At 62.7% G+C, this 51710-nt stretch carries 53 protein-coding genes and 1 tRNA gene (1 of these 54 cut by a window edge); 25 read left to right on the top strand and 29 right to left on the bottom strand.

The annotated features are described in order from the left end of the window. Positions 1 to 191 carry the start of an undecaprenyl-diphosphate phosphatase gene (locus E3T39_RS13570; protein WP_134516199.1) on the bottom strand. It extends 664 nt beyond the left edge of the window, so the window shows 191 of its 855 coding nt (coding positions 1-191); its start codon is at positions 189 to 191; its stop codon lies off the left edge, out of view. A gap of 73 nt (positions 192 to 264) precedes the next feature. After that, a complete protein-coding gene (locus tag E3T39_RS13575; RefSeq protein ID WP_134516201.1) occupies positions 265 to 1632 on the bottom strand; it encodes a M20/M25/M40 family metallo-hydrolase in 1368 nt (455 codons plus the stop codon). 106 nt (positions 1633 to 1738) lie between these two features. Between E3T39_RS13575 and E3T39_RS13580 the strand changes: the two genes are divergently transcribed. Continuing rightward, positions 1739 to 1823, top strand: a tRNA-Leu gene (locus E3T39_RS13580). 122 nt (positions 1824 to 1945) lie between these two features. Here E3T39_RS13580 and E3T39_RS13585 read toward each other — a convergent pair. The 4 genes from E3T39_RS13585 to E3T39_RS13605 all read right to left on the bottom strand — a co-directional run bounded on the left by E3T39_RS13585 (position 1946) and on the right by E3T39_RS13605 (position 5530). Then, the gene (locus tag E3T39_RS13585; RefSeq protein ID WP_134516203.1) at positions 1946 to 2800 is read right to left on the bottom strand and encodes an ABC transporter permease; all 855 of its coding nucleotides are present in this window, start codon (positions 2798 to 2800) and stop codon (positions 1946 to 1948) included. Next, positions 2787 to 3767 carry an ABC transporter ATP-binding protein gene (locus E3T39_RS13590; protein WP_241979718.1) on the bottom strand — a complete coding sequence of 327 codons (981 nt, stop codon included), beginning with the start codon at positions 3765 to 3767 and terminating at the stop codon, positions 2787 to 2789. Before E3T39_RS13590 ends, E3T39_RS13585 begins: the two co-directional genes overlap by 14 nt. A 148-nt stretch (positions 3768 to 3915) precedes the next feature. Further along, a complete protein-coding gene (locus E3T39_RS13600) occupies positions 3916 to 5046 on the bottom strand; it encodes a LolA family protein (protein ID WP_174845132.1) in 1131 nt (376 codons plus the stop codon). Positions 5047 to 5149: 103 nt separating this feature from the next. After that, complete coding sequence (locus E3T39_RS13605) at positions 5150 to 5530, bottom strand: hypothetical protein (RefSeq protein WP_134516205.1); 381 nt, start codon at positions 5528 to 5530, stop codon at positions 5150 to 5152. Positions 5531 to 5624: 94 nt separating this feature from the next. On the opposite strand from E3T39_RS13605, the gene E3T39_RS13610 reads away from it, so the two are divergent. Next, on the top strand, positions 5625 to 6503 hold the full coding sequence (locus tag E3T39_RS13610) for a hypothetical protein (protein ID WP_134516207.1): 879 nt from the start codon (positions 5625 to 5627) through the stop codon (positions 6501 to 6503). A 13-nt stretch (positions 6504 to 6516) separates the two neighbouring features. Here the strand turns inward: E3T39_RS13610 and E3T39_RS13615 are convergent, their stop codons facing one another. The 3 genes from E3T39_RS13615 to E3T39_RS13620 form a co-directional block, all read right to left on the bottom strand. Next, positions 6517 to 7452: a J domain-containing protein gene (locus E3T39_RS13615; protein ID WP_134516209.1), complete on the bottom strand. Its 936-nt coding sequence runs from the start codon at positions 7450 to 7452 to the stop codon at positions 6517 to 6519. Positions 7453 to 7751: 299 nt separating this feature from the next. Beyond that, positions 7752 to 7916: a hypothetical protein gene (locus tag E3T39_RS16195; RefSeq protein ID WP_166784137.1), complete on the bottom strand. Its 165-nt coding sequence runs from the start codon at positions 7914 to 7916 to the stop codon at positions 7752 to 7754. Positions 7917 to 8020: 104 nt separating this feature from the next. Beyond that, complete coding sequence (locus tag E3T39_RS13620) at positions 8021 to 8731, bottom strand: SOS response-associated peptidase (protein ID WP_166784138.1); 711 nt, start codon at positions 8729 to 8731, stop codon at positions 8021 to 8023. A gap of 59 nt (positions 8732 to 8790) precedes the next feature. Here E3T39_RS13620 and E3T39_RS13625 point away from each other — a divergent pair, with 59 nt between their 5' ends. Together E3T39_RS13625 and cspE are read left to right on the top strand one after the other, a co-directional pair. Beyond that, positions 8791 to 9627, top strand: a complete 837-nt coding sequence (locus E3T39_RS13625) for a DUF3097 domain-containing protein (protein WP_134516213.1) — start codon at positions 8791 to 8793, stop codon at positions 9625 to 9627. 311 nt (positions 9628 to 9938) lie between these two features. After that, a complete protein-coding gene (gene cspE, locus E3T39_RS13630) occupies positions 9939 to 10142 on the top strand; it encodes a transcription antiterminator/RNA stability regulator CspE (RefSeq protein ID WP_035840308.1) in 204 nt (67 codons plus the stop codon). 95 nt (positions 10143 to 10237) lie between these two features. Here the strand turns inward: cspE and E3T39_RS13635 are convergent, their stop codons facing one another. Then, positions 10238 to 10717 carry an Lrp/AsnC family transcriptional regulator gene (locus E3T39_RS13635; RefSeq protein ID WP_092107921.1) on the bottom strand — a complete coding sequence of 160 codons (480 nt, stop codon included), beginning with the start codon at positions 10715 to 10717 and terminating at the stop codon, positions 10238 to 10240. 106 nt (positions 10718 to 10823) lie between these two features. Between E3T39_RS13635 and E3T39_RS13640 the strand changes: the two genes are divergently transcribed. Next, positions 10824 to 12047 (top strand): trans-sulfuration enzyme family protein, encoded by a 1224-nt coding sequence (locus E3T39_RS13640; protein WP_134516215.1) that lies wholly within the window; start codon positions 10824 to 10826, stop codon positions 12045 to 12047. Between the two features lie 18 nt (positions 12048 to 12065). Here the strand turns inward: E3T39_RS13640 and E3T39_RS13645 are convergent, their stop codons facing one another. Then, entirely contained in the window at positions 12066 to 13883 is a 1818-nt protein-coding gene (locus E3T39_RS13645) for a DEAD/DEAH box helicase (RefSeq protein ID WP_134516217.1), read from the bottom strand. 87 nt (positions 13884 to 13970) lie between these two features. Here E3T39_RS13645 and E3T39_RS13650 point away from each other — a divergent pair, with 87 nt between their 5' ends. After that, on the top strand, positions 13971 to 14759 hold the full coding sequence (locus E3T39_RS13650) for an SGNH/GDSL hydrolase family protein (protein ID WP_134516219.1): 789 nt from the start codon (positions 13971 to 13973) through the stop codon (positions 14757 to 14759). A 54-nt stretch (positions 14760 to 14813) separates the two neighbouring features. Here E3T39_RS13650 and E3T39_RS13655 read toward each other — a convergent pair whose 3' ends face one another. Both E3T39_RS13655 and E3T39_RS13660 read right to left on the bottom strand, forming a co-directional pair. Further along, positions 14814 to 16055, bottom strand: coding sequence for a D-alanyl-D-alanine carboxypeptidase family protein (locus tag E3T39_RS13655; protein WP_134516221.1), 1242 nt, complete (start codon positions 16053 to 16055; stop codon positions 14814 to 14816). Positions 16056 to 16096: 41 nt separating this feature from the next. Next, positions 16097 to 16906, bottom strand: coding sequence for a TrmH family RNA methyltransferase (locus tag E3T39_RS13660; RefSeq protein ID WP_134516223.1), 810 nt, complete (start codon positions 16904 to 16906; stop codon positions 16097 to 16099). Between the two features lie 161 nt (positions 16907 to 17067). Between E3T39_RS13660 and E3T39_RS13665 the strand changes: the two genes are divergently transcribed. Then, positions 17068 to 17961: a Sir2 family NAD-dependent protein deacetylase gene (locus E3T39_RS13665; RefSeq protein ID WP_134516305.1), complete on the top strand. Its 894-nt coding sequence runs from the start codon at positions 17068 to 17070 to the stop codon at positions 17959 to 17961. Positions 17962 to 17967: 6 nt separating this feature from the next. Then, positions 17968 to 18621: a histidine phosphatase family protein gene (locus tag E3T39_RS13670; RefSeq protein ID WP_241979712.1), complete on the top strand. Its 654-nt coding sequence runs from the start codon at positions 17968 to 17970 to the stop codon at positions 18619 to 18621. 88 nt (positions 18622 to 18709) lie between these two features. Here the strand turns inward: E3T39_RS13670 and E3T39_RS13675 are convergent, their stop codons facing one another. Both E3T39_RS13675 and E3T39_RS13680 read right to left on the bottom strand, forming a co-directional pair. Next, complete coding sequence (locus E3T39_RS13675) at positions 18710 to 19780, bottom strand: glycosyltransferase family 4 protein (protein ID WP_134516225.1); 1071 nt, start codon at positions 19778 to 19780, stop codon at positions 18710 to 18712. Then, positions 19777 to 20712 (bottom strand): alpha/beta fold hydrolase, encoded by a 936-nt coding sequence (locus E3T39_RS13680; RefSeq protein ID WP_134516227.1) that lies wholly within the window; start codon positions 20710 to 20712, stop codon positions 19777 to 19779. Before E3T39_RS13680 ends, E3T39_RS13675 begins: the two co-directional genes overlap by 4 nt. Before the next feature lie 117 nt (positions 20713 to 20829). On the opposite strand from E3T39_RS13680, the gene treS reads away from it, so the two are divergent. From treS to E3T39_RS13700, 4 genes are all read left to right on the top strand, one after another. After that, entirely contained in the window at positions 20830 to 22527 is a 1698-nt protein-coding gene (gene treS, locus E3T39_RS13685; RefSeq protein ID WP_134516229.1) for a maltose alpha-D-glucosyltransferase, read from the top strand. A 116-nt stretch (positions 22528 to 22643) separates the two neighbouring features. Next, on the top strand, positions 22644 to 23339 hold the full coding sequence (locus E3T39_RS13690; RefSeq protein WP_134516231.1) for a GAF and ANTAR domain-containing protein: 696 nt from the start codon (positions 22644 to 22646) through the stop codon (positions 23337 to 23339). A gap of 87 nt (positions 23340 to 23426) precedes the next feature. After that, positions 23427 to 24140: a GAF and ANTAR domain-containing protein gene (locus E3T39_RS13695; protein ID WP_134516233.1), complete on the top strand. Its 714-nt coding sequence runs from the start codon at positions 23427 to 23429 to the stop codon at positions 24138 to 24140. Between the two features lie 92 nt (positions 24141 to 24232). Continuing rightward, complete coding sequence (locus E3T39_RS13700; RefSeq protein WP_134516235.1) at positions 24233 to 24919, top strand: exonuclease domain-containing protein; 687 nt, start codon at positions 24233 to 24235, stop codon at positions 24917 to 24919. A 122-nt stretch (positions 24920 to 25041) separates the two neighbouring features. Here E3T39_RS13700 and E3T39_RS13705 read toward each other — a convergent pair whose 3' ends face one another. The 3 genes from E3T39_RS13705 to glgA all read right to left on the bottom strand — a co-directional run bounded on the left by E3T39_RS13705 (position 25042) and on the right by glgA (position 27536). After that, the gene (locus tag E3T39_RS13705) at positions 25042 to 25293 is read right to left on the bottom strand and encodes a type B 50S ribosomal protein L31 (RefSeq protein ID WP_092107894.1); all 252 of its coding nucleotides are present in this window, start codon (positions 25291 to 25293) and stop codon (positions 25042 to 25044) included. 195 nt (positions 25294 to 25488) lie between these two features. After that, on the bottom strand, positions 25489 to 26271 hold the full coding sequence (locus tag E3T39_RS13710) for an ABC transporter ATP-binding protein (protein ID WP_134516236.1): 783 nt from the start codon (positions 26269 to 26271) through the stop codon (positions 25489 to 25491). 83 nt (positions 26272 to 26354) lie between these two features. Beyond that, positions 26355 to 27536 (bottom strand): glycogen synthase, encoded by a 1182-nt coding sequence (gene glgA / locus E3T39_RS13715; protein ID WP_134516238.1) that lies wholly within the window; start codon positions 27534 to 27536, stop codon positions 26355 to 26357. Positions 27537 to 27615: 79 nt separating this feature from the next. Here glgA and E3T39_RS13720 point away from each other — a divergent pair, with 79 nt between their 5' ends. After that, positions 27616 to 28860 (top strand): glucose-1-phosphate adenylyltransferase, encoded by a 1245-nt coding sequence (locus E3T39_RS13720; RefSeq protein ID WP_134516240.1) that lies wholly within the window; start codon positions 27616 to 27618, stop codon positions 28858 to 28860. Further along, positions 28857 to 29510 carry a phosphoserine phosphatase SerB gene (gene serB / locus E3T39_RS13725; RefSeq protein ID WP_134516242.1) on the top strand — a complete coding sequence of 218 codons (654 nt, stop codon included), beginning with the start codon at positions 28857 to 28859 and terminating at the stop codon, positions 29508 to 29510. The genes E3T39_RS13720 and serB overlap by 4 nt, the downstream gene beginning before the upstream one ends. Before the next feature lie 27 nt (positions 29511 to 29537). Here the strand turns inward: serB and fabG are convergent, their stop codons facing one another. Beyond that, positions 29538 to 30248, bottom strand: coding sequence for a 3-oxoacyl-ACP reductase FabG (gene fabG / locus E3T39_RS13730; RefSeq protein WP_134516244.1), 711 nt, complete (start codon positions 30246 to 30248; stop codon positions 29538 to 29540). Positions 30249 to 30412: 164 nt separating this feature from the next. Between fabG and E3T39_RS13735 the strand changes: the two genes are divergently transcribed. From E3T39_RS13735 to E3T39_RS13745, 3 genes are read left to right on the top strand one after another with little or no spacing between them, the layout of a single operon-like run. After that, complete coding sequence (locus tag E3T39_RS13735; RefSeq protein ID WP_134516246.1) at positions 30413 to 30691, top strand: DUF3099 domain-containing protein; 279 nt, start codon at positions 30413 to 30415, stop codon at positions 30689 to 30691. Next, a complete protein-coding gene (locus tag E3T39_RS13740) occupies positions 30688 to 30960 on the top strand; it encodes a hypothetical protein (RefSeq protein WP_420898161.1) in 273 nt (90 codons plus the stop codon). Before E3T39_RS13735 ends, E3T39_RS13740 begins: the two co-directional genes overlap by 4 nt. Then, a complete protein-coding gene (locus tag E3T39_RS13745) occupies positions 30960 to 31808 on the top strand; it encodes an SURF1 family cytochrome oxidase biogenesis protein (protein WP_134516248.1) in 849 nt (282 codons plus the stop codon). Before E3T39_RS13740 ends, E3T39_RS13745 begins: the two co-directional genes overlap by 1 nt. A gap of 13 nt (positions 31809 to 31821) precedes the next feature. Here the strand turns inward: E3T39_RS13745 and E3T39_RS13750 are convergent, their stop codons facing one another. From E3T39_RS13750 to sufB, 8 genes are all read right to left on the bottom strand, one after another. Next, positions 31822 to 33102: a glycosyltransferase gene (locus E3T39_RS13750; RefSeq protein ID WP_241979713.1), complete on the bottom strand. Its 1281-nt coding sequence runs from the start codon at positions 33100 to 33102 to the stop codon at positions 31822 to 31824. Between the two features lie 52 nt (positions 33103 to 33154). Further along, the gene (locus E3T39_RS13755; RefSeq protein ID WP_134516250.1) at positions 33155 to 34753 is read right to left on the bottom strand and encodes an ABC-F family ATP-binding cassette domain-containing protein; all 1599 of its coding nucleotides are present in this window, start codon (positions 34751 to 34753) and stop codon (positions 33155 to 33157) included. A gap of 107 nt (positions 34754 to 34860) precedes the next feature. Further along, complete coding sequence (locus E3T39_RS13760) at positions 34861 to 35502, bottom strand: TetR/AcrR family transcriptional regulator (RefSeq protein WP_338145283.1); 642 nt, start codon at positions 35500 to 35502, stop codon at positions 34861 to 34863. Positions 35503 to 35613: 111 nt separating this feature from the next. Then, on the bottom strand, positions 35614 to 35943 hold the full coding sequence (locus E3T39_RS13765) for a metal-sulfur cluster assembly factor (RefSeq protein ID WP_104129099.1): 330 nt from the start codon (positions 35941 to 35943) through the stop codon (positions 35614 to 35616). A gap of 4 nt (positions 35944 to 35947) precedes the next feature. Then, on the bottom strand, positions 35948 to 36712 hold the full coding sequence (gene sufC, locus E3T39_RS13770; protein ID WP_134516254.1) for a Fe-S cluster assembly ATPase SufC: 765 nt from the start codon (positions 36710 to 36712) through the stop codon (positions 35948 to 35950). A 50-nt stretch (positions 36713 to 36762) separates the two neighbouring features. Then, positions 36763 to 37089, bottom strand: coding sequence for a non-heme iron oxygenase ferredoxin subunit (locus E3T39_RS13775; RefSeq protein WP_134516256.1), 327 nt, complete (start codon positions 37087 to 37089; stop codon positions 36763 to 36765). A gap of 2 nt (positions 37090 to 37091) precedes the next feature. Then, positions 37092 to 38336 (bottom strand): Fe-S cluster assembly protein SufD, encoded by a 1245-nt coding sequence (gene sufD / locus E3T39_RS13780; protein WP_134516258.1) that lies wholly within the window; start codon positions 38334 to 38336, stop codon positions 37092 to 37094. Then, the gene (gene sufB / locus E3T39_RS13785) at positions 38337 to 39755 is read right to left on the bottom strand and encodes a Fe-S cluster assembly protein SufB (RefSeq protein ID WP_104129095.1); all 1419 of its coding nucleotides are present in this window, start codon (positions 39753 to 39755) and stop codon (positions 38337 to 38339) included. A gap of 309 nt (positions 39756 to 40064) precedes the next feature. Here sufB and E3T39_RS13790 point away from each other — a divergent pair, with 309 nt between their 5' ends. Together E3T39_RS13790 and E3T39_RS13795 are read left to right on the top strand one after the other, a co-directional pair. Next, positions 40065 to 41042 carry a COX15/CtaA family protein gene (locus E3T39_RS13790; protein WP_134516260.1) on the top strand — a complete coding sequence of 326 codons (978 nt, stop codon included), beginning with the start codon at positions 40065 to 40067 and terminating at the stop codon, positions 41040 to 41042. 129 nt (positions 41043 to 41171) lie between these two features. Beyond that, positions 41172 to 41759, top strand: a complete 588-nt coding sequence (locus E3T39_RS13795; RefSeq protein ID WP_134516262.1) for a hypothetical protein — start codon at positions 41172 to 41174, stop codon at positions 41757 to 41759. A 24-nt stretch (positions 41760 to 41783) separates the two neighbouring features. On the opposite strand, the gene E3T39_RS13800 is transcribed toward E3T39_RS13795, so the two are convergent. After that, on the bottom strand, positions 41784 to 42701 hold the full coding sequence (locus E3T39_RS13800; RefSeq protein ID WP_104192734.1) for a heme o synthase: 918 nt from the start codon (positions 42699 to 42701) through the stop codon (positions 41784 to 41786). A gap of 326 nt (positions 42702 to 43027) precedes the next feature. Here E3T39_RS13800 and tkt point away from each other — a divergent pair, with 326 nt between their 5' ends. The 6 genes from tkt (at position 43028) to pgl (ending at position 51376) form a co-directional block, all read left to right on the top strand. Beyond that, on the top strand, positions 43028 to 45121 hold the full coding sequence (gene tkt, locus E3T39_RS13805) for a transketolase (protein ID WP_134516264.1): 2094 nt from the start codon (positions 43028 to 43030) through the stop codon (positions 45119 to 45121). Positions 45122 to 45221: 100 nt separating this feature from the next. Beyond that, positions 45222 to 46349: a transaldolase gene (gene tal / locus E3T39_RS13810; protein WP_134516266.1), complete on the top strand. Its 1128-nt coding sequence runs from the start codon at positions 45222 to 45224 to the stop codon at positions 46347 to 46349. Then, a complete protein-coding gene (locus E3T39_RS13815) occupies positions 46349 to 47950 on the top strand; it encodes a glucose-6-phosphate isomerase (RefSeq protein WP_134516268.1) in 1602 nt (533 codons plus the stop codon). Before tal ends, E3T39_RS13815 begins: the two co-directional genes overlap by 1 nt. Positions 47951 to 48093: 143 nt before the next feature. Beyond that, positions 48094 to 49635: a glucose-6-phosphate dehydrogenase gene (gene zwf / locus E3T39_RS13820; RefSeq protein WP_134516270.1), complete on the top strand. Its 1542-nt coding sequence runs from the start codon at positions 48094 to 48096 to the stop codon at positions 49633 to 49635. Then, complete coding sequence (locus E3T39_RS13825; protein WP_134516272.1) at positions 49632 to 50588, top strand: glucose-6-phosphate dehydrogenase assembly protein OpcA; 957 nt, start codon at positions 49632 to 49634, stop codon at positions 50586 to 50588. The genes zwf and E3T39_RS13825 overlap by 4 nt, the downstream gene beginning before the upstream one ends. A gap of 2 nt (positions 50589 to 50590) precedes the next feature. After that, positions 50591 to 51376: a 6-phosphogluconolactonase gene (pgl, locus tag E3T39_RS13830; RefSeq protein WP_134516274.1), complete on the top strand. Its 786-nt coding sequence runs from the start codon at positions 50591 to 50593 to the stop codon at positions 51374 to 51376. A 100-nt stretch (positions 51377 to 51476) separates the two neighbouring features. Here pgl and E3T39_RS13835 read toward each other — a convergent pair. After that, the coding region (locus E3T39_RS13835) for an RNA polymerase-binding protein RbpA (protein WP_174845133.1) at positions 51477 to 51710 on the bottom strand (234 nt) is incomplete at its 5' end.

Genomic DNA, 51710 nt, shown 5'->3' on the forward strand with positions numbered 1-51710 from the left:
ATGTCACGCCAGAAGAAGATGATGACGGCCGTTTCGGTGCCGATCTGGGTGATGGCCGTGAAACGAGCCCCGGGGTCTTCACCGGTGCCGAGAAACTGGCCGACGATCGTGATGTGCGCGCTCGACGACACCGGAAGGAACTCGGTCAACCCCTGAACGAGGCCCAGAATGATCGCATTCAGAAAGTCCACACGCTTCGCTTCCTCGGATTACTCAAATACTTAGGTACCGGCGCCCCACGGTTTCGGGCGGCGCCTCACAGCTTCAATATTGTGACAGCAGGTCGGTCAAAACCTGCCTGCCAAACACTAGTGCGTCGAGCGGTACCCGCTCGTCCACTCCGTGAAACATTGCCGGAAAGTCCAAGTCGTCCGGGAGGCGAAGCGGCGCAAAACCGTAGCCCTTGATGCCCAGGGTGCTGAGCGCCTTATTGTCCGTTCCCGCCGACAGCAGGTACGGAAGTACCGGCGCGCCGGGGTCATGGCGTTCCAGGGTGCTCACGACCGCTTCGATCAGCGGCCCGCTGAATCCAGTCTCCAGACCGATATCGCGGTGCATGGTGACGATTTCGATGTCAGCGCCGACAATCTCCTGAATCTGGGAGAGCACGAGGTCTTCCTCGCCTGGTAGCGAGCGGATGTCGATGAGGGCCTCTGCTGTGTCGGGGATGACGTTGTGCTTGTAGCCGGCGGTGAGGCCGGTCGGGTTCGCCGTCGTGCGCAGGCTGGCCTGGATGAAGCCAGACGCCGTGCCGGTCGCCAGAGCGAGCTCGTCTGGGCCGACCCGTTGCGGATCAACATTGAGAATGCGGGCTATTTCGCCGAGTAGTTGTTCGGTCGTGTCGGTCAGCCGAATGGGCCATTCGTAGCGCCCGAGTTTCGCCACGGCCTCCGCGAGCCGAGTGATGGCGTTGCTGGGGTGCATCCGGGAGCCGTGCCCTGCCTCGCCGCGGGCAACCAGCTTGACCCAGATCAGCGCCTTCTCCCCGGTCTGCAGGAGGTAGGCACGTTTACCGCCGAGCGTGATGGAGTATCCACCCACCTCACTGATCGCTTCGGTGGCTCCGTCAAACAGGTGCGGATGCTCGTGAACAAGAAAGTGTGAGCCGAGCACGCCGCCCGCCTCCTCGTCGGCGAAAAAGGCGATGACGAGGTCACGCTCTGGCGCGCCATTGGCACTGATCACGTCCTGCAGAGAGGCCAAAATCATAGCGTCCATGTTTTTCATGTCGACAGCGCCTCGCCCCCACAGCAGACCGTCCTTGATGACGCCGCCAAACGGGTCGACGCTCCAGTTGGCCGCATCGGCCGGCACGACATCAAGATGACCGTGCACGACCAGAGCTGGCCGGGAGGCATCGCGGCCCCTGACCCGGGCGATAACGCTGGTTCGGCCCGGTTCGGAATCGAAGAGTTCGGGCTTCAGCCCGAGGCCTCGCAGCTTCTCTGCGACGTACTCCGCGGCCTCCGTTTCGCCGTTGGAACGGCCCTCACCATAGTTCGTGGTGTCGAAACGGATGAGATCACGCGCGATTTCGGCGGTCAGGTCAAGTTTTTGAGGTTCATCTGCGGGTGACGTTCCGTCTGAATCAGCGGATCTTGCGGCCGGGTGCACGTTCGGAATGGAAGGCATGGTCAAACGCTACCCGTCGTTGCCGGAGGAGGCGACACAACGCCGGTTCTAATCCGTGCTAAGTTATTACCTCGGCAGCCGGTTCATTCGGAGGCCGTTTCACCCAGTCCGGGTGGCGGAATTGGTAGACGCGCTGGCTTGAGGTGCCAGTGCCCGTTAAGGGCGTGTGGGTTCAATTCCCATCTCGGACACGGAGATTTCTTTCGAGAGATCAACGAGGACTGGTTGAGACAGTTCACAAGGCCGGATCCATTGGATCCGGCCTTGTCTCGTTAATCGATACCGGTGCTCCGGACTCGATTGGGGCGCAAATTCACGACAGGATGTCCTTGGTCACGAATCGGCTGTACGCGAGGGCCCCAAAGACGGCCAGGTAGCACAACTGGACAATCGCGTTTTGGCCGAACGAGGCAAGGTCGAGGGGCTGCCGCAGCAGGTCGGCGAAACCGAGCCAGTAATGGCTGAACAGCCAGGGGTGTAGCCAGGCCAATTGCGGAATGATATCGAGGATCTGCGCGGCGACGCTCACCACGATCGTTGCGGCCATGGCCCCTACCGGAACGTCGGTGAGCGTGGAGATGAACAGCCCGATCATGGACAGGCCGAGTAGGGACACGGTGACGTAGGCGGCCACGAACAGTGAGCGTAACAGCGACTCGCTCACGCTGATGGTGTCACCGGACAGCAGCGTCACGGGCCCGACCGGAAACAGGGCCGCCCCGATCAGAGCTCCGGTGACGGTGAGAGTCAGTGTCGCCACGAGGCAGAACAGGGCTGCTCCGGCGTACTTGACCAGTAGTAGCCGCACCCGGCCAGCCGGTGCAACGAGCAGGTAGCGTAGGGTTCCGAGGCCAGCCTCCCCGGCAATCGTGTCTCCGGCGACCACACCGACGGTGAGGGGTAGAAAGAGCGGAACAGCGACGACCATTGCGGTAAAGCCGACGAACAGACCGTTCTGAGTCACTCGATCAAGGAACGGCGGCCCCTCCCCCGGATTCAGCGTCGACGAAGATAGCCGTACGGCGACGGCGAGCAGGATCGGTATGAGCGCCACGGCGACCAACATCGCCCAGGTGCGGCGGCGGCGAAACAGCACCGAAATTTCGGAACCGAGCAGTGCCCATCCGCTCCCGCGACGCTCCGCTGGCGCAACGTCATTGGACGACATCAAAACCCTCCCCGGTCAAGGCAACGAACCGTTCCTCCAGGCTGGGCTCCTCGACCGCGAAACCGCGGATGCGCACCCCGCCGGCTACCAGCGCAGTCACGATGGCCTCAGGCTGCACGCGCGTACCGACGAGTGGCGCAATCACGATCGGATCACCGGCATCGCCCGCGGCACGTTGCGGCGTCAACCCGAGACGGGTGAGAACGCTCATCGCGGCGATGGTGTCCGGTGTACGCACGCGAACCCGCGTCTCACCGACCTGCCGGAGCGCCGCGAGAGTGCCCTGGGCGACGATACTGCCGGCGCTCATTACCGCGGCATGCGTGCACATCTGCTCGACCTCGGCGAGCAGATGGCTGGAGACGAACACGGTCGTTCCCTCGGCCGCCAGGGAATGCACGAGGCTGCGCACCTCCCGGGTGCCCTGGGGGTCGAGCCCGTTGGTGGGTTCATCGAGCACGAGGAGGTCCCTCGGCAGCAGGAGGGCGTTGGCGATGCCGAGCCGCTGCTTCATGCCGAGTGAATACGCGTGCACCTTCTTGCCGGCTGCGTGGCCGAGTCCCACCCGTTCCAGGGCTAGCTGCACCCGGGAACGACGCGTGCTGGTCGGCGCGTATCGGTCTGCCGTGTCGAGCCGGCTCAGGTTTGCGGCACCGGAGAGGAAGGGATAGAACGCCGGACCCTCGACGAGTGCACCCACCCTGGGCAGCACGTCGTGCAATCGGTCGGGCATGGTCTGCCCGAGGAGACTGATCGTGCCGCTCGTCGCCTGGGTGAGTGCCAGAAGCATTCGAATGGTCGTGGTCTTGCCCGAACCGTTCGGGCCGAGAAAGCCAAAGACACTGCCGCGAGGAACGGCGAGGTCGATGCCGTTCACGGCATTGTGCGTACCAAACCGTTTTGTCAAACCCCGGCTTCCGATCGCCAAGTTGTCGATCGGAAAGGACTCGATCGGCAAATTCCCGATCGGCGGGTCGAGAGCCGGGGTATCGCCTGTCACAGCGTCTTGTGCGTCAGGGAAATGGGCACAGCGGGAAAAGGCACAGCGGGAATAGGCACAGCGGGAATAGGCACAGCGGGAATAGGTACAGCGGGAATAGGTACAGCGGCCAAGATCACTCCGCGGCCGCCTGGAGCTGGGCAAGCGGCACAGCACCGGCGAAGATCCGACCGTCGCTGGCAAGGAAGACCGTCACGAGGGATGCTGTCAGGGCGCGGCCACCGTCGACGCTGACCATGAGTTGTTCGATTAGGGGATTGTCGTTCAGTTCGGCTGGTACGGCGACGGCAGGCAGTTCAACGACGGTGGACCATCCGGTTCCGGTGACGACGGGAGCGACATCCGCTGCCCTCATGTGATCACCGCGCGGTGCATCGGGCCGGGCCGGCACGGACTGCTCCGTCACCGTTGCCGTCGCCGGCGGCACAAAGTCGAATCGGCTGGCGTTCACAGCCGCGAAGTCGATGGTGGTGAAAGCGATTTGCAGCGCCGGCGCACTCTGGCCCCTGGCCAGAACGGTCACCTCGAGTGGAAGGCCGGTCTCGGAGTCGACCGCGATCGAAACAGAGGCGACGAGCGTTTCGGCAGTTCTCGGCGTCAGCAGCAATTGATAGGCGCTGCGCCCGGCAACCTGGGCATCAGGGCCGACCTCGACCGCTGTGCTGGGGTCGAGCGCGGCGAGAAACCGCTCCGCGAGCAGAGCCGGCGTAGAGAGGTCGGTCGGAAGTTGAGCTTGGAGCTTCGCGAACTTCGTCTGCGCGGAAGCGGCGAGATCAGCCGGAGCGCTCAGGTGCGTTGCTTCATTGGTGTTCGAGTCGTAATACCAGAGCTCGTTGCCGTTACGGATAAGGTCCCGTTCCGCCATCCGGTCCTTAATCTGCACGCGGGACTGTGCCTCGCCGCCGACGTACACGCGGAACTCATGGGAGCCACTCAGCAGTTCGAGGGCCGTTCTCAGGGCATCGGCCGACGACATTCCAGATCCGGAATCGCTTGTGTCTGTCGGCATAGACCCGGCCATGCCCGCGCTCACATCGAGACTGGGCAGGCCAAGATCAGACGATTGGACGACACTTCCGGAGAAGGCCGACACCGTACTGTCGTTGACCAGCTGAAGAACCTGTTCAGCCGTTTTGTCTGGCAGGTCAACGGCGGCACCGGCCTGAAGCGGCACGGCAATGACTGCGGCGATAACGACCGCCGGTACGACACAGGCTGGGAGCCATTTCAAGAAATTGCGAGACATATTTCAACGACCCGCTGGGTTCAGGTTCATACCGTGATCGTACGCCCCACGTGGCACCCATCGGCGGCGCGATCAGCGTATTTTCAGCAGTTCGGAGGGTTTGTCAGTTGAATTCGCGTGGGCTCAAGGCCTCGTCGGTGATGCCGATGAACTGGCTTCCAATACCGTCGCACTCGGTGCGGCCCATTCCGGTGGCCGGTTCGGGCAACTCGTCGAAACCGTGATTGGAGCAGGTGATGTAGGTGAACGTCGGCCACCATTTCTTTGGACGCACGGCTTCGGTGTACCCACAGATGCTGCAGGTGAGCTGCACCCAGACGGGTTTCTTGCCGGTGCGATTGGCGCGCGACTGCACCAGCCAAACCGGCGGCTCGGCCTCGAGTTTAGCCAGCTGGCCCTCGCTGAGGCGCGAGGGAATCCCGTGACGTGCCGCCATTTCCAGCGGGATATCCAGGCGCAGTGCTACTTCTCGTCGCGTAATCATCACAGACAACGATAAGCGCTCGCGTGCCTGGGCGCAGCATCTCCTGGCCGATCGATGCCGGAATCTCTTCTACCTGTTATGGGACAATGGCGAAATGTCAATTCCCGTTTCCCCGCTCGGACTTCTCCTCGACGTCGACGGCCCGATTGCGAGCCCGATCACGCGCAGCATTTCAACCCCGAGCATCCTGGCGGATCTGATCACGTTGGCGGCCGGACACGTGCCGATCGCGTTCATCACCGGGCGGTCAGCCGACTTTATTCGCGAGCAGGTGGTCGCCCCGCTCGTCGCGGCCGGGCTGCCAGAGACCTTTCGAATGTACGGCGTCTGCGAGAAGGGCGCGGTGTGGTTTCCGATCGGACCGAACGGTATGGGGGACGTCGTCGTCGATCAGAGCGTTGCCCTGCCGGTGGTGGTTATTGACGGGGTGCGCCAGCTGGTCGCTGACTCGTTCGCAGCCGAGATGTTCTTTGACGAGACCAAGCAGGCGATGATCTCGGTCGAACAGCGCACCGATGTGAGCCATGCGAACTTTCTCGCCCGCCAGCCCGAATTCAACGACGCCGCCTTTGCCATAATGGTGGAACACGGGCTCGGCGTGCGATTCGACGATCGCCGGTCGCCCGACGAATTCGGTCGGATTCCGTTTCGACTCGACGCCACGATCATCTCAACCGATATCGAGTCGGTCACGCTTGACAAGGACCATGCGGCGAAGCGTGCCCTTGCCTACTTCGCCGAGAGCGGTCCGTTACCCCGGCTGTGGCGATCAATGGGCGATTCCCGCAGCGACTATCGCATGGCCGATCACCTCTACGAAGCGGGCTACGACGTCTCCCACGTTGACGTGCGCCCGGCCGATGGCATTCTGGACCGTCCGTACCCGGTGATCGTGATCGGCGACCAGATCCATGACGAGGCTGGGGCAACATTTCTGCGCTACTGGGTCGAGAAGCTAGCCCTGCCTGCGTGATTACCTCGAAGGACTAGGTATTTACGAAACGGATGCCGTTTTGTAGGGTGCTGCGCAGCTCGAAGACCTTTTCAAAGCTGCCGCGCTCCATACCGGCCAGTCCTTCGCGCAGGACGCCGACGAGGCGCGACCGCGGAATCACGATGATCATCGGGCGTCGGCCACGCTTGGGCAGTGAAACTGGTTCGTCGAGGGCCACGTCGGGCAGCACGACGATGAGCGCGGTGAAGCGTACTTTTAGTGCACGGCTTATTGAGCGAGCGGCATCCTCGAACTGGTGGATCGGGCGATCCTCCTCCGGCAGTTCGTCGCCGATCAGTTCGGCGCGCCGCAGCTGCACGGGTGCGCCCCAGTCTTCGGACAGGATGCCAAACAATCCGGCCGGGCCGAGGATGATGTGGTCGAGTTTGTCGGTCTGGCTACCGGTGTCGATGTCATGCCACGCGGTGAACCCGATACCGAGATTGGCCACAAGCTGGGCTGTGACCTCCTCTGCCAGAGCTTTCGCGAGGCAGTGCCGTACGAGTTTCGGGGCGCTACGAATGAGCGCGGGGGCGTATGGGTCGTCGATGACCGTACCGCGGCCAGCCCACTCGCGCACGAGATCGAGATATCTCAGGCGCGCCTGGCCACCGGGATGACCGTGCATGCGCGTTTTCAGGCTGGATTTTGTGGCGGGGCCGCTGGCGGAGGGGGCGGCGTAGGCATCCGTTGGAGCGGCCTGCTCGGGGTCACCGAAGCGTCGACGATCGTAGGCGGCCCGGTTCTGTGGACTTCCGACGCGTTCCCAGGCGAGTTGCACGGCATGAAATCTGGTCGCGCTGCCTCCAACATCGGGATGGGTCTGGCGCAACAGAAGTCGGTAGGCGCGCCGTAACTCATCCTCGGTTGCGGTCGGACTCACTCCGAGGACCTCGTAGGGGGTGGATGCGGCCGGGCTGTCTTGCATCCTGGGCGGGACCTTTCCGTGTTCGAAGACGATCAATGCGAAATCGATCGAAAACCAACATTACCGTGCGATTCTGATACCGCGCCGAGGGAGGGCTGGGTGCTTGACGGGCCATTGTGTGCCACGATCAGCCACGCTACCCGCGGAGATCCGTCGCGGGTAGTCTCGGAATTTTCTGATCTTGCTGGCCCGACTCGCGACTCTGTCGATGCGGCCGGTGCCTTCGCCGTGCTGGTCGGTCGTAGCCGGATTACCGCACTACTTAGATCAGCCGACGCGTTTATCGATCCGGTCGTGGCTTAGTCGCGCAGCAGGTGGAAGGGGATTGCCATGGCGATGGACACGCACAGGATTCCGGCAATAAAAATCGGTCCCATTAGTGTCGTAACCGAGAAAGCCAGGCCGAACAGCCAAAAACCGAAAACGAAGATCGCAAACGCGACGACGAAGGCGACAATGTTCATGGGTGTTCCTTTCACGGCAGCGCCCGCGTAATTTCGCCGGTCACTGGTTTGAATGTACGGCTTATTCGTACTGTTTCGAGCGTACCGGTTGGGGCCCGATGCAATTACATCGAATCGTTGGTTATCGGCTCGATCAGTTCAGGGCCGTTCCCGGTCACCGGGCCGACTTCATGGAAATTGAGCGATTCTACGACTATCCGGGAGGCGGCAACGGCGGCATCCACGAGGCCTTGGTCGCCCGCGGTCGCCGGGTCCAACCAGTGGTCCCACCACTCTTCTGGGAGGGCAACGGGGGTGCGGTCGTGGATCTGCGCGAGCGGGCCCTGGGCATCGGTCGTCAGGATGGTTGCGGAGAGTACCCATCGCGCCGGATCGCTGTCGGCGGCAGCCGGGTTCTTCCACCAGGAATACAGGCCGGCGAAGGCGAGCGGAAGGCCGTCGTCGGATTGAATGAAATACGGGGTCTTCACGGTGCCCTCGGTGTGCCACTCGAAGTAGCCGGTCGCCGGAACCAGAGCGCGCCGCGACCGCACGGACACCGTGAAGGTTGGCTTTTCGGCGGCGGTTTCTGCCCGAGCATTGAAGGTCGGAAACTTCGACGTCGACTCCGTTGCAAAAGATGGGATCAATGACCAGCGTGCTGATTCCAATCGACGCACCGGTGGGTCGGTTTTGGCCGATTCAAGCACGATCGGAATCTGGTCGGTCGGACGGATGTTCCACGACGGTTCCGGCAGATTTTCGCCTTCATGCTCGATATCGAACATGGCCGCCAGATCGGGCGCTGAATCGGTAATGACGAGTCGACCACACATGCATTCAGAATACCGCGTCATGCCGGGCGCGATCGCGGACTTCGGCTAGCGTCGATGCAATGGACGATCGATATAGTGCAGACGTGCTCTCCCCCGGGTGGCGCGACGCGGGCCGCATCATTATTCCGACGCAGGAAGCCGTCCGGGACCTGGTTGTAGAAGAAATCGCCACTGGATTTTGTGGTGCCGTCATTCGTGTGGAAAAGAAGATTGTCACGCTCGAGGACAGGCACGGCAAGCTCCGACTGTTTCCGCTCGGCTCTGGTTTTCTGATCGACGGCCGGCCGGTCACGCTGATTGCACCGACCATGGCGGCCGCCCTGGGCCGGGTGCGCACGGCTTCAGGCTCAACCGCCGTGCCCAACGCCCCCGCTCGCGTCGCTCGCGCCAGTCGTATCTTTGTCGAGGGGCGTCACGACGCCGAGTTGGTGGAAAAGGTCTGGGGCGCCGACCTGCGCCTCGAAGGCGTTGTCGTGGAATATATTGAGGGGGTCGACAACCTCGATGCGATCCTCCGTGAATTCCGACCGAGCTCAGCACGTCGGGTGGGCGTATTGGTAGACCACCTCGTTCCCGGGTCCAAGGAGAGCCGCATCGCGGAGGCCGTGGCACGCGGGCCGTTCGCTGCAAACGTTCTCGTGGTGGGGCATCCGTTCGTCGACGTGTGGCAATCGGTAAAACCAGCACGGGTCGGCCTCAACGTCTGGCCCGAGGTCCCGCGGAGCATCGAGTGGAAACACGGCATCTGCGATGCGCTCGGCTGGCCGCACGAGGAACAGGCCGACATCGCCAGGGCCTGGCAGCGAATTCTCGGCCGCGTGCGCACTTTTGCCGATCTGGAACCGCAACTTTTAGGGCGCGTGGAACATCTGATCGACTTCGTGACAGCCGAATGACACGCCGTAAACAGTTCCGGCCAACGGGCACCCGTGACCTTGCTGGCCAGTGGTCGCCCCGAAGTTCGTGCGAATTTTCCCGTAAACGTAACACTTTCATGTCGAAAAGGCCGGGAACTTTGAAACCGTCCAGACTTGTGGGCTAGTGTTGGACACGAAGTTGTAGTGCTTGCACGTCTTAAACGCACGGACTGTGATTCAATTGAATCGCGGTTTGTGCGCCACATTCCTTTCGGAAGCGGACGACGAATACCGCGACGAACGGTCCCGACAGTCGGGGCCGGTCTAACACTCCTGGAGGAGTTTTACAAATGGCAACAGGTACCGTGAAATGGTTCAACGCTGAAAAGGGCTTCGGCTTTATCGCACCCGACGACGGAAGCGCCGATGTTTTCGCGCACTACTCCGCGATCGCGTCGAATGGCTACAAGTCCCTCGATGAGAACCAGAAGGTCGAGTTCGAGGTAACCCAGGGACCCAAGGGTCCTCAGGCCGAGAACATCCGCGCCCTCTAAATAGAGCTTGCGAAGAACGCCTCCCGCTTTCGCGGGGGGCGTTCTTGTTTAACGCGGTGGCACCGGCGTACTGCCCTTTTTGCGGCTCGGTCGCCCTACTTCACCAGGTCTTGCCAACCATCACCGTCGACATACTCGAAGATCAGGTTCGTCTCGGTGTGAGCGACGGCCGGATGCTCCGCCAGGTGTTCCAGCACAAAGTCACGCAGGTGTGAGGCATCCGCTGCGGCAACGTGCAGCAAATAGTCGTCGGCACCGGCGGTGTGGAACAGCCCGATCACGCCGGGCCAGTGCGGGGCAGCGTTCCGAAAGTCATCGATCTGCACCCTGGCGTGCTTGGCCAGCCGCACCGAGATGAGGGCCTGCAGGCTGGCACCGAGCGCGGCCAGGTCGATGTTGGCCCGGTAACCACGAATGTGTCCGAGCTGCTGCAGTCGTCGCAGGCGCAGGGACACTGTGGACTCGGCGACGCCGATTTCGCTCGCCAGGGCCGCCCCCGAAGCTCTGGCATTGACCGACAGTGCGCGCAATAGCGCGCGGTCAACCCGGTCAAGTTCCGGCTTCTTCGATTCCATCAACAGACTCCCTCGTTACCAAGGAGTTTATGCGATTCGTGCAGATGAATTGCAAGGGTCTGCAATGACACTTGTGCGAGGACACAGAATCTGTTTCTGTGGGGGGATGCTGCCACCGTTGTCACATATTGAAACCCTTGCCGTGCATGCCGGAATGGACGGCCTCACCGAGGCGGGCGTTCACGTTCCGAGCATCGACTTATCCACGACCAATCCCCTGAACGGCGTTGAGCCTGGCGGTGAGTCGTATGAGAATCTCGCCACCGGCGGTACTCCTGAGCCCGGGGACTCTGCGGTGTACCAGCGCTTGTGGCAGCCCGGCGTCGCCCGGTTTGAGAATGCTCTCTCGACGTTGGAGCGGGCCGAGGGCACGGTGGCCTTCGCCACCGGAATGGCCGCCCTGACAGCGACGCTGATCGCGACGGTGACCGCCGGCAAGCCGCATATCGTCGCCCTGCGGCCCTTGTATGGCGGAACCGACCACGTCCTGGCCAGTGGACTGCTCGGCACGACGGTCACCTGGAGCGACCTGGCCGGCGTGACGGCTGCCATCCGTGCGAATACGGGCCTGGTGATTCTGGAAACGCCGGCCAACCCCACCCTCGAACTGACCGACATTCGGGCGGTCGTGGACGCTGCCGGAGCCATTCCGGTCTTGGTCGACAACACGTTCGCCACCCCGGTACTGCAACGTCCGCTCGAATCGGGCGCCACACTGGTGCTGCACAGCGCGACCAAGTTTCTCGGCGGACACGGCGACGCCATGGGTGGTACGGTCTCCGGACCCGACGAGTGGATGGTACGACTACGCCAAGTGCGCGCTCTCACGGGTGGATTGCTGACGCCGTTCAATGCCTACTTGCTGCACCGCGGTCTACGCACGCTCCCGGTGCGGGTACGCGCCCAGCAGGCGACCGCTGCAGAGGTGGCCAGCCGGCTGAAAGGTCACCCGGCTTTGGAGCGTGTGCTCTACCCCGGGCTGCCCGGACAGGATCCCCAGGGTTTGATCGGGCGACAGTGTTCGGGCGCCGGGTCGCTCCTGGCGCTGGATCTCGGTGGTTATGCCGCAGCGGTCCGTTTCACCGAGGCGTTGCGCCTCATCACCCATGCCGTGTCGCTGGGTGGTATCGATTCTCTGGTGCAGCACCCGGCGTCGCTCACTCACCGGCCGGTTGCGGCTGAGGCACGGCCGTCCGCCGGTATTGTGCGTCTCTCCATTGGGCTGGAGCACGTCGACGACCTCATGGACGACATTCTGACCGCCCTGCTGGTCGCCCGAATGCCGGTTGGCGCCAACGCCAATTACACCGCACCGGCTAGATCGGTGTAGCCACGGCCCGGACCATCGCTAGCTGCGCCCGAGGCGGCGGCGCAGCAGGTCGATGCGCATCTGCAGCTGGGTGACACTGGCCTGGGCTACGGCCGGGCCGCCGCACAACCGGCGGAGTTCGGCATGAATCATTCCGTGGGGTTCGTTAGCCAGCTTCGACCACATCCCCACGAGGCTCGACAGCAGTGTGCGCTGTTCCTTGAGAGTGCGGTACAGGGGCGGCGGTTCGAGCGGGGCAATGTCGCCCGTCACCGGGTCCTTGCGCTTGTCGGTCGACCGTTTGGACTGACGGGACTGGCGTTGCCGCAGCAGCTCTGACACCTGTTCCGGTTCGAGCAGACCGGGAATACCGATGAAGTCGAATTCTTCGTCGGTGCCTGGCTCGGCGAGTTCACCGAATTCATCACCGTCGAACATGACCATGTCAAAGGTTGCCTGGGAATCGAGGGCCTGCCAGGTGAGATCGTCCTGGCCGAGATCGTCGGAGGCCTTGTCTTCTCTATTCGCTGCGGCAACCATGGCATCTTCAGGGTTGTACATGCCGTCGTCGCCGTCGTCACGGTTACTGCGATCGAGGGCGTGGTCGCGTTCAAGCTCAAGCGCGTTGGCCAGGCTCAGCAGACCGGGAACGTTCGGTAGAAAGATGGAGGCCGTCTCGCCGCGCCGACGCGCACGCACGAACCGCCCGATCGCCTGGGCGAAGTACAGCGGGGTTGCCGCACTGGTTGCATAAACGCCGACGGCGAGGCGCGGAACGTCGACGCCCTCCGACACCATACGCACGGCGACCATCCACCGACGGGTGTTCTTGGAGAACTCGTCGATGCGGTCACTCGACTCCTTCTCGTCGGAGAGCACGATGGTCACCGGCTCGCCGCAAATGTCCTCGAGAATGACCGCGTAGGCACGAGCGGCGGTCTGGTCGGTGGCAATGACGAGGCCGCCGGCATCCGGAATGCCGTGCCGCACCTCGGTCAGGCGAGAGTTCGCGGCGCGCAATACCGACGGAATCCATTGCCCGCTGGGCTCGAGCGCCGTGCGCCAGGCCTGGCTGGTGATGTCCTTGGTATTGCCCTCGCCGAGCTTGGCTTCCATTTCATCACCGGCCCTGGTGCGCCACTTCATGTGCCCGGCGTAAACCATGAACATCACCGGGCGAACCACGCCGTCGGCGAGGGCGCGGCCATAGCCGTAGGCGTAATCGCTCTGTGACATGCGGATACCCTGCTTGTCAGGCAGATAGCTGACGAAAGGGATCGGCGAAGTGTCCGAACGAAACGGCGTGCCGGTCAGCGAGAGGCGCCTGGTGGCCGGACCGAAGGCTTCCCGGATCGCGTCGCCCCAGCTCAGGGCATCTCCCCCGTGGTGGATCTCGTCGAGGATGACGAGGGTGCGACTCGACTCGGTGAGGTGTTTGTGCAAGGCTGCGCGAGCCGCTACCTGCGCGTAGGTCACGACGATCCCGTGATAATGGCTGCCGTAGCTGCGATCGGCGTTCTTGAACATCGGATCGAGGCGGATGCCTGCTCGCGCTGCGGCATCCGCCCACTGATTCTTGAGATGCTCGGTCGGCGCCACGACGGTGATGCGATCAATCGTGCGCCTCGAGCGCAGTTCCGCAGCCAGTCGCAGGGCGAAGGTGGTCTTGCCGGCGCCCGGCGTCGCCGCGGCCAGGAAATCGCGAGGCTCGTGCACGAAATAGGCTTCCAGAGCTTCAGCCTGCCAGGCGCGCAGCTTGCCGGCCGTACCCCAGGCCGCACGTTCGGGGAAGGACGGTGACAGGTGTTCGGCTGCACTCGTTCCCTGTGCGGGACCGAAAACCGATGGAGTATTCACTTCTTACAAATCTACCAAAGCCCGCCGACGTTCGCGTTCGCACCGGTCGGTTCGACCCAAGACTGGGAGTTCCGACAGAATGGGTCGATGACGAAGCAACAGCATCCATGGTCGCGCTACGTCGCCCTCGGCGATTCGTTCACCGAGGGCATTGGCGATCCGGAACAGCAGAGCCCCGGCGGGCATCGTGGCTGGGCAGATCGGGTCGCCGAGATTCTGAGTGACGGCACCGACGATTTCGCCTACGCCAATCTCGCGGTCCGTGGCAAACTGATCCGGCAGATTGCCGATGAACAGATTGAGCCGGCCCTGGCGCTACGGCCCGACCTGATCACCATCTCGGCTGGCGGTAACGACGTGATTCGTCCGGGAACCGACCCGGATGTTATTGCAGCGCGCTGTGAGGCGGCGATTTCCCGGCTGACGCAATACGGCGCGACGGTCATGCTGTTCACCGGCGCGGATGTCGGCTTCTCCCCCGTGTTTCGCAGCATTCGCGGTAAAGTCGCCATCTACAACGAAAACATTCGGGCGATCGCCACGAAGTACGACTGCATCGTGGCCGACATGTGGCAGTTGACCGAGATTCAGGACCCTCGCATGTGGGCTCCGGATCGGCTGCATCTCAACGCGCTGGGGCATCACACGGTCGCGCGCATGGTGTTGCAGACCCTCAACGTGACAAGTTCCCTCGCACCGAGCGAACCAGAGCCCATGCCCGGTATCACTTGGCGTCAGGCTCGCACGGAGGACCTCGCCTGGGCACGGGAATACCTTGTGCCCTGGGTCCTGCGCCGGGTGCGCCACCAATCCTCGGGCGACCACGTGCTGCCTAAACGACCAGACGCCGGCCCCTTCACCCTGCCCCCGGTCTGACCACCCCTGCCTGCGTCGCTCCGGCGGAAGTGAGTCGGGTTCGGCGCGGCGAGGTCAGCCGGCGGCCAGCTCTCCGGGGTGCCCCATGCGCCAGGCCGGGCCGGGATCCGTGAGGGTGTGCCGTAATTCGAGCGGCACGGTCACCGTGGTCGGCGTTGCGGCACCGATCGTGAAGGACACCTCGCCGACCTCGTCGCCGGCCCGGCCGAGTTGCACGTCCTTCGCTGTCGCGGCGCCCGCGATCGGTGAGTCCGACCAGACGAGAACGGATGCCGCCCGCACGGCGACGATGTCGCTCACGTCACCCCACTGAGTCGTGTAGCTGCCGAATACGGCGCCTTCTTCGGCCAGGATGACCTCGTGGAAGCCGGGCTGGACGCTGGCGATCAGCGCGGCGATCGCAGAATTAAGCTCGGAATGCGTGTCTCCCCCGAGAACCACGCCAACAAGGGTTACCGCGCTGGTGCCGATAGTGAAATCGGTCGAGAACAATAGGCAGGCACCGGCAACATCCGTTGTCCCCGTCTTGATGCCGTCGACGCCATCGCGGCCGAGCAGCTTGTTCGTGTTGGTAATGGTTCCGATGACCGGCAGGACCGCCGACGGGAGTGCGACGATTTCGGCGAGGGCCGGGTGTCCAATAACCAGCTTGCCGATCTCCACAAGGTCGGCCAGGCTGCTCACGCTCGACGCGGAGAGACCGCTCGTGTCGGCGATACTGGTCTGGGTCAAGGCGTTGTCGGCCAGCCAAGTCTTCGCGGCCGCCAGGTACTTGTCCACGGATCCGTACGCCCACACCGCGAGGGAAGACGCATAGTTGTTGGCCGACGGCAGCAGCATCGCCTCAAAAGCCTCACGTTGCGTGAGCACCATTCCAGAGACGACGGGTGCCACCGAACCATTCTCGGCGAGCGCGTCGTAGTACCTGTCCACGTCGGCGTCGGTGAAGGTAATTTCGGGTCCGCCTTCGCCCGCACCGAGTGGCTTGGCATCGAGGATGACCAGGGCCGTCACCATTTTTGCAATACTCGCGATCGGCACCGTGTCCTGCTCGCCGGTCGAGGCCAGAACACCGGGAAAACCGACCGCGCCGATAGCACTCGCACCGAAGGCCGGCCAGGCCGGAGCAGCCGCCGGTTGGGAGAGCGCGGCCGGCTGCACGATCGACGCGGCGCTGCCCGGTACAGGAGCCAGGCTGGTGGCGCCGACGTAGCCGATTCCGCCCAGCACAACGAGGAGAACGCTGAAGACGGCGAGTCTTCGGCGCCGGAGGAGGACACGCCGGGAGGGAGACATCCGTTCAGCCTAACTTCTTCGTGGCGCGCGGCCGGCCGAGATCACGAGCGAACTCGCAGGGCGTAGAGCGCAACCGCGCTCGCCGAGGCGACGTTGAGCGAGTCGACGCCGTGCAACATGGGAATCGTCACGACCGTGTCGGCGGCAGCCAAAGCATGCTGGCTGAGCCCATCGCCCTCGGCGCCGAGGATGATGGCGAGCCGTTCGGGCGCCGCCTCGGCGAACTCGTCGAGGGAAACCGCGTTGTCAGCCAGCGCCAGAGCTGCCAGATGAAAGCCAGCGGCGTGCAACAGCGGGGTGGCAACGCTCCACTCCGGCAGGCGAGTCCACGGCACCTGCAGCACCGTGCCCATGCTCACGCGCACGCTTCGACGGTAAAGCGGGTCTGCGCAGCGTGGGGTGATCAGAACGGCATCAGCACCGAGCCCGGCAACCGAACGAAAAATGGCGCCAACGTTGGTGTGGTCGACGATGTCTTCAAGGATCACAATGCGGCGGGCGTTCGTGAGCAGTGCTTCGACCGCTTCCAGCGCCGGCCGGTGCATGGCGGCGAGAGCGCCGCGGTGCAGGTTGTAGCCGGTGAGCTGCTCCAGCACGCCAGGCTCCCCCACGTAGACCGGCACGTCGGGCCAGTCGACCAGCAGGCGCGCGGCGTCAGGCATCCACTGTTCCTGAATAAGCAGAGACCGGGGCCGGTGCCCGGCGTTTAGCGCCCGCGCGATGACCTTGGGTGACTCAGCGATATACAGCCCACCGGCCGGCTCGAGAACCCGCCGTAGGGCGACATCGGTCAACCGCGAATAGTCGGCGAGACCCGCACTGGACAGGTCGGTAATGCGGGTGATCTGCACGAAGAAGTGCCTTTCGAGATGAGTGATTGAGCTCAAGCCTGACAGGTGGTTAGTCAAACAGGAAAACAGACGAGTTTAGAATCAAGTAACGGGCATATTGATCTTCCCGGATCTGTTTGAAAGGAGCAGCGATGACAGCCGACTCGGCCCTGCCCAGCGAAATGGCGCTGGTCGACGCGCTAGAGCCCGTGGGTGCTCCCGATGCCGATGCTGTGCTCGCCTCGACGGTCGCGCTCGACTCCGAGCGGGCAGTGGATGCTGTAGCCACCCTGCTGCGCGGTAAACGTGCCGCCGTGCTCACCGGCGCCGGCCTCAGCACCGATTCCGGCATTCCGGACTATCGCGGCGAGGGTGCGCCGATCCGTACTCCGATGACTTTTCAGACTTTTGTCGCCGACGAACGGTCGCGGAAACGCTACTGGGCTGGCAGCCATTTGGGCTGGCGAGTGTTTCGCCAGGCTGAACCCAACCTCGGGCATCGTTCGCTGGTGCACTTGGAAAACGCCGGTGCCATCGCCGGTGTCATCACCCAGAATGTGGATGGCCTGCATACCCGCGCCGGCTCACGCCACGTCGTCGAACTGCATGGCTCCCTTGACCGGGTGATCTGCCTGGCCTGCGGTCAGGCATTCGGTCGAGACAGCATCGCTGCCAGACTCGAAACCGACAACCCCGTGCTCCGCGACCCGGAAAGCATTCGTATAGCCCCCGATGGCGATGCCGACGTGGGAAATATCGATGACTTCGTCGTGCCGAACTGCACGGTTTGCGGGGGCATGCTCAAGCCAAACGTCGTATTCTTCGGTGAGCTCGTTCCCACGGAAACATTTCTTGAGGCATCCGCTTTGATTCAGGGTGCCGACGCCCTCATCGTGGCCGGATCTTCGCTGGCTGTGAATTCCGGCATCCGTCTGGTGGAACAGGCTCGCCGGCGCAAGCTGCCCATCATCGTCATCAATCGTGGCGTCACCAAGGGTGATGGGCGTGCGCTGCACAAACTCGAAGCCGGCACCTCCGAAACCCTCGCAGCCTTGACCGAACGCCTGTTGGGCTGACCGATCGTGTCCGCCCCGCGCAGCACCGATCCGACTGGTGAACCACGCACGACCATTTTCTCCATCGTGCGCCACGGCCAGACCGATTGGAATCTGCACCACCGCATTCAGGGCCGCACGGATATCCCGCTCAACGCCGCTGGGCGAGCCGAGGCTGTCGTGGCGGCAGAGCGCCTGAAGATTCGACACTGGAATGCGATAGTGACCAGCCCGCTGCTGCGCGCCGCCGAATCGGCCACAATCATTGCCAACGAGCTCGGGCTGGACGAACCCGAAGTGGTTCCCTCCCTGACCGAACGCCGCCATGGCGCCATCGAGGGGCTCACCTTCGCCGAACGTCAGCACCAGTTTCCCGACGGTGTGGCCGTTCCCGGCCTCGAAACTCGCCGCGACGTCGTCGACAGAGTGCTCGCAGCGTTGGCGGCCTTGGCGCTCGGGCGTGCCGGGCAGTCCGTTCTGGTGTTGAGCCATGGCGGGATCATTGGAACGTTGCTGCGTCACCTCACCGACGGCGACCGCCCGAGGCACGGCGAGTTCATCGCCAACGGCTCAGTGCACGACTTTCGGTGGGAGAACGATCAGCTATCGCTGACCCACTTCGATGCAACGACCCGATCGCCCGGTGATCGTGGCGAGACCGCCGCGCCGACAGCGCCCTGACCCCCGACCTCTGAGCGTCCGGAGTTGCCGGTCGGTAGAAGCACTCGGTCTCCCTCCTGCGACGTGACCGGACGAGTCGCGGCACCCGCTACGCGACGGGTTTTATCCCCGTCAACACCCCGAGCAGCGTGCGGGCCGACGCCGCCCAGGTGAACCGAGCGGCCTGCTCGATCGAGCGAGCGGAACGCGCTTCCCACTCCCCCGGGAGCGCCAGGCGACGCACGGCCGCCGCAATTGCGTCAGCACTGCGCGGATCGAAGTACAGCGCGGCAGCTCCACCGATCTCACGAAAGATCGGAATATCACTGACCACGACGGGAATGCCGTGGCTCATCGCCTCAACCAGGGGAATTCCGAAGCCCTCATCGAACGAGGCGGTCACGAGCGCCGTCGCCGAGCGCACCAGACGGTAGTACTCCTCATCGGTCACCCCGTCATGAAAGACCAGCCGGGCTTGCGTTGCCAAACGGGTCAGCCGGGCCCGTTCGGTCGCCGATACCCGGCTGAGCAGGTGCAGCTCGTGGTCTGGCAGGTCGGCCAGAGCCATGACCAGCGTGTCCAGGTTCTTGTACGGCATGAAAGACCCCATGTAAATCAGGCGGGTCGTTTCCGGGATGCTCCGCTGGGTGGGGACGCCGGGAACTGTATCGGCGGCGTTCGGCACCACGGTGACCGGCCGCCGGGTGAGGTGATGCTCGGCGATCAGTGAACGGGTGGTCTCGGAAACAGTCACGATGCCGTCGGCGCCGTTCAGCAGCATCCGTTGTGGCCACCAGGAGAGGTGGTAGGCGCGCCAAAGCAGCCGGATCAACGGTGAGAGATCATGCGGGGGTGTGCGGTTGCGGTAATAGATGAGGTCGTGCACGGTCAGAAATAGCCGGTATTTGCGGCCCCAGGACCCCATGGTCTGCATGGGGCTGAACACCACGTCAGGCTGCAGCCGGTTGACCGCGAGGGCGATGAGTGGTTCGAGCAGACTGGTCGGGGCACGCACGAGCTGCCAGGGCAGGGCGGGTAGCATCTTGAGCTGGCGGTGGTCACTGATCAGCATGGTGAGCGGATGCAACCGGCCCAGCTCGGCGACCAGGCCAGCGGTGTATCGGCTAATGCCGTCGTGGTGATCCAGCCGCACGTAGCGGCAGTCAACGACGATTCTCATGCTGATCGATCCTCCGCAAGAAATGCACGGATGAACTCGGCGGCAGGTTTCGGCTTCTCGTAGTGGATGAGGTGGCCGACCCCCTCGATGACCCGCAGAGTCGAGTTCGGAAAAAGAGACTGCAGTCGGTGCTGCGCGGCAAGCGACGTGATGTCATCTTTGTCGGCCGCGATCAACAGCGTGGGCTGTCGGATCCGCGCAGCGAACTCGCTCACGTCGTGACTGACCGAAGCGGAGAAAGCCTCCATCACGACTCGACGGTTGGCAAAGGCACTGAAGTAACGGTCGTGCTGGTTGTGAATCCAGCGCCGCAGGGCCGGATCACGCGTCTTGGCCATAGTCACGCTCATGATGCGCACGATGGCTCGGTTTTGCAGTAGCGCATAGCCCCAACGATCCGGTAACCTCGCGGCGCTCCAGTAATAGAAAACGGCCAGTCGGGTGAGCATACCGCGCGGCCCGGACAGTGCCGGCGCGGCGATCGGATTGACCAGGATGACGTCGTGCGCCGCCAGTCCATCGGCCACGGCCGCAGCGACCACGATTGAGCCGAAGGAATGGCCCAGCACGACCAGCCGCCCCACCGGGGCTAACACTTTGATGAATTGCTGGATCCAGTCGGCGTATGCCGCCAACGAGTGCACGCCGCCGGCAAGCGGCGCTGACTCACCGAAACCGGGCAGGTCGGGTGCCACGATGCGCAGGTGAGCCGGGTTTAAGCCGTCGCCCAATAGTTCGGCCACGACCAGTTGCAGACCGTGGTGATCGCCCCGAAACCCGTGCACCAGTACGAGCGTTGTCGCCGCGGCGGGGTCGCCGTAGTCCCAGTACCGCGTGTCCGTGCACTGTCGGTCACTGCCGGGAAGGGACGCGGCGCGCTCACGCACTGGGAGGCGCCGTAAAAGCTTGTCGTAGGGAGAAGAAACGATCATCGGCCCTAGTTTAGGCGCGACACTTACGCAAGGCTGGACGTGCACCGGGGTGACCGATCTAGACTCAAGCCACCACACGCATCGAGAGAGCCCTTTTGCGGGGACGGAAGGAAAGCCGTGAGCTTTACCGCACCCATTCAGCTGCCCGGTTTGGCCCTCGATCCGCGGTGGTATCGCCGCGCCGTCTTCTATGAGGTGATGGTTCGATCGTTCGTCGACAGTAATGCCGATGGCTCCGGAGACTTGTCCGGCCTCGTGTCGAAGCTCGATTACCTGCAGTGGCTCGGCATCGACGCACTGTGGATTCCACCGTTCTTCAACTCACCGTTGAAGGACGGCGGCTACGACGTGGCCGATTACCACACGATTTTGCCGGAATTCGGCACCCTCGAGGAATTCAAAGACCTCGTAACCAAAGCGCACGAACGCAACATGCGCATCGTGATCGATTTTCCGCTGAACCACACATCCGACCAGCACGAATGGTTTCAGCAATCCCGGGAGGACCCTGACGGACCCTACGGAGATTTCTACGTGTGGAGCGACACTGACGAGCGGTACCCCAACATTCGCATTATCTTCACTGATACCGAGGAATCGAACTGGGCTTTCGACCCGGTGCGTCGGCAGTTCTTCTTCCACCGGTTTTTTTCGCATCAGCCCGACCTCAATTTTGAGAACCCGGCCGTGCAGGAAGCCATCTTTGATGTCATACGGTTCTGGCTCGATCTTGGTGTCGATGGCTTTCGGCTGGATGCGATTCCTTACCTGTTCGAGTCCGACGAGGGCAACGGTGAGGGCGAACCGCCCACCCACGAGTTCGTCAAGCGGCTGCGCGCCATGGTCGATCGGGAATATCCCGGCAGAGTCATGATCGCCGAAGCCAACCAATGGCCGCGCGAGGTTGCCGCATTTTTTGGTACCGACGATGAACCGGAATGCCACATGGCCTTCGATTTTCCGGTGATGCCGCGTATCTTCTATTCGCTGCGCTCGCAGCAGGCCAACGAACTGGTGCGCGTGCTCTCGGAAACGACCGACATTCCTGATGGTGCCGGCTGGGGCGTGTTTCTGCGCAATCACGACGAACTCACCCTTGAAATGGTCAGCGAGGAATACCGCCAGGCCATGTACGGCTGGTACGCCTACGACCCACGAATGCGCGCCAACATCGGCATTCGCAGACGACTGGCACCCCTGCTCGATAATTCCCGAGCCGAACTTGAGCTGGCCCATGCGCTGCTCTTTGCCCTCCCCGGTAGCCCGTTTCTCTACTACGGCGACGAGATCGGCATGGGCGACAACATCTGGTTGCCCGACCGGGACAGTTCCCGCACCCCGATGCAATGGACTCCTGATCGCAATGCCGGATTTTCCGATGCCGACCCCGGCAAGCTGTTCCTGCCCATCGTGCAGTCCCTCGTCTACAACTTCACGCAGACCAACGTGGAGTCACAACTGGCCCAATCCGGTTCACTTCTGCACTGGATTCGCAATGTGATCCACGTACGCAAGGCGCATCCGACCTTCGGGCTGGGCGCTATCCGTGTGCTCAAGACCAACCACGAATCCGTACTCGTTTTCACCCGCAACTATGCCGGCTCCGGTTCCATGTTCGGCGACCAGCCAGAAACCGTGATGTGCGTGTTCAGTTTCTCGCACAACCCCGTCGCGTTCACGATCGATGACGTCGACATGGCCGGGACGCGGCTGTACGACCTATTCGGCGGCGCAGTCTTTCCCAGTTTCAGTGAAGACGGCTCACTCACCCTCACGCTCGGGGCGCAGAGTTTTTACTGGCTGCACTGCGGCTGACGGCCTAGGCCGCTCGGCGGGGATGGTGACGAATTCCGCGTGAAGTGTCATTGTCGCGATCGTGCGCACGACGTATCCTTGGCATAAGCAAGCCATCCAAAGCCTGGAGGCCGCTCGTGGCTGAATGGACTAGTGCAGAAGTCGGAGTCGAGGACACTGCGCTGTGCGCCCATTTTCTTGAGGCATTGCCCGTGAACGGCGCCGCCGTTTCGGTTTTCGGCGGCGCCGTGCCCGAAACGATTGTCTGTGCCACCGACCGCCTCGCCGCTCGGCTCGACGAACTACAGTTCGATCTCGGCGAAGGACCACGTTGGGAAGCGGTCCGTACGCGACTTCCCGTTTTGGAACCTCGGGTACGAGAGGTGGAGCATCCGTCGTGGCCGGTCTTCCACACGGCTCTGATGGACACTACGGTCGAAGCGCTCTACGTCTTCCCCCTCACCCTCGGCGCGCTCAACGTCGGCATCGTGGAACTTTACAGCACAACCCCGGGAGCGCTTGATCGCACGGACCACGCAAAAGCATTGGTACTGGCCAACGAGACAGCCTGGAACCTGCTCGACCATCTGCTCCGAGTGCAGGAGGCCGCCACCGGCGAAACGTCGTTGACGTCCACAGACTCTGCGGAGTCCCCCCTGTCGCGTCGGGAAATTCACCAGGCCACCGGTATGGTGCTGGTGCAGATGAACGTCACGCCGACGGATGCCTTGCTGCTACTGCGGGCGCACGCCTTCTCCCACGGTAAAACGGTGCGCGCCATTGCAGGCGATGTGGTCGCACGGCGCCTTCAATTCAGCCCGGAAACCAACTAACTCGAAAATTACTCGATGCAAATTTACTCGGCCAAACTTGACTTGGTTAAACAGACAAATTGTCAGTAGAGGTTCTAGACTTTTCTCATGGTCACTATGGCTCGGGCCTCACTGGTGAGCGCCGCTTTCATGAAGTTGACGGACACTCTCGTGGGCGAATACGACGTTCTCGACGTGCTTCATACTCTGGTCGAGGCGTGCGTCGAAGTACTCGACGCCACCGCGGCCGGCCTGCTGCTGGCCGACCCGAGCGGGGAACTCCAGGTCGTAGCTTCTACGAGCGAAGAGAGCTACCTCGTGGAGGTTCTGCAACAGCGGGCTGGCGCCGGTCCGTGTGTGGATTGCTATCTCACTGGCAAAGTCGTCACTCTGGGCGACATCGGAGCGTGTGAGGACACCTACCCAGATTTTGCGGCCGCCGCTTTGTCTCAGGGATTTCGCTCAGTGCACGCCATTCCGATGCGGGTACGCAATCGGACAATCGGTGCGCTCAACCTATTTCGCTGCGACACCGGCGACGTCACCCCCGAAGACGCCGCGATCGGGCAGGCCATGGCCGATCTCGCGACTATTAGTATTCTGCATGAAAGCACCGTGCGTGAAGACGAGGTCATCAATGAACGGTTGCAGCGCGCACTGACCAGTCGCATTCTGATCGAACAGGCCAAGGGAGTAATCGCCCAGGTCAGCACGGTCAATATGGACGAAGCCTTCAAACGACTGCGAGCGGATGCTCGGGCGAAAAATCACACCATGCGCGAGAGTGCTGAAAACGTCATCAACCGGAGCGTGGACCTCTAATATCACGCTGTGACCCGCGCTCCCTCCCCCGCCAGAGCAGAGCCCCGGCTCGTGCAACGGAACGTGTCGGCGGTCGCCCCTAGGGTGGGGGTATGAGCACTTGGAGCGATCACCTCGCCGTATTCGACCTTGAAACTACCGGCATCGATGTAGAAACGTGTCGCATTGTGTCGGCCACTGTGGCCGTTATCGACGCGAGCGGTACGGCCGTGGAGCGCATCGATTGGCTGGTCGATCCGGGCATAGACATTCCGGCCGGCGCCACCAACGTGCACGGAATCACGACAGAGCATGCTGTGGAGCACGGCCGTATGGCCGCCGAGGCTGTGGCCGAGATCGTCGATGCACTGCGCGGTCATCTGAGCGATGGCCTGCCTATCGTCGCCTACAACGCCCCCTACGATCTCACCCTGCTCGACCGTGAAGCCCTGCGCTACGGCATCGCCCCCCTGATCTCCCCCAGCCCGGTCGTCGATCCCCTCGTCATCGACAAAGCCGTCGACAAGTATCGAAAGGGCAAGCGCACCCTCGAGGTCACGAGCGCGTTCTACGGAGTCAGCCTGGAGGATGCACACGATGCCGGCGCCGATGCGATCGCCGCTGGTCGTGTCGCCCAAGCGATTCACCGGGCGCACGAAGGTGCTCTACCAAACACCCTCGACGAGATGCACGCGCTGCAGGTTACCTGGTATCGCCAGCAGGCCGAAAGCTTTCAGGAGTACATGCGGCGCGGCCGCGATCCCGAGTTTCTGGCCGACACTGCCTGGCCCCAGCGTTGATTCGGTAATTGTTGCTCAGGTAGTCGTTGTCGAGTACTGCTCTTGCAGAGCCAACAAAAAAGCGACCAGCCGAAGCTGGTCGCTTTTCTTGTTTAAAACAAGGTGCTTGCAAAGGTCTGGTGCTATTTGCCGAAGCCCTTGTAACGCGAGTTGAACTTCTCGACGCGGCCGGCGGAGTCCATGATGCGCTGCTTACCCGTGTAGAACGGGTGCGATTCGGAGGAGATTTCCACGTCGATGACCGGGTACGTGGTTCCGTCTTCCCACTCGATGGTCTTCTTGCTGGAGACCGTCGAACGAGTCAGGAAGGTTGCGCCGGAGGCAAGGTCGCGGAAAACGACGGCAGCGTACTCGGGATGAATATCAGACTTCATGAAAATTTCCTTTTGCACTTCTGGTGAACAGACTTGTAACTGGTCACAGTGCTGTTCGATTGTTGGGCACCGCTCGCCGTATACCCAAAAGACGACGACAAGCCGGTTGGCCTGATGGCCAGCCATTCATCCTAGCAGAACTTACTTTGGCTGGAAGTGCCTCGGCGTTGAAGCCTTCGTATTGGAGCGTTCTGTTTAGACAGCGCGCGCTGCGAAGCGGCCGTCGTTCTCGGAGAGTTCAATATTCAGGCCGAACGTTTCGCTCAGAGCCGTCGCGGTGAGTGCCGTGCCGATCGGCCCGGCCGAGACGACCTTGCCGCCGGACAGTAGCAGCACGTGGGTGAATCCGAGTGGAATCTCTTCAACGTGGTGGGTGACCATGATGATGGCCGGCGAGTTGGGCTCCTGGGCGAAGCCGCTAAGAAGTTGCAGAAGCGCTTCCCGAGCGCCGAGGTCGAGGCTCGCAGCTGGCTCGTCGAGTAAGAGAATTTCCGGGTCGGTCATGACTGAACGGGCGATCTGGACCCGTTTCTGTTCTCCGTCGCTCAGGGTGCCGAATTTGCGCTCGGCAAGATGATCGAGATTCCATTCCTGCAATACGCGCTGGGCTCGTCGTTCATCAATGGTTTCATATTCTTCGTTCCACCGGCCGGTTACCGAATAGGCCGCGGTCATGACAACATCGAGGACCTTCTCGTTGGCGGGGACCTTGCGTGCCAGTGCAGTCGAGGCGAACCCGATCCGGGGCCGCAGCTCAAAAACATCCGTTCCGCCAAGCGTCTCATCGAGCACCTCGGCCTGACCGGTCGACGGGTGCATGAAAGCTGCGGCAATCTGTAACAACGTGGTCTTGCCGGCCCCATTCGGGCCAAGGATGACCCACCGTTGGTCGTCGTCGACGCTCCAATTCACTGAGTCGAGGATGGTGGTGCCACCCCGGACGACCGAGACGTCGGTGAAATGCAAAACGTTGACCATACAGCCATGTTATCGGGCGGGGCCGACGCCGAAATACGCCGGGCCCGTCCCCGGAACGAGACCGGCACCCCTCACGGGGTGAGTCAAAGTAGAGACGCGTAGATCTCCCGAGTGCGGGTGGCGATCTGGCTCCAGCCGAACTCGTGTTCGGCGCGCAGGCGGCCAGCACGTCCCATTTCGGCCGCTCGGGCCGGATCGCTCACCACCTCGGTCAGGATGCGGGCCAGGTCAGCGACGAATTGATCGGGATTCAGCGGGGTACCCGTGCCGTCGGTGAGCTGCTCGATCGGCACCAGACGCCCCGTATGACCGTCCGCGACGACCTCGGGGATACCACCGGTTGCGGTACCGACAACTGCCAGCCCACAGGCCATTGCCTCGAGGTTGACGATTCCCAGTGGTTCGTAAATGGACGGGCAGACGAAGACTGTGCCGTGCGTCAGCACCGCGGCGAGTTCTGGCTGGGCAAGGAGTCGGTTGATCCAGACGACCCCCGACCGTTCCCGCTGCAACGCCTCGACGCCAGCGGTCACTTCGGCCAGGATTCCTGGAGTGTCCGGGGCTCCGGCACACAGTACGAGCTGCACCTCTGGCGGCAGCAACGCGGCGGCACGCAACAGGTACGGCAGACCCTTTTGCCTCGTGATGCGACCGACAAATACGACGGACGGCCGCTCAGGGTCGATGCCAAGCTCCCGCACGAAGTCGGCGTCGAGTCTGGGCTTCCAGCGATCAAGGTCAATACCGTTGTACACCGTGTGCACCCGACTCTCATCAAGTGCCGGGTAGCTGCGCAGAATATCGCGCCGCATGCCGTCGCTGACAGCGATCACGGCATCCGCTGCCTCGAAGGCCGTTTTTTCAATCCAGCTCGAGACGCGGTAGCCGCCGCCAAGCTGCTCGGCCTTCCACGGCCGCAGGGGTTCGAGGCTGTGGGCGGTGACGACGTGCGGGATTCCGTGCAGCATCTTCGCGAGGTGCCCGGCCGCATTGGCATACCAGGTGTGTGAGTGCACCAGATCGGAACCAGCGGCGTCCTGGGCCATCTGAAGGTCAACACCGAGGGTACTCAGGGTGGCGTTGGCGCCGGCCAGCTGCGCCGGAACTTCATAGGCGAAGGTGTCGGTATCCGTACGGGGCGCACCGAAGCACCGCACCGACACGTCAATATCTTCGCGAAGAGCTCGCACGAGTTCCATCACGTGAACGCCCGCTCCCCCGTAGATCTCCGGGGGGTATTCCTTGGTCATCAGATCCACTCGCATGCAGCAAAGGTAGCGCACCGGACCCGACGCACATCCCGCCGTGCAACTCGAGCTGTCCGGTTGGCCCTACTCTGTACACATGAAAGCCAAGAAAATCTTTGGAATCGTGCTCGCCGGTGGTGAGGGAAAACGGCTGATGCCGCTGACCGAGGACCGCGCCAAGCCAGCGGTCCCCTTTGGAGGGCATTACCGCCTGGTCGATTTTGCCCTGTCCAACCTGATCAATTCAGGCCTCACCCAGGTCGTTGTGTTGACCCAGTACAAGTCACACAGTCTCGACCGCCACGTCTCCCAGACCTGGCATGTCTCCGGTGGTTTGTCTAACTCGTACATCGCCTCCGTCCCCGCTCAGCAGCGTCTCGGCAAGCGCTGGTTCAGCGGCTCGGCCGACGCGATTCTGCAGAGCCTGAATCTCATTCACGACGAGAAACCCGACATTGTCGTCGTCGTCGGTGCCGACCATGTCTATCGCATGGATTTCAGCCAGATGATCGACGCCCACATCGCGTCTGGCCTGTCGGCCACGGTCGCCGCGATTCGCCAGCCCATCGGCTTGGCCGACCAGTTCGGCGTCATCGAAGTGGATGCCGCCACCCCGGATCGGATCTCCGATTTTCGTGAGAAGCCCAAGGACGCCGTCGGGCTTGCCGACGCCCCCCACGAGGTGTTCGCCTCGATGGGAAACTATGTCTTCAACACCGATGCTCTGATCGAGGCGGTGCTGCGCGATGGTGAGCGTACCGATTCGAGCCATGACATGGGCGGCGACATCATTCCCGATTTTGTCTCCCGCGGCGACGCCGGCGTGTACGACCTCCAGCGCAACGTGGTGCCAGGGTCAACCGATCGCGATCGGTACTACTGGCGCGACGTGGGAACGATCGACTCGTTCTTTGAAGCCCACCAGGACCTTATTTCGGCGCTGCCCGTGTTCAACCTGTACAACCACGAATGGCCGATATTCAGCATGCAGTTGAACTCTCCGCCGGCAAAATTCGTGCGCGACGGCCGGGGCGCTCTCGGCACCATGATCGATTCGATTGTGTCGCTGGGTTGCGTCATTTCCGGCGCTCACATCGAGCGCAGTGTTCTCGGACCGTGGACTGCGATCGGGTCGGCCTGCGAAGTCGTTGACTCGATCGTGTTTGACCGAGTGCAGATTCGACCCGGTGCGATCGTGCGTCGTGCCATTCTCGACAAGGAAGTCATCGTGGAGGCCGGTGCCACGGTCGGTGTCGATCGTGAGCGCGACCTCGCGCGCGGTTTTAGCGTGACCGAATCCGGCATCACCGTCGTCGGCAAGGGCGTGCTCGTTACTCCGTGATCCGCGCTACCGCACCACGCTTTCTGGTCGTACTCGATGCCGACTCGACCCTGATTCAAGATGAAGTGATCGAGCTGCTGGCGGACGCCGCTGGCTCGCGCGATCTCGTCGCCAACGTGACCGAACGCGCTATGCGCGGCGAACTTGATTTCGCCGAAAGCCTGCGCGAGCGAGTTTTGACCCTGGCTGGACTGCCCGACGCCGTTTTCGCCGAGGTCGGTCAGCGCATCCGCCCAACCGAGGGTGTGCAGGAGCTGGTCGCGGGTATTCATGCCGGCGGGGGCGTCGTCGGCGTGGTCTCCGGCGGCTTCCACGAGTTGCTCGACCCCCTCGCGGCCGACCTCGGTGTGGACCATTGGCGTGCCAACCGACTCGAAGTCGAAGCCGGTCGCCTGACCGGACGGGTCCTCGGACCGATTATCGACGCCGAGGCGAAAGCAGTCGCCCTGCGCGAATGGGCGGTACAAAACCGCATCGCCCTGTCGCAGACCATCGCGGTCGGGGACGGCGCCAACGACTTGCGCATGATGGACGCAGCCGGACTCGCCGTCGCGTTCAACGCCAAGCCACAGGTCAAGCGTGAGGCCGACCTCGTGATCGACCGCTGCAACCTCAGTCAGGTACTCCCGTTGCTTGGCTTGCGCGGCTGACAAGGTCCGCGCCGCTTCGCTATCCGCTCAGTGGCCCATTCCCAAGCCGCCATCGACGGGGATAACGGCACCCGAAATGTACCCGGCATCATCACCGGCCAGCCAGGTGACGACACGAGCAACTTCCAACGCGGTGGCAAAGCGGCCGGCCGGAATGTTGCGCTTATAGTCCGCCTGCTGCGCTTCGGGAAGGGCAGCAGTCATATCGGTTTCGATGAAACCTGGAGCGACGACGTTGGCGGTAATGCCGCGAGCACCGAGCTCGCGTGTGATCGAACGGGCCAAGCCGATCAGCCCGCTCTTCGATGCCGAGTAATTCACCTGGCCGGCGGAGCCATAGAGTCCAACAACGCTGGAGATGAGAACGATCCGACCGTAGCGAGCTTTGAGCATGCCCTTGCTCGCCCTTTTGACCACGCGGAACGCCCCGCTGAGGTTCGTGTCGATCACCGACGTGAAGTCATCATCGGACATGCGCATGAGCAGGGTGTCACGGGTAATTCCAGCGTTCGCAACGACGACCTCAACCGGACCGTATGTCGCCTCAATCTCGGTGAACGCGGCGTCGATCGACGCGGCATCGGTCACGTCAGCGCGCACGGTCAGGCTGCCAGCCGGTCCGTGACCAGACCGCGAAGTCACAGCGACGCGGTGGCCCTGGGCGAGAAATTCCTCCGCGATGGCAAAACCGATGCCGCGGTTACCGCCGGTGACGAGCACTGTTCGAGCCGTTGTCATAAAATTCCTCTTCTGTTTACCGAGCTGTGAGCCGCCGGAAGTGAGTTTTACAAAATACCCGGCAGATTCAAGTTTAAGGCGTGCAGGAATCACGCCACACAGTCGTAGGCTGGACACGGCGGATTATTCCCCGCTGACCACCCGCTGACGAACCCGATGGACCCATGAAGCAGCAGTCGATCACCTCGATCCCCGCCTCCCCGGAGGTCGAACGACGCAACCGGATGATCAAGTACTCCATTGCGATGGGTATCCGTATCGTGTGCATCGTGCTCATGCTGTTCGTTCAGGGCTGGTGGCTGCTGCTCTGCGCCATCGGTGCAATCACCCTTCCCTACTTCGCTGTCGTGGTCGCGAACGTGAAGATAGCCCCGCGTGGAGCCGAAGTCTTACGGCCCGGCACCGTCGCACCGTACCGCAACACCGACGATGAGGCTAAGTGAATGCTCGCGCGGCCGCTGAACGCGGTCCGATGATGGGACTGGGCGCTCCCCTGCAAACGTCAACCTGCTCGCGCGCCGACTGCCGGAATGAAGGACGTTGGCGCCTGGATTGGCGCAACCCACGCATCCACTCGACCGATCGCATCAAAACCTGGCTGGCCTGCGACGATCACATCGACTACCTGCGTGAGTTTCTGGCCGCCCGTGATTTTCCCCTCACGGTGAGCACGCTCGGGCTCATCGGGCCAGAGCACGTCGGAGATATGTAATGACGGGCTGGCAGTTCGCTTTCAGCCGACGCTGGGCCGGGTATCTGGCACTGACCATTCTGTTCGCGGCGGTGTGTTCCGGACTCGGCGTCTGGCAACTCGCCCGGCGTGATGAAGCCCTCACCGAGCTGTTCAAGATCGAATCCAATTTTGACTCGAACCCCGTTCCCGTCGCCGAAGCACTCGACGATCTGACGGCATTCGACGAATCCCAGAAGTGGATGCCGGTGGAACTTACCGGCACTTATCTCATCGAGGACGAGATGCTCGCGCGCAACCGCCCCCTCAACGTCAATCCAGGCTTTGAAGTTCTGACCCCGCTCCTGCTTTCCGATAACACGATTTTCATCGTCAACCGCGGCTGGCTGCCGACCGGTCAGGAACAGGATGCTCCCGACACAGTTCCGGCACCGCCGAGCGGTACCGTAACCGTCGTAGCCCGGCTCAAAGCCGCCGAACCCGACCTGCCCGGCCGCACGGCGAGCGGCAACCAGGTTGCGACGATCAACCTCACGACTATTGCCGAGCGGCTCGACGCGCCCACCTACACCGGTGCATACGGTCTCATGGACACGGAAAGTCCCGCCGCAACCGAGAAACGTCCAACCGCTGTCGTCAAACCGGTACGCGACGAGGGCCCCCACCTGTCGTATGCCTTCCAGTGGTTTGTGTTCGGTCTGCTCGCCTTCATCGGCCTCGGCTGGGCACTGCGCGAGGAATACCGCAGCGTGAATGCCGAGGATCCAGAAGAACGCGCACGCGCCGACGAGCGTGCCCGCAAGCGGGCGGCGAAACCGCGCAACGATGCAGAAGTCGAAGACGCCCTGCTCGATCGCCAACTGACCTAAGCCGAACGAAACGTCAGGCGACGTCGCGGCGGTGCTGCGTGCTGACGGCCGAACCCACACTGAGGTTTCCCCCGTGGGCGTCGCCCGCGAGAAGCCTCCGATAGACCTCGAGTAGGGACGCAGCCGACCGGGCCCATTTCAGGCCAAGTGCGTGCTCTCGCGCCGCCAGCGAGAGTTGCCGCGCCCGCTGCGGATCGGTCAGAACCTGAGCGATCGCATTGGCCCACACCAGCGGTTCACGCGACTCCAGCACCACTCCAGTCACCCCGTCCGCAACGGCTTCACGCAGGCCGCCGGATGCTGCGGCGATGACGGGCACGCCGCTCGCTGCAGCTTCGAGGGCAACGAGCCCGTAGGTTTCCGAGTGAGACGGCACGAGCACGAGCCGGGCACCTCGAAACAGGGCCGTCATATTGACCCGGGACTGTGGACCGATCAGCTCAAGCTCATCCGTAAGCCCGACCCGCCCGGCGATCGCCCGCAACTCGTCAACGTAGCCGTGGTAGTCGGCCGACGCCGCACCGGCGATCAGCAAGGTCGGACGAATGGCCGCCGGCACGGCCGCGACGGCGGCAATGGCCAGGTCGAGGCCTTTGAGGGGTTGCAGGCGGGCTGCGACGAGGACGTAGCCGCGGCCGCGGCCGCCGGCGTCTAACGCCAAATCAACAGGCAAGCTCGGCGAGAACATGCTGCTGTCGACACCGGGCGGCACAACGGCGGTACGTTGCACGGCACCACCGAGGCGCCCAGTTATCGTCGCAGCCTCGGACAAACTGATCGCGACGAGTGAATCCGATTCACGCGCCAGATACGCCTCGCCGAGCATCCGTCCCGGTGATTCGGCACGTTCCCCCGCTGAGAGCGGCGTTGACTCGTCGGCAGCGATGCTGTGGAAGCTCTGTACGTGCGGAACGCCCCACCCCCTGGCCACCGGCAAGGCGGCCATGCCGGAAAACCAGTGATGCGAGTGGACAATATCCCACGGCGGTCTCGCCGCCAGCTGGGTCGAAAACTCCTCGATCCAGTCTTCGTGGTCGCCCTTCGGCAGGGCAGTTGCCGGACCGGCGTCAAGAAACTCCAGGGTCACGCCGGGTGCAAGCTCCATTGCTGGCGGCTGAGTGGCCGCCGAACGGCGCGTCAGAATACTCACGGAATGACCGAGGGCCGCAAGAGCTTCCGCTTGATGGCGTACCACGACGTTCATACCGCCAGCGTCACCGGCACCGGGATCCGCACCCGGTGAGGTGTGCAGGCACACCAGCGCGATGCGCAGTGGTTTCGCGAGCGGCAACACGCAGGGTTCCTTTGAATCGGATCCGGCGCGGTACGCCGAATTAGAGAATCAGTTAGGAGAGCTCGATGAGGTCGAGGTAATCCTTGTTCCAGTGGTCTTCTGTACCCTCGGGCATGATCAACACGCGCTCCGGATTGAGAGCCTGCACTGCGCCCTCATCGTGGCTCACGAGCACAACAGCACCGGCGTAGTGCGCGAGTGCGTCAAGAATTTCCTCGCGGCTGGCCGGGTCGAGGTTGTTAGTCGGTTCGTCCAGGAGCAGCACGTTGGCGCCGGAGACGACGATCATGGCCAGGGCAAGACGGGTCTTCTCGCCGCCGGAGAGCACACCGGCCGGCTTGTTCGAGTCGTCGCCGGTGAACAGGAACGAGCCCAGTACCCGACGGGCTTCCATCTCGGTGATGCTGGGCGAGGAAGAAACCATGTTCTCGAGCACGCTGCGCTTGACGTCGATCGTTTCATGTTCCTGCGCGTAGTAACCGATGCGCAGGCCGTGCCCGGGTTCGATCGAGCCGGTATCGGATTCGTCGACACCGGCGAGCATGCGCAGCAGGGTGGTTTTTCCGGCCCCGTTGAGGCCGAGAATGACGACCTTCGATCCGCGGTCGATGGCGAGGTCGACGGCCGTGAAGATCTCGAGCGAACCGTAGCTCTTCGACAGGTCCTTGGCCATGAGCGGCGTACGACCGCAGGGTGCTGGCTCAGGGAACCGCAGCTTGGCGACGCGTTCGACGGCACGCACGGCATCGAGCCCGGAGAGGAGCTTCTCCGCGCGGGCCACCATCTGGTGGGCAGCTGCGGCCTTGCTGGCCTTGGCTCCGAACTTCGCGGCCTGCAACTGCAGAGTTGATGCCTTCTTCTCCGCGTTGGAGCGTTCCTTCTTACGACGGTCGGCATCCGCCGTGCGCTGGAGCAGGTAGTTTTTCCAGTTCATGTTGTAGATGTCGATCATCATGCGGTTCGCATCCAGGTAGAACACCCGGTTGACCGTCTCGCCGACGAGTTCGATGTCGTGGCTGATAATGATACAGCCGCCCTTGTAGTTCTTGACGAACTCGCGCAGCCACGCCACCGAGTCGGCGTCGAGGTGGTTGGTGGGCTCATCGAGGATCATCATCTCGGCGGCCGAAAACAGGATGCGGGCAAGTTCGATGCGACGACGCTGACCACCGGACAGCGTGCTCAGGGCCTGGTCGAGAATATGGTCGGGTAGCTTCAGGTTGCTGGCGATGGACGCGGCTTCGGCCTCGGCGGAGTAGCCGCCGAGGCCATTAAACTCATCCGTCAGGCGTCCGTACTTCTTCATGGCTGCGGCGGCGATCTTGGGATCGGGGTCGGCCATGGCCATGCTGGACTCCTGCATGCCGAGGGCGATGGTGCCGAGGCCGCGGGCATCGAGAATGCGCGTGCGGGCGAGCATGGTTGGGTCTCCGGCGCGAGGGTCCTGCGGAAGGTAGCCGATCTCTCCGGAGTGACTGATCGATCCCTTAGTCGGGTTGGTCTCCCCCGCAAGGGTCTTCGTCAGCGTCGTCTTGCCGGCGCCATTACGGCCGACGAGGCCGATCTTGTCGCCGCTCGCGACGCGGAAGTTGACGCCCTCCATGAGCACGCGGGCTCCAACGCGGATTTCGAGATCTTGCACGTTGAGCACAGCAATAGTCCATTCGAAGAGTTTGTACGGGTAAGAAGTGTGAGTGGGCCAGAGCGGTCCAACTCACTAGTATATTTGCCTTCAGGCTGTGCTTGGCACACGGGCGCCTACAGGAGGGCCGCCAGGAGCGACTTTTCCAGCCAGTTCAGGTAGGCCTCGGTCGACCAGCCGAGCGACAGAACGAGCGAGCGATAGGTCTGTGGATGGGCCAGCGCCCACATCGTCGCCGCCGCCTCGTGGTCGCTCAGTCCCCCGCGCAGGCCGCGCTTCTCGCGCAACGCTGCCGCCACCTCACCGAATCCGTGAAGCCTCGCCGCATCGCGCTTCTGCTCGAACTCCCCCACATCGGGGTCGACCACGGCCGCTTCGCTGACAATGCGCAAGATTCCCGAGGTGCGCTCGTTCACCAGTGCGCTCGACCGGGCCAAAATGCGGATGACCTCGGTTGCCGTGCGCGCCTCGGCAATGCGTTCCCGAGTCGCCCCGGACAACAGCGCCGGCGCCCCCGGTTCGGCGGCCACCCGGTCCAGCACCGCGGCGAGCAGCTCGGCCTTCGACCCCACCGAGTTGTAGATCGTCTGCACCACCACACCGGCCTCTCCCGCGATCGCCGCCACGGAAGTGCCAACATACCCGCGCTCTAGCATCAACCTTCCCGCCGCCATTACGATCTCGGCCCGTGTACTTGCCGCCTGGGCAGCCCGCCGCCGAACCGCCCCGTTCTCCCCGATATCCATGTCATTTAGCATATCATTCTACTCAGTAGAGTCTGCTGCTATTCGTTTATATCTCAGGGGCAGGCACCGCAAAAAGCCCCGGCTGCGGGTGCAGACGGGGCCTTTTGATTGAGCGGTGGGAACCTACATGGCGAAGCCGAGGGCGCGCATCATGTCGCGACCGTCGTCGGTGATCTTTTCGGGACCCCACGGCGGCATCCACACCCAGTTAATGCGGAATTGGTCGACGACCCCGTCCAGAGCCTCAGCCGTCTGCTCCTCGAGTACATCGGTCAGCGGGCAGCCGGCCGAGGTCAGGGTCATGTGGATGATAAGCGCATTGTTCTCGTCGTCCCAGCCGAGGTCGTAGATGAGCCCGAGATCGACGACATTGATGCCGAGCTCCGGGTCCATGACGTCTTTGAGCGCCTCTTCGATTTCATCGAAGCGCGCCGGACTCAGTGTTGAAACCATACGATTAGCCTACGTTCGACGGGACGAGAAAGCGATCATAGCCCTCGTCCTCGAGGCGGTCAGCGAGCTCAGGCCCACCCTGTTCGGCGATACGGCCGTTGACGAAGACATGCACGAAGTCCGGGTGGATGTAGCGCAGGATGCGTGTGTAGTGCGTGATGAGGAGCAATCCGAGGCCGGTGTTGGTCTTGGCGCGGTTGACACCCTCCGACACGATCTTAAGTGCGTCAACGTCGAGTCCCGAGTCGGTCTCGTCGAGCACGGCGAACTTGGGCTTGAGGAGTTCGAGCTGGAGAATCTCGTTGCGCTTCTTTTCACCGCCGGAGAATCCCTCGTTGACGTTGCGCTCAGCGAAAGCCTTGTCCATGCGCAGGTCAGTCATGGCCTGGCGCACATCCTTGATCCACGTGCGGATTGGCGGGGCTTCACCCTCAATGGCAGTCTTGGCGGTGCGCAGGAAGTTGGTGACGGTCACACCAGGAATCTCGACCGGGTACTGCATGGCGAGGAACAGACCCGCGCGAGCACGGGCATCCACTGTCATCTTGAGCACCTCGGCGCCGTCGAGCAGGATGGAGCCGCTCTCGACGTGATACTTGGGGTGGCCAGCAATCGTGTATGCCAGGGTGGACTTGCCCGAACCGTTCGGGCCCATGATGGCGTGGATTTCGCCTTCATTGATGGTGAGGTCGACGCCGCGCAGAATCTGCTTGGTGCCTTGGTCGGTCTCGACGCTGACGTGCAGGTCTTTGATCTCAAGAACAGACATGAATGTCTTATCCCTTTCTAAATTCTTTAAGTTGATGGGGCGGAACTGCCTTATACCGCGACGGTGACGGACGGATCGACGAAGACGAAACCGTCGATGAGTTCAACGTTGTAAACCGGGACCGGGTCGTAGGCCGGCAGAGACAGCGGCTTGCCCGTAGTGAGGGAGAACATCGAACCGTGGGCCCAGCACTCGAGAGTCTGGCCTTCCACGAATCCCTCTGACAGGGAGATGTCACCGTGCGTGCAGGTGTCACCGATGGCGAACACGTCGCCAGCGGCGTCACGCACGAGGGCGATGGCGATCCCGTCGATTTCGACCTTGACGGCCTGGTTTACTTCGAGCTCATCGAGAGCGCAGATCTTCGTTGCGGTCATGCTTACTTGTCGTCCGTTCCAATAAGTTCGGCTTCGATTGCGAGTTGCAACCGAGCTTCAAGTTCGGGGGAACCAATCTGCTGCACGACCTCGGTGAGGAATCCGCGCACGACCAGTCGCCGCGCTTCCTCTTCGGTGATGCCTCGAGCCTGAAGGTAGAACAACTGCTCGTCATCAAATCGTCCAGTGGCGCTGGCGTGACCAGCCCCCACGATGTCGCCGGTCTCAATCTCCAGGTTGGGGATGGAATCGGCACGGGTACCCTCGGTGAGCACGAGGTTGCGGTTCTGTTCGTAGCTATCGGTGCCGGCGGCCTTGTTGCCGATCAGCACATCGCCAATCCAGACCGTGCGGGCATCCTGGCCCTGCAGCGCTCCCTTGTAATTCACGCGGCTGCGGCTCTTCGGCGCGTCGTGAAAAACGTAGACCTGCTGTTCCAGGTGTTGGCCGGCATCCGCGAAGTAGAGTCCGAGGAGTAACGTGTCCGAGCCGGGCCCAGCCAGACGCACCGATGGGTTGACCCGCACAATACTGCCGCCGAGTGAGACAACGACGTGCTTGAGGCGAGCGTCACGGCCGACGGATGCGAAATGGTTGGCGAGGTGAACCGCGGAGTCGTCCCATTCCTGCAACGAGACCACGGTGAGGTTCGCGGACTCGCCGAGAATGATCTCGATGTTTTCGCTGAGTCGAGCCTCGCCCGTGTTCTGCAGGATGATCGTGGCCTGGCTGAACGGCTTGGCCTCGATGATCGTGTGGGCGCCTCTGGCGTTGATGCCGAGTGCCGACCGGGTGACCGTGATTTCCTTGGCTTCTTCACCACTGACCGTGATGGCGAGGGCGTCGTCGAACACCGACCAGGCGTTGGCAGCGGCGCGTTCTTCCGGCAGACCAGCAGTCCCGATGCGGGCATCCGTTCTGGGCACCCACGCAACGGAGATATCCGCTGACGGGGTGGACTCAACCGGGTAGCGGGAGCCGTCGAGGCCACCGGCCGTGAGGTCGGTGAATTTCGCGACGGGCGAGTGCTTCCACACGGCCTCGCGGCCGGTGACGGCCTCGAAGTCGGCCACGTTGACGCTCTTGAAGCGGTCCGAGCGGGTTTGCACCGGCACGTAGCCGAAACGTCCGTCGGAGTGTTCTTTAATTCCGTGCTGGCCGGCCGGCAGAACCGACTCGGCAGCGGGTGTGGATGGTGCGGGCACAGTTTTTGAAGCGCTCTTCGAAAGCGCTGAAGCGGCGGACATTTAGCCGACGGATCCTTCCATGCCCATTTCAATGAGCTTGTTGAGTTCGAGGGCGTACTCCATCGGGAGCTCCCGGGCGATCGGTTCGATGAATCCGCGAACGATCATGGCCATGGCCTCGTCTTCAGGCATACCGCGGCTCATCAGGTAGAACAGCTGCTCTTCGCTGACACGGGAGACGGTGGCCTCGTGGCCGAGCTGTACGTCATCGACACGGATGTCGATGGACGGGTACGTGTCAGAACGCGACTGGGTATCGACCAAGAGAGCGTCGCAACGCACGGTGTTGGCGGAGTGGTGTGCCGAGGCATCCACCCGGACTTCACCGCGGTACCCGCTGCGCCCGCCACCGCGAGCAATGGACTTGGAGACGATAGAGGACTGCGTGTACGGAGCCATGTGGATCATCTTGGCGCCGGCATCCTGGTGCTGCCCGGGGCCGGCGAAGGCCACGGAGAGGGTCTCACCCTTGGCGTGCTCGCCCATCAGGTAGATGGACGGGTACTTCATGGTGACCTTGGAACCGATGTTGCCGTCGATCCATTCCATCGTGGCGCCTTCGCCCGCTGTGGCCCGCTTGGTGACGAGGTTGTAGACGTTGTTCGACCAGTTTTGGATGGTCGTGTAGCGAACGCGAGCGTTCTTCTTCACGACGATCTCGACGACGGCGGAGTGCAGCGAGTCCGACTTGTAGATCGGGGCGGTGCAGCCCTCGATGTAGTGCACGTAGCTGCCCTCGTCGGCGATGATGAGCGTGCGCTCGAACTGGCCCATGTTCTCCGTGTTGATGCGGAAGTAGGCCTGCAGGGGGATCTCCACGTGCACGCCGGGCGGCACGTAAACGAAGGATCCGCCGGACCAGACGGCCGTGTTGAGCGCGGCAAACTTATTGTCGCCGGAGGGAATGATGGTGCCGAAGTACTCCTCGAAGAACTCCGGGTGCTCCTTGAGCGCCGTGTCGGTGTCCATGAAGATGACGCCCTGGGCTGCGAGTTCTTCATTGATCTGGTGGTAGACCACCTCGGACTCGTACTGGGCTGCGACACCGGAGACGAGGCGCTGGCGCTCAGCTTCGGGGATGCCGAGCTTCTCGTAGGTGTTCTTGATGTCGTCGGGCAGGTCTTCCCAGGTCTGGGCCTGCTTCTCCGTGGAACGCACGAAGTACTTGATGTTGTCGAAGTCGATCTCGGAGAGATCGGCGCCCCACGTAGGCATGGGCTTGCGTTCGAACAACTGCAGGGCTTTCAGCCGTCGCTGCAGCATCCAGTCAGGCTCGGATTTCAGGTTCGAGATGTCCGTGACAACCTCGGGGGAAATACCACGACGAGCGGATGCTCCGGCCTTGTCTGAATCGGCCCACCCGAATTCATAGGTGCCAATCCCCTCAAGGTCGGGACGGTCAAGCAGGACATCCGACATAATTACCTCTTCTCTACCCATCACAACCCGGATATTAGTCCGGTCATTCCCGTCCGGCCTCAGTGGAGATCACGGGGAACGGGTTGTGTGGACAGCTACGTTGCGTACCTAGAATATTCATGGGGCCTGGATTCAGCCGAGCCGGTCAGCCTGAGGAAGCGCTGTTTGGTTGCGGTTGCCAACGCGCAATCACCATGACTGCACGAATCATCTCCATGGAAATCCCAATTCTACAGGTTGATCAGCGGGATACGCGTGCTTGCCGGTCGATTCACATTTGCACAGGGCACGATCAGAAGGCACGCGATCATGAGAAAGATAGTGGGAGCAGAACCGGTGAATCCGATATACCAACGGCTACCTAGCGTTATCGACGGTCGAATCCGGGTGATCGCCTGGCTATCACTCGTGACGGAACTTTTGATTGTCGGCACCGGTGGCGCCGTTCGCCTCACCGGCTCGGGACTCGGCTGCCCGACCTGGCCGACCTGCGTGGCCGGATCGCTCGTACCGACGCCGGCGATGGGCCTTCACGGCGTTATTGAATTCGCGAACCGTACGATGACCGGAGTAGTCGGGATTATTGCGATCGCGACCGTCGTTCTCCTTTGGCGCTTGCGTACGGAACGCAAAGATCTGTTCACCATCGCTATAATTCTCGCCGCGGGTGTTCTCGCTCAGGCGCTCGTTGGAGGGGTCACGGTGCTCACCGGACTCAACCCGGTCATCGTCGGTTTCCACTTCACCGTGTCGCTCCTCATGGTCTGCATCGCCACGGTGCTTGTCCATCGGGTCTACCTTGCTCCGGGGCCACGCGTCCTCATCGTGCCTGGTGGCTTCGCCGGGCTGGCGCACGCTACGAGTTTCGCTGTCGCACTGACCGTGATGATGGGTGTGCTGACAACCGCCTCCGGGCCGCATTCCGGTGATGCCGCTGTGCGGCGCACGGGATTCAACGCTGAGCTGCTCGAGCACCTGCATGCCTGGCCGGGCTACGCGACGTTGGTCTTGACGATCGTGCTGCTGGTGGCATCCGTTGGCGGCAAGCTGCCGGTTCGTAGGTTCGTCGTCACCCTGCTGGTGATCGAGCTCGTGCAAATTTTGGTCGGTCTGCTGCAGGCCAACCTGGGACTACCGCCAGTACTGGTCGGCCTGCACATGGTGCTGGCCTGCGTACTCGCCGCAGCGATGACCGCACTCGTGCTGAACCTTAAAGCCCCGACCGAAATCACGCCAGATGCAACGAAATTCACCAGCACGAACGAGGTCAGTAGCAGCCGCGGATAACCTGCGATCGTCCCCCGAGCGCCGCAACTCAGATGGGGCCACGAGCCGATGCCGGGCCGGTATAGACCACCGCTGATGAATTGCCGCGTGGCCCTCCCCCGGCGGTAGCCGCCGGTGTACTCTCCAGACATGCATCTCGCACCGGGAGCCAAGTCGAAACCGCCAGACGACGGCGCGCGCCTCGCCCTGTTCGGTCCGCCGGTCTTCGGTTTCGTGACTCAACCACGCCTTCAGGAACGCGGCTGGAGCTGGTACGGCAACCACGGACACACGCTGGAAGCGCAGGCGCACTACTGGCTGGCCGACCCGACTGGCAATTTCTGGTTCGAGGATTCCCCAGCCGGTCCGGTCGGCATCGCCGAACTGCGCGGATTCGTCTTCACGGACGTACCCGGCTCCACTAATCGCGGGGGCGACCCGATCAGGGATGCCCTGAATCAACACCTGCAATACATAGTAATGAACTACGCCAAGAACCCCTATGACTTCGGGTCGCAATTGTGGGCCGATCGGCACACTCAACAGCAGTCCGAAATTGAACTCGCTCTTGCCCACCGGTCGAACCTGATCGTCGACGACACCGCCCTGCCAGCCATCACGGTAACGGCCTCGGACTTCACTGCCACGGGCATGGCCCTGGCTGGACGAATAGTGACGGTCGTCATCCATTCGGCTGACGTTGCCAAGATCGACTACCGGTTATCCCGTCGGGTCTAACCTCGACCGAGGCAGCACGACGCGCTAAAACGGTAGCAGCGGATCCACTCCCACGGCCACGAACAGCAGCGTCAGGTAGGCAATCGAGCCATGGAAGACGCGCATCGGGGACACGTGCTCGTGCCGAATCGCAAGGCTGTACAGCCGGTGCGTTTCGTAGATAAACCAGCCCCCTGTGACAAGAGCGATACAGGTGTAGAGCACGCCCATGTCGGCGATCGGAATTAGCAGCAACGAGCAGGCGACGGTGGCCCACGCATACAGAATGACCTGGAGGCCCACCTGAGCTCGTCCACGCACGACAGCGAGCATTGGAACGCCAGCGGCCAGGTAGTCGCTGCGGTATTTCATTGACAGCGGCCAATAATGCGGCGGTGTCCACAGGAAGATGATCATAAACAGAATAACCGGCGGCCAGGACAGCTCGCCGGTCACAGCCGCCCAACCAATGAGGACGGGCATACAACCAGCCACACCGCCCCACACGATGTTCTGCGGCGTACGACGCTTGAGAATGATCGTGTAAAAAACGACGTAGAGCAGAATCGCGCCGAACGACAGCGCGGCCGCCAGCCAGTTGGTCAGCAGGCCCAGCCATAAAATGGATGCCGCGCCCAAGGCCCACGCAAAGATCAAGGCTTCCCGGTCGCTGAGTTCTCCGGTGACGAGCGGACGATTTTTAGTTCTCTTCATGAGACGGTCGATGTCACGGTCGAGGTAACAATTGAAAGCACCGGCGGATCCGGCACTGAGCGACCCGCCCACGAGTGTCGCCAGGATCAGCCACAGGCTTGGGATTCCCCGCTCGGCCAGAAGCATCGTGGGCGCGGTGACCACCAGGAGCAACTCGACAACTCGCGGTTTAGTCAGAGAGACATAAGCCTTGAGGGTGCGCTTCAGCGTACGCGGAGTTCTCTCGATGGTCTGAAGTGCGACGTCCATAAATCCTCGAATGCTAGGCAGTTCCTCTAATTCTAGGTCACCCGGTGGCCCGTCACTGCAAATGACAGGTCTCGTCATACCGAGCGTTCGGCACATTCATTGCGTATACTTAATGCGCTCCCCACAGTGAATCAGTAGTTCGGTGAGCCCCCGGGTGGGAGATGGCTGCGTAAGGCAGGCCAACTCGCTGGGGGTGATATTTCGCTTGCAGTCCCGCGTTAGAAAATGCGCGGGTCGGCGGTGCGAGACGGTTGCCGGCACTTGCACAACTATCAAAGGATGGGTTGAGCTCAACCCGCCTTCGCTTCAATGAAGGGTTACGTGACGTGGCAGCTTTCCAATGGAATTCCGTTGACGATCAGGCGGTTGCTACCGCACGCATTCTGGCGGCCGATGCCGTTGAGAAGGTTGGGAATGGGCATCCGGGTACGGCGATGAGCCTCGCTCCGGCCGCGTACCTTCTGTTTCAAAAAGTCATGCGCCGCGATCCGTCCGACAACGAGTGGATCGGTCGCGACCGATTCATTCTCTCCGTCGGCCATAGCTCCCTGACGCAGTACGTACAGCTTTACCTCGGCGGCTACGGCCTCGAGCTCGAAGACCTCAAGGCCCTCCGCACCTGGGGATCGAAGACCCCCGGCCACCCGGAATACGGCCACACCGACGGCGTCGAGATCACCACCGGCCCGCTCGGCCAGGGACTTGCCTCCGCCGTCGGCTTCGCCTACGCGTCCCGCTTCGAGCGTGGCCTGTTCGACCCGGACGCCGCCACCGGCGCCAGCCCCTTCGATCACTTCGTGTACGTCATCGCCGGCGACGGCGACCTGCAGGAAGGCCTGACGAGCGAGGCATCCTCTCTCGCCGGCCACCAGCAGCTCGGCAACCTGATCGCAATTTACGACAGCAACCAGATCTCGATCGAGGACGACACCAATATCGCCTTCACCGAGGACGTCGCCGCGCGCTATGCCGCCTATGACTGGCACGTGCAGACCGTGGACTGGAAGAAGACCGGCTCATACGTCGAAGACGTCGCCGAATTGAATGCGGCCATCGAGGCTGCCCAGAACGAAACCGGCAAGCCCAGCCTGATCATTTTGAAGACGATCATCGGATGGCCAAGCCCGAAGAAGCAGAACACGGGCAAGATCCACGGCTCCGCCCTCGGCGCCGAGGAACTCGCCGGCGTCAAGACCGTTCTCGGCTTCGATCCGGAGAAGACCTTCGATGTCGCCCCCGAAGTCATCGCTCACACCCGGCTGGCCCGGCAACGCGGTGCGACCCAGCACGCGCAGTGGACTGTGCAGTTCGATGCCTGGGCCGCTGCTAATCCCGAGCGCAAGGTTCTGCTCGACCGGGTGCTTTCCGGCGACCTGCCCGACGGCGTGGACGAGGCCCTCCCCGTCTTCCCCGGCGGCACCGCGGTCTCGACCCGTGCAGCCTCCGGCAAGGTGCTCACCGCCCTCGGCGGCGTCATCCCTGAACTCTGGGGCGGCTCGGCCGACCTCGCCGAATCAAACAACACCACCATCGGCGGCGCAGCCTCGTTCATTCCGAGCGAGCACTCCACCGGCGAATGGACCGGCAACTCGTACGGCCGGGTGCTGCACTTCGGCATTCGCGAACACGCCATGGCCGCTATTCTCAATGGAATCGTGCTGCACGGCAACACGCGGCCGTTCGGCGGCACGTTCCTCATCTTCAGCGACTACATGCGCCCCGCCGTGCGCCTCGCGGCACTCATGAAGGCGCCGTCGATCTTCGTCTGGACCCACGATTCCGTCGCACTCGGCGAAGACGGCCCCACCCACCAGCCGATCGAACAGCTCGCCACCCTGCGTGCCATCCCCGGTCTCGACGTGGTACGTCCCGGCGATGCCAACGAAACCGCGTGGGCCTGGAAGACCATTTTGGAACGTCGCAACGGTCCGGCCGGCATCGCCCTCACCCGCCAGAACATTCCGGTGTACGAGCGCGGCGAAGGCGCAGCATCCGCTGAGATCTTCGCCTCGGCGAAGAATGTCGCCCGCGGCGCCTACGTGCTGGCCGAAGCGGCCGGGGGAACCCCGGACGTCATTCTGATCGGAACCGGGTCCGAGGTACAGCTCGCCGTTGACGCCCGCGCCCAGCTGGCCCTCGAAGGCATCAATGCCCGCGTGGTCAGTGCCCCCTGCCTGGAATGGTTCGAGGAGCAGAGCAGCGAGTATCGCGAATCGGTGCTGCCCGCAGCCATCACTGCCAGGGTGTCGGTCGAGGCCGGCCTCGCGCTGACCTGGCGCGGCTACGTCGGCGATGCGGGCCGCAGCATCTCGATCGAACATTTCGGGGCATCCGCTGACTACCAGACGCTGTTCCGCGAATTCGGCATCACCACCGAAGCCGTGGTTGCCGCTGCCAAGGAATCAATTAGCGCAGCTTGATGTTGGCACCCAGTACGGGGTCAGCACCGCACTTGATCAACCTCTCCACACACCGCACGACCCAGCTGCCTGACGGCAGCACGACCAGGAGATTTCAACAATGACAAATTCGACACCCCTCGCCCAGCTGTCCGCAGCCGGCGTCAGTATCTGGCTCGACGACCTCTCCCGCGAACGCATCAACTCCGGCGGGCTCCAGGACCTGATCAAGAACAGCAACGTCGTCGGCGTCACGACCAACCCGACGATCTTCGCTGGCGCCCTGGCCAAGGGCGAGGCGTATTCCGAGCAGGTCGCGACGCTGGCCGCCGCCGGCATGAACGTGACCGACGCTGTCTTCGCCATCACCACCGACGACGTCGCCGCTGCCTGCGATATCTTTCGCCCGGTCTACGACTCGACCAAAGGCCAGGATGGACGCGTCTCGATCGAGGTTGAGCCGAGCCTCGCCCGCGACGCAGCCGGCACGGTCGTCGAAGCCCAGAAGCTGTGGGCCAAGGTCAACCGCCCCAACGCAATGATCAAGATTCCTGCGACGGTCGAAGGTCTCGAAGCCATCACGGCGACGATCGCCCTCGGCATCAGCGTCAACGTGACACTGATCTTCAGCCTCGAGCGTCACCGCCAGGTCATTAACGCCTACCTGGCCGGCCTCGAGCAGGCCAAGGCTGCCGGCATCGATCTTTCTACTATTCACTCCGTCGCCTCGTTCTTCGTCTCGCGCGTGGACTCCGAGATCAACGCTCGCCTTGAAGCGATCGGCACCCCCGAGGCCCTCGCGCTGAAGAGCAAAGCCGGCGTCGCCAATGCCCAGCTTGCCTACCAGGTTTACGAGCAGGCGTTCAGCAGTGAGCGCGCCCTCGGCCTGATCAACGCCGGAGCCACCAAACAACGTCCCCTCTGGGCGTCGACCGGCGTCAAGGATGCCAGCCTTCCCGACACCCTGTACGTCACCGAACTCGTCGCCCCCGAAGTCGTCAACACGATGCCGGAGAAGACCATGCAGGCCACGGCCGACCACGGAGTCATTCCGGCCGACTCGGTTACCGGCTCGTACGCCGCCGCAAACGCGGCACTCGATGCGCTGGCCGCGCAGGGTGTCTCATACGATGACGTCACCCGCCTGCTCGAGGAGGAAGGCCTGTCGAAGTTCGAGGTGTCGTGGAACGAACTGCTCGACACCGTACAGACGGCCCTCACGGCCGCCTCAACTCCCTCGGTCGCGTAATGAGCTTTCGAATCTCGGTGAGCGGTGCCGCAGCCGATGCTGTGCGCGCGACCGTACCGACCCTGATCACAGACTTGGTCGCGTCCGGTATCACTGCCCAGGACCCCGCACTGTGGGGCCAGGCAGTCGAAGCTGAGGCCGCGCTGCGTCTCGGCTGGACGGAATCTGTCACCGTATCCCGCCCGCTCGTGGCCGAGATCGTTGAGCTGCGGGCTGCCCTCCAGGCCCGCGGTGTGACCCAGATCGCCCTCGCCGGAATGGGCGGATCATCGCTCGCTCCCGAGGTCATCACCCGCACCGCCGGAGTGGACCTCACTGTGCTCGACGCGACCGACCCTGGCCAAGTATTGTCCGCATTGAACGACAACCTGGCCGGAACGGCGCTCGTCGTCTCGTCCAAGAGTGGCTCAACGGTTGAAACCGACAGCCAACGCCGCGTGTTCGAACGCGCGTACCGGGACATCGGAATCGACCCGGCCGAACGCATTATCGTCGTGACCGACCCGGGGTCGCCGCTCGAGGCATCCGCTCGGGAAGCTGGCTACCGCGTGTTCAACGCCGACCCCACGGTCGGCGGACGCTACTCGGCGCTGACCGCGTTCGGTCTCGTGCCGTCGGGACTGGCCGGTGTTGACATTGGTGCGCTCCTCGACGAGGCCGAATCCATCTCGCCGGCATTGGCCGTTGACTCCCCCGAGAATCCGGGCCTCGTGCTCGGAGCGGCCATCGCCGCTGCCAGCCCTCGTCGGGACAAGCTCGCCATCGTCTCGGACGGCACTCACATTGTGGGCTTCGCCGACTGGGTCGAACAACTGATCGCCGAATCAACCGGCAAGCTCGGCACCGGCATTCTGCCGGTCGTTCTCGAGCTTGATGCTCCCGAGCTGACCGAGGCGCTGCCGGACCTGCAACTCGTTCGGGTTGTGGCCGACGCCGGCACCGAGCTCTTCGCTGAAACCGGCGACGAGATTCGCGTCAGCGGAACCCTCGGAGCGCAGTTTCTGGTCTGGGAATACGCGACCGTCGTCGCCGGCCGTTTACTCGGTATCAACCCGTTCGACCAACCGGATGTGGAGTCCGCCAAGATCGCTACACGCGGGTTGCTCGATGCCCGCCCCGCGCCGGAGCCGGCCGCCTTCATCGCGGACGGTATCGAAGTGCGTGGCACTCCGCACGTTATCGGTGCGGCGAGCGACCTCGCCTCGGCAATCGACGCGCTGCTCGAAGAACTCGGCCCCGACGGATATGTTGCTGTTCAGGCCTACGTAGACCGGCTGGCCCTGCCGGAACTGGCCGAAATTCGCAACAAACTTGCCGTACTCGCGAAGCGTCCGGTCACGTTCGGCTGGGGACCGCGTTTTCTCCACTCAACCGGGCAGTTCCACAAGGGCGGACCGGCAACGGCCGTGTACCTGCAAATTCTGGCCACGCCGGCGGAGGACCTCGAGATTCCGGAGCGTCCCTTCACCTTCGGTGAGCTCATTCAGGCGCAGGCCAGCGGTGACGCGAGCGTGCTCGCCGAGCACGGGCGCCCGGTGTTGACGTTGACCCTGACGCAACCCAAGCAGAATATCTCCACACTATTCCGGGCTTTGGCCTAGGAAAACCAACAAACCGAACGCCTGATTGGTTCTTCGCGAGCAGCGCTCGACGAGGAATCAATCAGGCGAACCGACTATTCTCTCTGCAGCACCCCGTAGTCTGCATTCTCAACTATCCTGCACTGAACCGTAAAAGGAGCTGCATGTCCCCGGTGGAAATTACCCCGGAGTTTAATCCGCTCAGGTCACCATCCGACTATCGTCTGAACCGTATCGCCGGGCCGTCCAGCCTCGTGATCTTCGGCGTCACCGGTGACCTCGCGCGCAAGAAACTCATGCCCGCGGTCTATGACCTCGCCAATCGCGGCTTACTGCCACCTGGATTCGCCCTCGTCGGGTTTGCCCGCCGAGACTGGGACAACGAAGACTTCATGGAAGTCGTCCATGATGCTGTCAAGGAACATGCCCGCACAGAGTTCAACGAGGATGTTTGGGCGCAGCTGGCCGAAGGCATCCGTTTCGTTTCTGGCACTTTTGACGATGACGAGGCATTTACGCGTCTCAGCCAGACCATTGACGAGTTGGACCGTGAGCGCGGCACGATGGGCAATCACGCGTTCTATCTAGCCATTCCGCCCAAGGCTTTTCCACAGGTGACAGAGCAGCTGCGCCGCTCCGGTCTGGCCGAGCAAAAGAACGGGCAGTGGCGACGTGTCGTCATCGAGAAGCCGTTCGGTAGTGACCTGACCACGGCACGGCAGCTCAACGATGTTGTCGAGTCCGTTTTCCCTCCGGACTCCGTCTTTCGGATCGACCACTACCTCGGCAAGGAGACGGTGCAAAATATTCTTGCGCTGCGCTTCGCGAACGAGATGTTCGAGCCGCTGTGGAACGCCAACCACGTAGAACATGTTCAGATCACCATGGCTGAAGACATCGGCGTGGGAGGTCGGGCCGGCTATTACGACGGTATCGGCGCTGCCCGCGACGTTATCCAGAACCACCTGCTGCAGCTTCTCGCGCTCACGGCCATGGAAGAACCGATCTCCTTCGACGCCGCCGACCTGCGCGCCGAAAAAGAAAAGGTGTTGGCCTCTGTTCGACTCCCCGCCGACCTCGGCCTCGGCACCGCCCGCGGGCAGTATGCCGGTGGCTGGCAGGGCGGAGAGAAGGTCGTCGGTTTCTTGGAGGAAGACGGCATGAACCCGGATTCCGTCACCGAAACCTACGCCGCAATGCGGTTGACAATCGACACCCGACGCTGGGCCGGCGTTCCGTTCTATCTGCGCGCCGGCAAGCGCCTGGGACGTCGCGTGACGGAAATTGCCGTGGTCTTCAAACGTGCACCGCAATACCTGTTCGCACCCGGCCAGACTGCCGAACTCGGCCACAACGCCCTGGTCATTCGAGTGCAGCCCGACGAGGGCGTCACCATCCGTTTTGGCTCGAAGGTTCCCGGTGTCGTCATGCAGGTTCGCGACGTGACCATGGACTTCGGTTACGGGCACGCCTTCACCGAGGCGAGCCCGGAAGCGTACGAGAGGCTCATCCTCGACGTGCTGCTTGGCGACCCGCCGCTGTTCCCCCGGCACGAGGAGGTCGAATTGTCCTGGAAAATTCTCGATCCGATCGAAGAATACTGGGCTACGCAAGGACAGCCAGAGCCCTATCGCCCCGGAACCTGGGGACCCACATCCGCTGACAATCTGCTGGCCCGCGATGGCCGAACCTGGAGGCGACCATGATCGTCGATCTGCCTAACACCACGACCGCAAAAATCTCGAAGGCGCTCGTGCGTATTCGCGAGGAGGGCGGCGCCGTCGCCCTCGGGCGAGTGCTGACTCTCATCATCGCGTCAAATCTCGGACACGAGGAAGAGGCCATCGAAGCGGCCAACGATGCGTCGAGGGAACACCCGATGCGCGTCATCGTCGTGTCAACGCAGGAACACGATACGACTAGTGCCAAGGCGCGGGTTGACGCGGAAATTCGTGTCGGAGGCGACGCCGGTGCGAGCGAGGTCATCGTTCTGCGCGTCTACGGCGAGGCAGCCACCGACCCGGAGAGCCTGGTTACCGGTCTGCTGCTGTCGGATGCCCCTGTTGTCGCCTGGTGGCCGGGAACGGCTCCCGCCGTTCCCGGTGACTCCCCTCTCGGCCGGATCGCCTATCGGCGCATTACGGATGCCTCAGCCCAGTCAGACCCACAGGCGGCGTTACGCCAACTCTGCGGCAGCTATCGTCCAGGCGACACCGACTTCGCCTGGACTCGGCTGACGCTCTGGCGTGCCCAACTCGCCGCGGTTCTGGATCAGCCGCCCTACGAGCCCATCATCGGTATTCAGGTCATTGGCGCCGCGGCGTCCCCCTCAACGACGTTGCTCGCCGCGTGGCTCCAGATGCAGCTGCAGGTGCCCGTGGAGTGCAAGCTGACAACCGGGCCCCTGGCCAATGGTGTGCACGGCGTGCACCTGACGCGCGCGTCGGGAACGATTTCACTCGAACGCGAGATTCCTGATATTGCCACACTTAACCAGCCTGGGCAGCCGCTGCAGGACCTGACGCTCAAGCGGCGCAGCCTGCGGGACTGTCTGGCCGACGAGCTGCGCCGGCTCGATCCCGATGAGCTGTATGGTGAGGTCATCACCCGCGGGTTACCGCAGCTCAATAAAGTGGTGAGCCAGGAGACCGGAGCTTAACAGTGACAAATGACCGACGTGTGCTGCTGCACCAAAACAAGCACGCCCTGGCCGGGTCGGTCGCTGCACGGTTTCTGACCAATATGGTTGACGTTCTGCACGAGCAGGACGAAGCGAATGTCGTGCTCACCGGCGGTTCCGTCGGCATCGCCGTTCTGGCTGCCATTAACGAATCGGCAGCGCGCGACACGATCGACTGGTCCCGGGTGAATTTCTGGTGGGGCGACGATCGTTGGCTGCCGCGCGCCGACCCGGAACGTAATGAGTTGCAAGCCCGCGAGGCGCTCTTAGACCACATTTCGGTGCCACCGGAGAATATTCACGCCTTCGGGGCGTCAGATGATACGGTCGAAGCCGGAACGGATGCGCTCGACGCTGCGGCCGCACGGTACGCGGCGGAGTTACTGGCTCGTGCTCCTGCCGGAGCCCAGTACCCCCGAATCGACGTAACTTTTCTCGGAGTCGGCCCGGACGGGCACATTGCATCGTTGTTCCCACACCGATCGGGTATCCGCGAGCGTGAAGCCAGTGTCATCGCCGTGCGTGATTCCCCCAAGCCGCCGGCCGCCCGATTGTCGTTGACCCGACCCGTGATCAACTCTTCGGATCGCGTCTGGCTGGTGCTGGCGGGATCGGACAAGGCATCGGCGCTCGGACTGGCCCTCGCCGGAGCCAGCCGTGACGAGGTACCCGCCGCAGGAATCAAAGGCCGTTACCGCACCGTGTTCTTCGTTGACAACGACGCAGCAGCTCAGGTGCCCGAAAGCCTCATCGCCCCGGGCTATTAGTTTCTCGCGACCGCGTTACCCGTCACCACCCATCAGCGCGGTCGGGCATAAAAAACACCGGTTCTCGATCAATTGAGAACCGGTGTTTTGCGCTCTCGCGTCAGTTTGTCGGCGACAACTTACCGCGACGAACGCGCAGCTGATTGAGGGCCTCCTCGAGAAGCGACTCTGCTTCTTCTTCGGTACGGCGTTCCTTCACGTAGGCGAGGTGCGTCTTGTACGGCTCGAGCTTGACGACCGAAGGAGGATTCTCCTTGTCGCGCCCGGCCGGCAGCCCCGACGACGGGCAGTCGATGGTTACGGGAATTTCTTCGTCTGGCAAGCTCGCCGCAAA

Source organism: Cryobacterium suzukii, from assembly GCF_004403185.1.
In the GTDB taxonomy this organism is placed as follows: Bacteria; Actinomycetota; Actinomycetes; order Actinomycetales; family Microbacteriaceae; genus Cryobacterium; species Cryobacterium suzukii.

Coding starts and splice junctions, on each gene's coding strand:
- E3T39_RS13680 (WP_134516227.1), bottom strand. CDS start 20,712: ATGATCGTTTCTTCTCCCTACGACAAGCTTTTACGGCGCCTCCCAGTG.
- E3T39_RS13795 (WP_134516262.1), top strand. CDS start 41,172: ATGCATCTCGCACCGGGAGCCAAGTCGAAACCGCCAGACGACGGCGCG.
- E3T39_RS13575 (WP_134516201.1), bottom strand. CDS start 1,632: ATGCCTTCCATTCCGAACGTGCACCCGGCCGCAAGATCCGCTGATTCA.
- E3T39_RS13700 (WP_134516235.1), top strand. CDS start 24,233: ATGAGCACTTGGAGCGATCACCTCGCCGTATTCGACCTTGAAACTACC.
- E3T39_RS13790 (WP_134516260.1), top strand. CDS start 40,065: ATGAGAAAGATAGTGGGAGCAGAACCGGTGAATCCGATATACCAACGG.
- E3T39_RS13695 (WP_134516233.1), top strand. CDS start 23,427: ATGGTCACTATGGCTCGGGCCTCACTGGTGAGCGCCGCTTTCATGAAG.
- E3T39_RS13705 (WP_092107894.1), bottom strand. CDS start 25,293: ATGAAGTCTGATATTCATCCCGAGTACGCTGCCGTCGTTTTCCGCGAC.
- glgA (WP_134516238.1), bottom strand. CDS start 27,536: ATGCGAGTGGATCTGATGACCAAGGAATACCCCCCGGAGATCTACGGG.
- E3T39_RS13665 (WP_134516305.1), top strand. CDS start 17,068: ATGGCGCTGGTCGACGCGCTAGAGCCCGTGGGTGCTCCCGATGCCGAT.
- E3T39_RS13825 (WP_134516272.1), top strand. CDS start 49,632: ATGATCGTCGATCTGCCTAACACCACGACCGCAAAAATCTCGAAGGCG.
- E3T39_RS13585 (WP_134516203.1), bottom strand. CDS start 2,800: ATGTCGTCCAATGACGTTGCGCCAGCGGAGCGTCGCGGGAGCGGATGG.
- tal (WP_134516266.1), top strand. CDS start 45,222: ATGACAAATTCGACACCCCTCGCCCAGCTGTCCGCAGCCGGCGTCAGT.
- E3T39_RS13720 (WP_134516240.1), top strand. CDS start 27,616: ATGAAAGCCAAGAAAATCTTTGGAATCGTGCTCGCCGGTGGTGAGGGA.
- cspE (WP_035840308.1), top strand. CDS start 9,939: ATGGCAACAGGTACCGTGAAATGGTTCAACGCTGAAAAGGGCTTCGGC.
- E3T39_RS13760 (WP_338145283.1), bottom strand. CDS start 35,502: ATGCTAAATGACATGGATATCGGGGAGAACGGGGCGGTTCGGCGGCGG.
- fabG (WP_134516244.1), bottom strand. CDS start 30,248: ATGACAACGGCTCGAACAGTGCTCGTCACCGGCGGTAACCGCGGCATC.
- E3T39_RS13600 (WP_174845132.1), bottom strand. CDS start 5,046: ATGTCTCGCAATTTCTTGAAATGGCTCCCAGCCTGTGTCGTACCGGCG.
- E3T39_RS13745 (WP_134516248.1), top strand. CDS start 30,960: ATGACGGGCTGGCAGTTCGCTTTCAGCCGACGCTGGGCCGGGTATCTG.
- E3T39_RS13605 (WP_134516205.1), bottom strand. CDS start 5,530: ATGATTACGCGACGAGAAGTAGCACTGCGCCTGGATATCCCGCTGGAA.
- E3T39_RS13635 (WP_092107921.1), bottom strand. CDS start 10,717: ATGGAATCGAAGAAGCCGGAACTTGACCGGGTTGACCGCGCGCTATTG.
- E3T39_RS13815 (WP_134516268.1), top strand. CDS start 46,349: ATGAGCTTTCGAATCTCGGTGAGCGGTGCCGCAGCCGATGCTGTGCGC.
- E3T39_RS16195 (WP_166784137.1), bottom strand. CDS start 7,916: ATGAACATTGTCGCCTTCGTCGTCGCGTTTGCGATCTTCGTTTTCGGT.
- E3T39_RS13610 (WP_134516207.1), top strand. CDS start 5,625: ATGTCAATTCCCGTTTCCCCGCTCGGACTTCTCCTCGACGTCGACGGC.
- E3T39_RS13615 (WP_134516209.1), bottom strand. CDS start 7,452: ATGCAAGACAGCCCGGCCGCATCCACCCCCTACGAGGTCCTCGGAGTG.
- E3T39_RS13710 (WP_134516236.1), bottom strand. CDS start 26,271: ATGGTCAACGTTTTGCATTTCACCGACGTCTCGGTCGTCCGGGGTGGC.
- sufC (WP_134516254.1), bottom strand. CDS start 36,712: ATGTCTGTTCTTGAGATCAAAGACCTGCACGTCAGCGTCGAGACCGAC.
- E3T39_RS13765 (WP_104129099.1), bottom strand. CDS start 35,943: ATGGTTTCAACACTGAGTCCGGCGCGCTTCGATGAAATCGAAGAGGCG.
- E3T39_RS13675 (WP_134516225.1), bottom strand. CDS start 19,780: ATGAGAATCGTCGTTGACTGCCGCTACGTGCGGCTGGATCACCACGAC.
- E3T39_RS13650 (WP_134516219.1), top strand. CDS start 13,971: ATGACGAAGCAACAGCATCCATGGTCGCGCTACGTCGCCCTCGGCGAT.
- E3T39_RS13620 (WP_166784138.1), bottom strand. CDS start 8,731: ATGTGTGGTCGACTCGTCATTACCGATTCAGCGCCCGATCTGGCGGCC.
- E3T39_RS13655 (WP_134516221.1), bottom strand. CDS start 16,055: ATGTCTCCCTCCCGGCGTGTCCTCCTCCGGCGCCGAAGACTCGCCGTC.
- E3T39_RS13775 (WP_134516256.1), bottom strand. CDS start 37,089: ATGACCGCAACGAAGATCTGCGCTCTCGATGAGCTCGAAGTAAACCAG.
- E3T39_RS13800 (WP_104192734.1), bottom strand. CDS start 42,701: ATGGACGTCGCACTTCAGACCATCGAGAGAACTCCGCGTACGCTGAAG.
- E3T39_RS13640 (WP_134516215.1), top strand. CDS start 10,824: ATGCTGCCACCGTTGTCACATATTGAAACCCTTGCCGTGCATGCCGGA.
- sufD (WP_134516258.1), bottom strand. CDS start 38,336: ATGTCCGCCGCTTCAGCGCTTTCGAAGAGCGCTTCAAAAACTGTGCCC.
- zwf (WP_134516270.1), top strand. CDS start 48,094: ATGTCCCCGGTGGAAATTACCCCGGAGTTTAATCCGCTCAGGTCACCA.
- E3T39_RS13735 (WP_134516246.1), top strand. CDS start 30,413: ATGAAGCAGCAGTCGATCACCTCGATCCCCGCCTCCCCGGAGGTCGAA.
- E3T39_RS13625 (WP_134516213.1), top strand. CDS start 8,791: ATGGACGATCGATATAGTGCAGACGTGCTCTCCCCCGGGTGGCGCGAC.
- sufB (WP_104129095.1), bottom strand. CDS start 39,755: ATGTCGGATGTCCTGCTTGACCGTCCCGACCTTGAGGGGATTGGCACC.